This window comes from Streptomyces sp. NPDC051677 (assembly GCF_044453465.1).
GTDB lineage: Bacteria > Actinomycetota > Actinomycetes > Streptomycetales > Streptomycetaceae > Streptomyces.
Genome location: NZ_JBITCT010000039.1, coordinates 59,606 through 112,966, shown reverse-complemented (window position 1 = coordinate 112,966; position 53,361 = coordinate 59,606). Strand labels below are relative to the sequence as shown.

Annotated in this window: 48 protein-coding genes and 1 pseudogene; 28 read left to right on the top strand and 21 right to left on the bottom strand. The window is 71.8% G+C overall.

The window, feature by feature from the left end:
• The first annotated feature begins 420 nt into the window (after positions 1-420).
• Positions 421-957 (top strand): GNAT family N-acetyltransferase, encoded by a 537-nt coding sequence (locus ACIBAF_RS35600; RefSeq protein WP_399468458.1) that lies wholly within the window; start codon positions 421-423, stop codon positions 955-957.
• 637 nt (positions 958-1,594) lie between these two features.
• Here the strand turns inward: ACIBAF_RS35600 and ACIBAF_RS35595 are convergent.
• Positions 1,595-2,197 carry a DUF1269 domain-containing protein gene (locus tag ACIBAF_RS35595; RefSeq protein WP_399468456.1) on the bottom strand — a complete coding sequence of 201 codons (603 nt, stop codon included), beginning with the start codon at positions 2,195-2,197 and terminating at the stop codon, positions 1,595-1,597.
• A gap of 174 nt (positions 2,198-2,371) precedes the next feature.
• On the opposite strand from ACIBAF_RS35595, the gene ACIBAF_RS35590 reads away from it, so the two are divergent.
• Complete coding sequence (locus ACIBAF_RS35590) at positions 2,372-2,956, top strand: TetR/AcrR family transcriptional regulator (RefSeq protein WP_399468454.1); 585 nt, start codon at positions 2,372-2,374, stop codon at positions 2,954-2,956.
• A gap of 493 nt (positions 2,957-3,449) precedes the next feature.
• On the opposite strand, the gene ACIBAF_RS35585 is transcribed toward ACIBAF_RS35590, so the two are convergent.
• Positions 3,450-3,923 carry a hypothetical protein gene (locus ACIBAF_RS35585; RefSeq protein ID WP_399468452.1) on the bottom strand — a complete coding sequence of 158 codons (474 nt, stop codon included), beginning with the start codon at positions 3,921-3,923 and terminating at the stop codon, positions 3,450-3,452.
• 155 nt (positions 3,924-4,078) lie between these two features.
• Between ACIBAF_RS35585 and ACIBAF_RS35580 the strand changes: the two genes are divergently transcribed.
• Positions 4,079-4,717: a TetR/AcrR family transcriptional regulator gene (locus tag ACIBAF_RS35580; protein WP_399468450.1), complete on the top strand. Its 639-nt coding sequence runs from the start codon at positions 4,079-4,081 to the stop codon at positions 4,715-4,717.
• On the opposite strand, the pseudogene ACIBAF_RS35575 reads toward ACIBAF_RS35580, so the two are convergent.
• The 4 genes and pseudogenes from ACIBAF_RS35575 to ACIBAF_RS35560 all read right to left on the bottom strand — a co-directional run.
• A pseudogene (locus ACIBAF_RS35575) lies at positions 4,702-4,878 on the bottom strand (PIN domain-containing protein); the annotation flags it as partial. The gene ACIBAF_RS35580 and the pseudogene ACIBAF_RS35575 sit on opposite strands and share 16 nt — an antisense overlap.
• A gap of 25 nt (positions 4,879-4,903) precedes the next feature.
• Entirely contained in the window at positions 4,904-5,248 is a 345-nt protein-coding gene (locus ACIBAF_RS35570) for an ArsR/SmtB family transcription factor (protein ID WP_399468448.1), read from the bottom strand.
• Positions 5,245-5,703: an SRPBCC domain-containing protein gene (locus ACIBAF_RS35565; RefSeq protein ID WP_399468446.1), complete on the bottom strand. Its 459-nt coding sequence runs from the start codon at positions 5,701-5,703 to the stop codon at positions 5,245-5,247. The genes ACIBAF_RS35570 and ACIBAF_RS35565 overlap by 4 nt, the downstream gene beginning before the upstream one ends.
• A 336-nt stretch (positions 5,704-6,039) precedes the next feature.
• Entirely contained in the window at positions 6,040-6,918 is an 879-nt protein-coding gene (locus ACIBAF_RS35560) for a helix-turn-helix transcriptional regulator (protein WP_399468444.1), read from the bottom strand.
• A 102-nt stretch (positions 6,919-7,020) separates the two neighbouring features.
• Between ACIBAF_RS35560 and ACIBAF_RS35555 the strand changes: the two genes are divergently transcribed.
• The 3 genes from ACIBAF_RS35555 to ACIBAF_RS35545 all read left to right on the top strand — a co-directional run bounded on the left by ACIBAF_RS35555 (position 7,021) and on the right by ACIBAF_RS35545 (position 8,996).
• Positions 7,021-7,716: an SDR family NAD(P)-dependent oxidoreductase gene (locus tag ACIBAF_RS35555; RefSeq protein WP_399468443.1), complete on the top strand. Its 696-nt coding sequence runs from the start codon at positions 7,021-7,023 to the stop codon at positions 7,714-7,716.
• A 220-nt stretch (positions 7,717-7,936) separates the two neighbouring features.
• On the top strand, positions 7,937-8,542 hold the full coding sequence (locus ACIBAF_RS35550) for a TIGR03086 family metal-binding protein (protein ID WP_399468441.1): 606 nt from the start codon (positions 7,937-7,939) through the stop codon (positions 8,540-8,542).
• A gap of 40 nt (positions 8,543-8,582) precedes the next feature.
• Entirely contained in the window at positions 8,583-8,996 is a 414-nt protein-coding gene (locus tag ACIBAF_RS35545) for a PIN domain nuclease (protein ID WP_399468468.1), read from the top strand.
• 269 nt (positions 8,997-9,265) lie between these two features.
• Here ACIBAF_RS35545 and ACIBAF_RS35540 read toward each other — a convergent pair whose 3' ends face one another.
• The 3 genes from ACIBAF_RS35540 to ACIBAF_RS35530 all read right to left on the bottom strand — a co-directional run bounded on the left by ACIBAF_RS35540 (position 9,266) and on the right by ACIBAF_RS35530 (position 11,047).
• Positions 9,266-9,586 (bottom strand): transcriptional regulator, encoded by a 321-nt coding sequence (locus ACIBAF_RS35540; RefSeq protein WP_399468439.1) that lies wholly within the window; start codon positions 9,584-9,586, stop codon positions 9,266-9,268.
• Positions 9,583-10,074: a hypothetical protein gene (locus tag ACIBAF_RS35535; RefSeq protein WP_399468437.1), complete on the bottom strand. Its 492-nt coding sequence runs from the start codon at positions 10,072-10,074 to the stop codon at positions 9,583-9,585. The genes ACIBAF_RS35540 and ACIBAF_RS35535 overlap by 4 nt, the downstream gene beginning before the upstream one ends.
• 112 nt (positions 10,075-10,186) lie before the next feature.
• A complete protein-coding gene (locus ACIBAF_RS35530) occupies positions 10,187-11,047 on the bottom strand; it encodes a winged helix-turn-helix transcriptional regulator (RefSeq protein WP_399468435.1) in 861 nt (286 codons plus the stop codon).
• A 93-nt stretch (positions 11,048-11,140) separates the two neighbouring features.
• On the opposite strand from ACIBAF_RS35530, the gene eno reads away from it, so the two are divergent.
• Complete coding sequence (gene eno / locus ACIBAF_RS35525) at positions 11,141-12,424, top strand: phosphopyruvate hydratase (protein WP_399468433.1); 1,284 nt, start codon at positions 11,141-11,143, stop codon at positions 12,422-12,424.
• Positions 12,425-12,433: 9 nt separating this feature from the next.
• Here eno and ACIBAF_RS35520 read toward each other — a convergent pair whose 3' ends face one another.
• Positions 12,434-12,841, bottom strand: coding sequence for a hypothetical protein (locus tag ACIBAF_RS35520; protein ID WP_399468431.1), 408 nt, complete (start codon positions 12,839-12,841; stop codon positions 12,434-12,436).
• 406 nt (positions 12,842-13,247) lie between these two features.
• Here ACIBAF_RS35520 and ACIBAF_RS35515 point away from each other — a divergent pair, with 406 nt between their 5' ends.
• Complete coding sequence (locus ACIBAF_RS35515; protein WP_399468429.1) at positions 13,248-15,131, top strand: endo alpha-1,4 polygalactosaminidase; 1,884 nt, start codon at positions 13,248-13,250, stop codon at positions 15,129-15,131.
• Positions 15,132-15,216: 85 nt separating this feature from the next.
• Here ACIBAF_RS35515 and ACIBAF_RS35510 read toward each other — a convergent pair whose 3' ends face one another.
• Complete coding sequence (locus tag ACIBAF_RS35510; RefSeq protein ID WP_399468427.1) at positions 15,217-15,630, bottom strand: YrdB family protein; 414 nt, start codon at positions 15,628-15,630, stop codon at positions 15,217-15,219.
• 184 nt (positions 15,631-15,814) lie between these two features.
• Between ACIBAF_RS35510 and ACIBAF_RS35505 the strand changes: the two genes are divergently transcribed.
• Both ACIBAF_RS35505 and ACIBAF_RS35500 read left to right on the top strand, forming a co-directional pair.
• Positions 15,815-16,813: a DUF1259 domain-containing protein gene (locus ACIBAF_RS35505; protein ID WP_399468425.1), complete on the top strand. Its 999-nt coding sequence runs from the start codon at positions 15,815-15,817 to the stop codon at positions 16,811-16,813.
• On the top strand, positions 16,813-18,018 hold the full coding sequence (locus ACIBAF_RS35500) for a cytochrome P450 (RefSeq protein ID WP_399468423.1): 1,206 nt from the start codon (positions 16,813-16,815) through the stop codon (positions 18,016-18,018). The genes ACIBAF_RS35505 and ACIBAF_RS35500 overlap by 1 nt, the downstream gene beginning before the upstream one ends.
• A gap of 20 nt (positions 18,019-18,038) precedes the next feature.
• Here the strand turns inward: ACIBAF_RS35500 and ACIBAF_RS35495 are convergent, their stop codons facing one another.
• Positions 18,039-18,806: a DUF2637 domain-containing protein gene (locus ACIBAF_RS35495; protein WP_399468421.1), complete on the bottom strand. Its 768-nt coding sequence runs from the start codon at positions 18,804-18,806 to the stop codon at positions 18,039-18,041.
• A gap of 756 nt (positions 18,807-19,562) precedes the next feature.
• On the opposite strand from ACIBAF_RS35495, the gene ACIBAF_RS35490 reads away from it, so the two are divergent.
• Positions 19,563-20,111, top strand: coding sequence for a DUF4232 domain-containing protein (locus ACIBAF_RS35490; RefSeq protein ID WP_399468419.1), 549 nt, complete (start codon positions 19,563-19,565; stop codon positions 20,109-20,111).
• Between the two features lie 18 nt (positions 20,112-20,129).
• Here ACIBAF_RS35490 and ACIBAF_RS35485 read toward each other — a convergent pair whose 3' ends face one another.
• Together ACIBAF_RS35485 and ACIBAF_RS35480 are read right to left on the bottom strand one after the other, a co-directional pair.
• Positions 20,130-21,458 (bottom strand): phosphatase PAP2 family protein, encoded by a 1,329-nt coding sequence (locus ACIBAF_RS35485; protein ID WP_399468417.1) that lies wholly within the window; start codon positions 21,456-21,458, stop codon positions 20,130-20,132.
• Between the two features lie 317 nt (positions 21,459-21,775).
• On the bottom strand, positions 21,776-23,128 hold the full coding sequence (locus tag ACIBAF_RS35480; protein ID WP_399468415.1) for a hypothetical protein: 1,353 nt from the start codon (positions 23,126-23,128) through the stop codon (positions 21,776-21,778).
• A gap of 368 nt (positions 23,129-23,496) precedes the next feature.
• Between ACIBAF_RS35480 and ACIBAF_RS35475 the strand changes: the two genes are divergently transcribed.
• Positions 23,497-26,742, top strand: coding sequence for an ATP-binding protein (locus tag ACIBAF_RS35475; RefSeq protein WP_399468413.1), 3,246 nt, complete (start codon positions 23,497-23,499; stop codon positions 26,740-26,742).
• Here ACIBAF_RS35475 and ACIBAF_RS35470 read toward each other — a convergent pair.
• Positions 26,720-27,514 (bottom strand): ABC transporter permease, encoded by a 795-nt coding sequence (locus ACIBAF_RS35470; RefSeq protein ID WP_399468411.1) that lies wholly within the window; start codon positions 27,512-27,514, stop codon positions 26,720-26,722. The genes ACIBAF_RS35475 and ACIBAF_RS35470 overlap by 23 nt on opposite strands.
• Positions 27,511-28,515, bottom strand: a complete 1,005-nt coding sequence (locus ACIBAF_RS35465; RefSeq protein ID WP_399468408.1) for an ATP-binding cassette domain-containing protein — start codon at positions 28,513-28,515, stop codon at positions 27,511-27,513. The genes ACIBAF_RS35470 and ACIBAF_RS35465 overlap by 4 nt, the downstream gene beginning before the upstream one ends.
• A 230-nt stretch (positions 28,516-28,745) precedes the next feature.
• Here ACIBAF_RS35465 and ACIBAF_RS35460 point away from each other — a divergent pair, with 230 nt between their 5' ends.
• The 8 genes from ACIBAF_RS35460 to ACIBAF_RS35425 all read left to right on the top strand — a co-directional run bounded on the left by ACIBAF_RS35460 (position 28,746) and on the right by ACIBAF_RS35425 (position 39,248).
• Entirely contained in the window at positions 28,746-29,420 is a 675-nt protein-coding gene (locus ACIBAF_RS35460) for a HemK2/MTQ2 family protein methyltransferase (protein ID WP_399468406.1), read from the top strand.
• Complete coding sequence (locus ACIBAF_RS35455; RefSeq protein ID WP_399468404.1) at positions 29,404-29,643, top strand: CDGSH iron-sulfur domain-containing protein; 240 nt, start codon at positions 29,404-29,406, stop codon at positions 29,641-29,643. Before ACIBAF_RS35460 ends, ACIBAF_RS35455 begins: the two co-directional genes overlap by 17 nt.
• Positions 29,640-30,710, top strand: coding sequence for an iron-containing redox enzyme family protein (locus ACIBAF_RS35450; RefSeq protein WP_399468402.1), 1,071 nt, complete (start codon positions 29,640-29,642; stop codon positions 30,708-30,710). Before ACIBAF_RS35455 ends, ACIBAF_RS35450 begins: the two co-directional genes overlap by 4 nt.
• A gap of 83 nt (positions 30,711-30,793) precedes the next feature.
• A complete protein-coding gene (locus tag ACIBAF_RS35445; protein WP_399468400.1) occupies positions 30,794-31,750 on the top strand; it encodes an LLM class F420-dependent oxidoreductase in 957 nt (318 codons plus the stop codon).
• 72 nt (positions 31,751-31,822) lie between these two features.
• The gene (locus ACIBAF_RS35440) at positions 31,823-32,455 is read left to right on the top strand and encodes a cysteine hydrolase family protein (RefSeq protein ID WP_399468398.1); all 633 of its coding nucleotides are present in this window, start codon (positions 31,823-31,825) and stop codon (positions 32,453-32,455) included.
• Entirely contained in the window at positions 32,455-35,502 is a 3,048-nt protein-coding gene (locus tag ACIBAF_RS35435; RefSeq protein WP_399468396.1) for an FAD-binding and (Fe-S)-binding domain-containing protein, read from the top strand. The genes ACIBAF_RS35440 and ACIBAF_RS35435 overlap by 1 nt, the downstream gene beginning before the upstream one ends.
• A gap of 79 nt (positions 35,503-35,581) precedes the next feature.
• Complete coding sequence (locus ACIBAF_RS35430) at positions 35,582-37,405, top strand: thiamine pyrophosphate-requiring protein (RefSeq protein WP_399468394.1); 1,824 nt, start codon at positions 35,582-35,584, stop codon at positions 37,403-37,405.
• Between the two features lie 103 nt (positions 37,406-37,508).
• Complete coding sequence (locus ACIBAF_RS35425) at positions 37,509-39,248, top strand: glycoside hydrolase family 15 protein (protein WP_399468392.1); 1,740 nt, start codon at positions 37,509-37,511, stop codon at positions 39,246-39,248.
• Positions 39,249-39,285: 37 nt separating this feature from the next.
• Here ACIBAF_RS35425 and ACIBAF_RS35420 read toward each other — a convergent pair whose 3' ends face one another.
• Both ACIBAF_RS35420 and ACIBAF_RS35415 read right to left on the bottom strand, forming a co-directional pair.
• Positions 39,286-39,762, bottom strand: a complete 477-nt coding sequence (locus ACIBAF_RS35420; protein ID WP_399468390.1) for an SRPBCC family protein — start codon at positions 39,760-39,762, stop codon at positions 39,286-39,288.
• Between the two features lie 101 nt (positions 39,763-39,863).
• A complete protein-coding gene (locus ACIBAF_RS35415) occupies positions 39,864-40,724 on the bottom strand; it encodes a polysaccharide deacetylase family protein (RefSeq protein WP_399468388.1) in 861 nt (286 codons plus the stop codon).
• Positions 40,725-41,011: 287 nt separating this feature from the next.
• Here ACIBAF_RS35415 and ACIBAF_RS35410 point away from each other — a divergent pair, with 287 nt between their 5' ends.
• The 5 genes from ACIBAF_RS35410 to ACIBAF_RS35390 all read left to right on the top strand — a co-directional run bounded on the left by ACIBAF_RS35410 (position 41,012) and on the right by ACIBAF_RS35390 (position 46,662).
• Positions 41,012-42,121, top strand: a complete 1,110-nt coding sequence (locus ACIBAF_RS35410) for a sugar ABC transporter substrate-binding protein (protein ID WP_399468386.1) — start codon at positions 41,012-41,014, stop codon at positions 42,119-42,121.
• 26 nt (positions 42,122-42,147) lie between these two features.
• Positions 42,148-42,927: an ATP-binding cassette domain-containing protein gene (locus ACIBAF_RS35405; RefSeq protein ID WP_399468384.1), complete on the top strand. Its 780-nt coding sequence runs from the start codon at positions 42,148-42,150 to the stop codon at positions 42,925-42,927.
• Entirely contained in the window at positions 42,918-44,159 is a 1,242-nt protein-coding gene (locus tag ACIBAF_RS35400) for a sugar ABC transporter permease (protein WP_399468382.1), read from the top strand. Before ACIBAF_RS35405 ends, ACIBAF_RS35400 begins: the two co-directional genes overlap by 10 nt.
• Positions 44,160-44,446: 287 nt before the next feature.
• Positions 44,447-46,093, top strand: coding sequence for an IS200/IS605 family accessory protein TnpB-related protein (locus tag ACIBAF_RS35395; protein WP_399468380.1), 1,647 nt, complete (start codon positions 44,447-44,449; stop codon positions 46,091-46,093).
• 38 nt (positions 46,094-46,131) lie between these two features.
• A complete protein-coding gene (locus tag ACIBAF_RS35390; RefSeq protein ID WP_399468378.1) occupies positions 46,132-46,662 on the top strand; it encodes a hypothetical protein in 531 nt (176 codons plus the stop codon).
• Between the two features lie 207 nt (positions 46,663-46,869).
• Here the strand turns inward: ACIBAF_RS35390 and ACIBAF_RS35385 are convergent, their stop codons facing one another.
• Positions 46,870-49,365 (bottom strand): SpoIIE family protein phosphatase, encoded by a 2,496-nt coding sequence (locus tag ACIBAF_RS35385; protein WP_399468376.1) that lies wholly within the window; start codon positions 49,363-49,365, stop codon positions 46,870-46,872.
• Positions 49,366-49,690: 325 nt separating this feature from the next.
• Between ACIBAF_RS35385 and ACIBAF_RS35380 the strand changes: the two genes are divergently transcribed.
• From ACIBAF_RS35380 to ACIBAF_RS35370, 3 genes are all read left to right on the top strand, one after another.
• On the top strand, positions 49,691-49,894 hold the full coding sequence (locus ACIBAF_RS35380) for a cold-shock protein (RefSeq protein ID WP_020113641.1): 204 nt from the start codon (positions 49,691-49,693) through the stop codon (positions 49,892-49,894).
• A 212-nt stretch (positions 49,895-50,106) separates the two neighbouring features.
• Positions 50,107-51,612, top strand: a complete 1,506-nt coding sequence (locus ACIBAF_RS35375) for a DEAD/DEAH box helicase (protein ID WP_399468374.1) — start codon at positions 50,107-50,109, stop codon at positions 51,610-51,612.
• A gap of 79 nt (positions 51,613-51,691) precedes the next feature.
• A complete protein-coding gene (locus tag ACIBAF_RS35370) occupies positions 51,692-52,006 on the top strand; it encodes an SCO5918 family protein (protein WP_399468372.1) in 315 nt (104 codons plus the stop codon).
• Between the two features lie 46 nt (positions 52,007-52,052).
• Here the strand turns inward: ACIBAF_RS35370 and ACIBAF_RS35365 are convergent, their stop codons facing one another.
• On the bottom strand, positions 52,053-52,457 hold the full coding sequence (locus ACIBAF_RS35365) for a winged helix-turn-helix transcriptional regulator (RefSeq protein ID WP_399468370.1): 405 nt from the start codon (positions 52,455-52,457) through the stop codon (positions 52,053-52,055).
• A gap of 20 nt (positions 52,458-52,477) precedes the next feature.
• A complete protein-coding gene (locus tag ACIBAF_RS35360) occupies positions 52,478-53,134 on the bottom strand; it encodes a response regulator (protein WP_399468466.1) in 657 nt (218 codons plus the stop codon).
• Positions 53,135-53,361: the final 227 nt, after the last annotated feature.

Below are 53,361 nucleotides of genomic sequence, written 5' to 3'. Positions count from 1 at the left end.
AGCGAGTACTTTCTGGGGGCGGCCATGGTCGATGTTCCTCTCATGAGAACCATCTGACCCTCTGTCAACACACTCCGCATCTCGGGGGAACCTCACGCACACATACAGCAGCCGGAACAGGCTTTTCTTGAAAGGGTCCGCTGGGACGCCGCCCTGCCGAGGTCGTGGCCTGCTGAGGAAAGCCGGCAATCTTAGCCGCCTACGGGCGTGACCTGGGCCCGCACCACAACCGCACCACAACCGCACCAGATCCAGCGGGAGACAGCGGGGAGCCACGGTGAAAGCAGACCAGCCCGTAGAGGCCGCGGCCCAGCCGTTCGCCCAGCTCAGCGCTCCAACCGGAGAGGCGGAAGCGTGGGGGCCCTGGGTAGCCTGAGCCGCGCCGCGCGCTTCCACTCCCACCGTCGATCGGACGCCCTCATGCTCAGTCAGCCCATCACCGAGGGGGCCGAGCTCCGCGCCCTCGAACCCTGGCGGGCGAAGGAGTTCCACGAGTTCGTCGTGCGCTCCGGCCCTCATCTCTCTCCCTGGATGCCCTGGGCGACGGACATCGACGATGTGGCCAAGGCCGAACGCTGGCTGCAGGGCTACGCCGACGACCAGGCCCGGGACGGCAGGCGGGTCCACGGCATCTGGCTCCACGGCCTGCTCGTGGGAGGAGCCGGGTTCGCCACCTTCGACGCCCGGAACGGAACCTGCTCGTTGGGCGCGTGGCTCGCACCGGAGGCGCGGGGCCGCGGGCTGGTGACACGGGCCGCCCGCCTCATGATCGAATGGGCGCTCGGCACCCGAGGCATGTCCCGGGTCGAATGGTCGGCGGCAACCGGAAACATACGCAGCATCGCAGTGGCGAAACGACTCGGCATGGAGCGCGAGGGGGTACTGCGCTCGGCCTTGGCGCTGGACGGCGTCCGACACGATGTGGAGGTCTGGTCGCTCGTCGCCGACCGGATGTGACAGGGCGGCAGCGGTCGCCGATCATGACCGGCGCGAGCGTGCGCACCTCCCGTTCGAGGAGAGCCTTCCCCTCCCTACGAGGTGGCCCAGGAGGGCCTACGAGGTGGTCCAGGAGGGGCACCTACGAGGTGGTCCAGGAGGGGCTCGGCGACTCGGTCGAGAGGTGCCGCCGACTGGTCACGGAGGTCTCCGCGCCGCGGACCGGTCAGGTCGTAGCGCCGCGGACCGGTCAGGTCTTCGCGCCGCGGACCGGTCAGGTCTTCGCGCCGCGGACCGGTCAGGTCTTCGCGCCGCGGACCGGTCAGGTCTTCGCGCCGCGGACCGGTCAGGTCTTCGCGCCGGCGGCGATGACGTCGAGCGGCTCGGCGATCTCCTGGCGGTCGGTCGGGTTCCGCCGCCGGCCCCGGGGAGCTTCCCGTCCTCAGGGAAGCGGTGCGCACCACCGGCGCGAGGCACGGACACGGGACTGAGCCGCAGGTGCGCAGCGCCGAGGCGGCCTCGGTCGCCGGTCGCCGGTCGCCGGTCGGGGAATTCCTTCTCCCGTGGGGCAAAAGCGGTGAGGGCGGGCCGAAGTGGCCCGCCCTCACCTTGCGGGACAGGGGGGATAGCTGCCCCGCGTCTGCGGTGCCGGCCCCGGCTACACGGCGGTCTTCTGCTTCAGCCTCGCCACGCGGTCCTCGAACTTCTTCGCCACCTGGGCGCGCTTGTGCTCACGCTTGCCCTTCGCCTCCTCCTTGCGGATCCGCTCGGCGGCCTCCTCCATGGCCTTCAGCTCGGCTCGTACGTCGTCGGCCGGGCAGCGCTCCAGGACCGCGTCGTACCGCATGGCCAGAAGGTCCAGGGCCTCGGTGTCGCTCTCCCTGACCTCGGCCAGGAGGGCCGTTCCGCCAGGGGGGACGTGCTGGACGAAGGCGCCGACGGCGGTGGTGGTCTCTTCGGCCCGCTTGTAGTCGCGGCCTCCGCCGATCAGCGCGCCGACGCCCCAGCCCATCAGGACGCCGAGGGGTCCGCCGAGGATGCCGACCAGCGAGCCGACCAGCCCGCCGACCGCCGTGTTGCGCCCCTCCTCGGTGTCCATTCCCTCCGGGACACGCACCGCGCCGTCCTCGAGACGCTCGATCAGAACGGCGGCACGGACCTCCGTCGTGGCGGGGCTGAGGTACTTCAGGTCACTGAGCGCCTGGTAGGCGGCTGCACGATCGGCGAAACGCAGGGTGACGGCGTTCTCGTTCACGGACATGAGCTCCCCTTCTGTCGGCGGACCCGCAACGGGCCCAGGTCTGAGGGTGGACGGCCACGGCGCCGGCTTTCGGCGGGACTTCCACCCCCTTCTGTGAGACAGTATGTATCGAACAGAGGTTGTGAGTCAACACGTCTCACAAGTTGCCGAGCATGACGAGAATGAGGTGTTCCGATGCCCCGGACCAACGACGACCCCCGGGCCCTGCGCAGCCGCGCCGCCGCCCTGGCCGCCGCCACCGAACTCCTCGTCGAAGGCGGCCCCGAGAACGTCACCCACGCCAACGTCGCCCGACGAGCCGGAATCGGCCGCGCCACCGTCTACCGGCACTGGCCCGACCAGCAGACCCTCCTCATCGGCGCACTCGCCAACGACATCCGCCCTCTGCTCGCCTTCGACGACAGCCCCGTCCGCGACCAGCTGACGACCCAGGCGGAACAGATGGCCCATCGGCTCAACCAGCCGAACTCCGTGTCGGTCCTCGCCACGATCATCCAGCGGGCCGAGCGGGACGAGGACGCACGGCGCATCCGCGAGGAAATCTTCGGCCAGGCCGACGAGGGCTTCGCCCGCGCACTGGCTGCCGCAGTCGAACGCGGTGAACTCCGCCCCGGCGCCCAGGAGCATGCCACGGATCTCATCGCCCGCATCATCGGACCGCTGCTCTTCCAGCGCTTCCTGCTCGGCGTACACCTTGAGAAGGACTGGGTGGTCAGCCTGGTCGACGCCGCGCTCGCGCCCTGGCTGCCGAACGCGTGACCGTCCGACGCGGTCCGACGCAGTCCGGCGCGGTCCGACGCGGTCCGACGCAGTCCGGCGCCGCCGGCCGGACGGCGGTCGGACGGCGGTCGGACGGCGGTCGACAGCAGCCGGACGGCGGTCGGCAGCGGCCGGCAGCGGCCGGCCCCCGTCCCGCTCGGCGAGCGGCAGCCGGCCGGTCTCGCCGAACCGCGCCGTTCGGCGTCGTGTGGCGTGGCCGTCGGTGCGTTCGTACCGCGCCTCCCGCGCAGAGCCGTCGCGGGTCACCCACGACCACGTCGGCTGCACGTTCGCGGCGGCCACGGTGACGCGCACGGCACTCGCGACCACCCGTGCCGCGCGGAGTACGCCCGGGTGGTCGACCAAGACCCGGAAGGCGAGTGAGCGTCGAGGGCACCCACCGGGTGAAAGCGGTGAGGGTGAGCCTGCATCAGGCCCACCCTCACCCCACGAGGCAGGGGGAGCTGCCCCGCCTCTGTGGCGCCCGCCTCCGCTACGCGGCGCTCATCTGCCTCAGCGCCGCGACGCCGTCCGAGAACTCTCCCGGGGCTTCGGCGCGCTCGCCGTCGCGCCAATCCGTCGCTTCTTCCTTCGCGGTGCAGCCGGCGGCCCCTTCCACCGCGTGTGACCCACCGCGTGCGGAGTCGTCCGGGAGGCGCCTCAGGACTGCGCCGTACCACAGCGCCAGCATGTCCAGGGTGTCGGTGCCGGTTTCCCTGACCTCGGCGAGGATGACCGCGCCGTCAGCCGGGGTGTGCGTGATGCGGGCGTCGTCCGCCGCGTTCCGCTCCGCCACACGGTCCACTCCCTCGGTGACGCGCACCGCGCCGTCCTCCAGGCGCTCGATCAGTACGGCGCCAAGGACCTCGGCGTTGACGGCACTGAGGTGCCTCAGACCGCCCAGCGCCTGGTAGGCGGCGGCACGGTCGGTGAAGCGAAGAGCGATGACGTTCTCGTTCATGGGCATGAGCCGTCTCCTCGGGGCCTGCGGCAGACCCACGGCGGACCTGCGACTGACGGTGCTCGATCGGCGAGGCGTCTGCCCCGCCAATTGTGAGACAGTATGTATCGGAGGCGGGTGCGAGTCAAACCGTCTCACAGATTTCAGGAAGAGGTGTTCCGATGCCCCGGACCAACGACGACCCCCGCGCCCTCCGCAGCCGCGCCGCCGCCCTGGCCGCCGCCACCGAACTCCTCGTCGAGGGCGGCCCCGAGAACGTCACCCACGCCAACGTCGCCCGACGAGCCGGAATCGGCCGCGCCACCGTCTACCGGCACTGGCCCGACCAGCAGACCCTCCTCGTCGACGCGCTCTCGGACGGCGTCCGCCCCCTGTTCGCCTTCGACGACAGCCCCGTCCGCGACCAGCTGACGACCCAGCTCCAACGGCAGACCGACTGGTTCAACCAACCGGCCTCCGCGGCCGTCATGGCCACCGTCGTCGAACGAGCCGAGCGCGACGAGAACGCACGGCGCATCCGCGAGGACATGTTCGGCCGCGTCGGCCGACACTTCACGGACGCGCTCAGCGCCGCCGTCCGACGCGGCGAACTCCGCACCGGCGTCGAGGCGCACGCCAGGCAACTCATGGCCCACATCGTCGGACCCTTGTTCTTCCGACGCTCCATGCTCGGCGAACGGATCGAGAAGGACACCGTGGCGGGCGAGGTCGACAACGCACTCGCCCCGTGGCTGCCGAAGGCGCGACAGACCAGAGGGGCCGGCGGGCCCGGCCCGGCGTCGATCAGGTCGGATGCATGACGAGCGATAGCGCGGTAGTCGGCATCGTCGTGGAGGACAACCAGGCCATGGTGAGCAGCAGTGGCGGCGATGATGAGATCCACCGCCGAGGCGCTGCGATGCTCCCCAGCCTGGGCCATCCGGTGTTGCACCGCACTGATCCAGTGCCCCGCACTGCGAGGGGTCTTTGAGGCGGCACTGCGGGGGTCAGGGCCCGGTGGCCCCCTCCGCCAGGTCCTTGATCGCGTTGAGGCGGTGTTCCCACTGGGTGGCGAGGGTGTCCATCCACCGGGTTGTCCGCCTCAGCGGCTCCAGGTCGGCTTCGTAGCGGACCTCGCGTCCAGCCCGGTGAGCGCGTACCAGTCCGGCGCGGTCGAGGACGGCCAGGTGTTTGGCCACCGCCTGGCGGGTGATGGGGAGGCTCGCCGCCAGGGACGTGGAGGTCGCGCCGCCTTCGCGGGCAAGGACGGCCAGGACTTCTCGGCGGATCGGGTCGGCCAGGGCCGCCAGGACGTCATCGGGGGCCTGTTCGCCCTCGGCGGTGGGGGTCATGCCGTGGCCTGTTCGCAGTCCGCGCGCAGTTGGTCGAGCTTGTCGGGCCAGTTCTGGCTGTTGGCGCGGTGCCGGTCGGCGGCCTCGTCGGCGGCCAGTCCGAGGTGCGCGAAGCCGCTCTCGACCATGGTGAGCCGGGTGCCTCCCGTGGAGTCGTCTTCGGTCAACGTGAACTCGACCAGAGTGGCGTTGGAGTCGTCCGGCTCCTCACCTGCGGCGCCTTGGGACCACCGCCAGGACAGGACGCGCGGCGGCTCGACTGTCTGGATCCGGGCGGGAATGACGCCGTGGATGCCGTGGTCGAAGACCAGGAGACCGCCCGGACGCAGGTCGATCTTGACCGGCTCTCCATTGCCGAACCAGTGGCCGAGGAAAGCGGGCTCGCTCAGCACGGACCAGACGCGTTCCCTGGAGGCATTGATCAGGATGGCGCGTTCGATCGTGTCGGGGATCATTGCAACCTCATCTCATCCGGATGCGCTACCCAAAGGTTGCACATCCGGGACCCCATGCGCAACCAATCGGTTGCGCATGGGGTAAGCGGCCGCCTGGGGGAGTCGAGAGCGCGAGTTCGGTTCTCGTCACCCGCTCCATGGGGAAGGCCCGGGTCAGAGACCGAGCCCGTTTTGCTGTTGGCCGCATCGCCGAGACGAGCTGCCGACAGACCGTCGCCCGGCAGTCTCACGTGGCGTGGGACATGCCTACCGGGGTCGTCGCAGATGGACGTCGAAGACGTACTCGCTGCCTACGTAACGCGTCTCGGTGCTCTCGATGCGGGCGCCGTTGCGTCGTCACGGCGTGGAGAACAGGCCTGGCCCCGGAGGTGCGGAGCCGTCGGCGCTGACGCCGCCCGTGACCCGTAGGAACTCCAGCTTCTCCGCGTCGGTGGAACCCGCGGCCACCGTGTAGACGACGAGTCGGATGTCGCAGCCCGGGACGGTGAGCACGTCGCAGTCGCAGGTCACCTCACCCACCTGGGGGTGTACGACGGTCTTGCGGGCCGAGACGTGCGGGCCGACCGTGCCCTCGTCCCACAGTCGGGCGAACTCCGCGCTGGCGGAACGCAGTTCCTCGACGAGGTCGGTCAGGCCGCGGTCGCGGGGGTAGTCGACGAGAGCTGTGCGCAGGTCGGCGATGAGGGCGGGTTTCAGGGCGTTGTCGTCCTGGAGCACGGGCCAGGAGGCGAGCCGGCTGGGCCCTGTGGCGAAGACCGCCCGTGCCAGGTTGCGCTCGTCGTGTGTCCGTGCGCTGGGGTCGCCCATCAGCACTGACCATGCGGGGGTCCAGGACAGCAAGGTCCAGTCGGCGCTGAACACGCCCACGGGGAACTCCCCGAGGCGGGCCAGCATCCGCTGGACCCCGGCCGGGACATGCGTGGAGACCGTTCCCTCCTGGGGAGGCAGGAGGCCGGCCAGCCGGTAGGCGTGATCGCGCTCCGTGGGCTGCAGTTGCAGTGCTCTGGTCAGGCTCGCGACGACCTGCGCCGAAGGGCTGGTGGCGCGGCCCTGTTCCAGGCGGACCACGTAGTCGACCGACAGCCCGGCGAGCTCGGCCAGCTCCTCGCGCCGCAGCCCCACCGCGCGTCGTCCGGGCCATGAGGTCAGTCCGACGTCGGCGGGGGAAAGGCGGTCGCGCCAGCGGTGCAGTGCCGTGCCCAGGGTCTCGTCCACTCCGTCATTGTGTCCGCCGGGCCGTCGTCGTGCCTGGTACTGGCTGTCCTACCGTCGCAGGGGGCACTGGTTGTCCTCTCGTCGCGGGCCGAGAGTGGACGCATGACGACAACATTCATCACCGGAGCCAACAAGTCCCTCGGCTATGAGACCGCCCGCCGCCTGATCGAGGCCGGCCACACCGTCCTCGTCGGTGCGCGTGATCCGGAGCGCGGCCGGGCGGCCGCCGACGCGCTCGGGGCCCGCTTCGTGCAGATCGACGTGACGGACGACGCGTCGGTGGCCGCTGCCGCCGCCGACGTCGCGGCCCGCGAGGGAAGCATCGACGTCCTGATCAACAACGCCGGCGTCTTCGGGACGCACAGCCCCGCCGAGCAGATCACGGCCGCCGACGCCAGCGAGGTGTTCGAGGTCAACGTGGTGGGGATCGTCCGGGTGACGAACGCGTTCCTGCCCCTGCTGCGCAAGTCCGCGCACCCGGTCATCGTCAACGTCTCCAGCGGCATGGGGTCGTTCACGCTGACCCACGACACCGAGCGCGCCGAGGGCCGCAACCTCGCGCCGCTCTACACGGCGTCGAAGGCGGCCGTGACCATGCTGACCACGCAGTACGCGAAGTCCTGGCCGGACATGAAGGTCAACGCGGCCGACCCGGGCTACACCGCGACCGACTTCAACCGACACAGCGGCCCGCAGACCGTGACCGAGGGCACCGACGCGATCGTCGAACTCGCCACCATCGGGACGGACGGACCGACCGGAACCTTCCGTGACCGTCACGGTGCGGTCGCCTGGTGATCGACCACTGAATCCGGGACGTGCCCGGCACGCACGTGGATCCCGGAGGGGCGACCTCGGCCCAGGAACGGACGCACCCGTCACCGACGGGCCGGGGGTCCCGCTCGCGGTGTCGATGACCGGCGGAAACCGTGGGCGACGTCACGCAGTTGCTGCCCCGGCTCGGACGCATGACGACACCATTCATCACTGTCAGGGCACCACGAAAGGGAACTCTCCGATGAGCGATGGCGTGATCTCCAGCGGTTGGGACGTCCTGGACGCCTCCCACGCAGCACTGCGTACGGCGGTCCGCGCCGTCCCCGCCGACGGCTGGCGCCTGCCGACGCCCTGCGAGGGCTGGACCGTCGCCCAGGTCTTCCAGCACGCCGTCGGCGGCCAGATCGGCTACGCCGCCGGGCTGACCGGCGAACCCGGCCCCGACTTCGACCCGTTCGACCCGTCGGGCGAGATGGAGGGCGTGGACCCGGAGGCGTTCCTGGAGGACGCCCTGGCACGCGCGGCGAAGGCGTGGGCTGGGGTGGACCGGGACGCCGTCGAGGTACCCGTGCCGGTGCCGCCGCACAAGCTGTCCCCGTGGTCCGGCTCGGCGGCGTGCGGGCTGGACGCAGCGGTCCACGCCTGGGACATCGCCGTGGCGACGGGCCGGCCGTCGCCGCTCACGCCCGAGCTGGCCCGCCCCCTCCTCAAGATCGCCAGGGAGATCGTCGAGCCGCTGCGCCCCCGCGGCGCCTACGTCGCCGCCCTGGCCCCAGGGCAGGCCGACGACGACGTGGCAGTCCTCCTGCGCTACCTCGGCCGCGCACCCCACTGGAGCGCCTCTTAGGGGGCATGTCGTCTCGGGTTCCCCGAGGGCCACGGCATGGATACCACCGCACCTGATCGACACCAGCGCGCTCGCTCGCCTGCTGCGCGGCGACGCCGAGCAGTTCGGATGGGACCAAGCGGCCGCCGCCGGACTCATCGCCACCTGCCCCATCACCGAGCTGGAGTTCTTCTACAGCGCGTCGGCCGCCGACCGCGCACAAGGCATCGAGGACATGCGCCTGCTCTTCGGCCGGGTGCCGGTTGACGACCGCGCCTACGACCGCGCCCGGCGGGTCCAGGAGGTCCTCACCCAGCGCGGACAGCACCGCAGCGCCGGGGCCGTCGACCTCGTGGTGGCAGCCACTGCCGAGTTGCAGGGACTGACGCTGCTGCATCGTGACCGGGACTTCGAATGCATCGCCGCACTCACCGGCCAGGCGCTGCAGTGGTACGGCCCCGAAGCCGGCAAATGAACCAACGGCGAGTGTCGGCCGTTTCCGAGGAAGCCGCGGCACCGGCCCCGCAACGTGAAACGGGCTCCACCCAGGCTCTGTGATCGCACGACGGCGTTGCCCGACCGGAGGTCCGACCGAGCCCCGCCCAACACACTGCCCGCTTCAGCCGTCCCAGGCCGCCCGGCTGCGGCGAGGTTCACGCGGCGGACGGCCTTCGGGCTTGACGCAGCTGCGTCCAAGTCGGCACGGTCGCCGCCGCCGCGGGCCTCAGCCGGCTCCGATCGTGATCAGAGAGCCGGATCCGACGGCCCCACGATCGCCCGCAGCGCCGCAAGATGCCCCTGATATGCGTCCCGGCCTCGCCGGGTCAGCCGGAGCCATACTCGCTGCCGGGTGTCGCGGACGGCCTTGCGCTGCTCGACGTAGCCCGCGCCCATCAGCACGGTGACATGCTTGCTCAGCACGGAGGCGGAGAGGTCGAGTTGCTCTTGGACCAGGCTGAACTCCGCCTCGCCCGCAGCGTCCAGGAGGGCGCAGATGCGCAGCCGGTTCGGGGCGTGGACGGTGACGTCGAAACCCTCCAGCCGGTCGTGGTTCTCGGCGCTCACGGGGTCTTCCGGTGCAGGCGGACGAAGGCGAGGTGGAAGCCGACGGACACGGCGGCGCCGATCAGCGAGGCCGCGATCAGCCACACCGGCCGTCCCGTGACGCGGAACGCGAGCGCCGCCCCCACCAGCAGCACGGGCAGGCCGACCGCGAGCGGCACGGTCGCCCGCTTCGGCAGCACGTCGAACCGTAGCGCCACCCCGGTCGCGTTGCGCCACGCCCTCGCCGCGACGGCGAAGAGCGCCGCGTACACCGCGGTACTCGTCAGCAGGACGGCCATCCAGGCGGGGCGCGGCAGCAGCCAGTCCGAGTCGGCCATGACGCCTCCGTAGGAGATCGGGAGCGCGGCGACGTAGAGCGTGAGCGTGACGAAGAACCAGTTCGGCCACGGTGTGGCGGAGAGTGCCGCAGTGGAGGCCCGAATGTGCGCGGTGTCGGCCAGGGCGGCATGGGCCTGCTCCGGCGTCAGTGGTACCCCGTGAGTTTCCATAACGGAAAGAGTAGCGGCTGGTTTCCGGTATGGAAAGAGACGAGTTTCCGGTACGGCAAGTGACCGGCTCGGCCGCTTCGGTTCTGCCTCTCCGCCCGTGATCGTCGATGCTTCACGGGGTCCGGGCGCAGTCCGTCGCCAGGCGCAGGCTCTCCTCGACGGCGTGCGGGATGTCAGTGACGGGAAACAGGGTGTGCCGTACGGTCCGTCCGGCGTCGACGACGAGGATCAGGCGCTTGTGCCGCAGCCGGTCCGCGCCGCGGAAGGAGGGCAGCCGCAGGGCCGCGGCCAGGCGGTGGTCGGCGTCGGAGAGGAGTGGGTACGGAATCTCCTCCGCGCGGGCGAACTCCTGCTGTTCGTGGACGAGTTGGGTACTGATCCCGCGGACCTTCACGCCCGCTCGCAGAAAGTCGGGCCAAGCGTCACGGAAGAGCCGGTTCTCCAGGGTGCAGCCCGCGGCGCCCGGGATCGCGCCCCAGTCGATGCCGGTGCCGGGATAGGCGAACAGCACGGTCGCGGCGGCGTCCGGCGCGACGACGGGCTCGGGGCCCGAGACGCCGGGCAGGAGAAGATCCTCGGGAACGCGGCTGCCGGCCAGGGCGCGCACGCGGGCGTGTTCGGCGCCGTCCTCCGCGGCGGCCGCGGTGAGGCTGCCGTCGCCCAGCACCCACCGGTCGCCCCAGTCCTGCATGGCGACGAGCAGGGGCACCAGCGCGGCGCCGGCGTCGGTGAGCAGGTACTCGTGGCGCACCGGACGCCGTTGGTAGAGGCTGCGCCGCAGGACGCCGTGGGCGACGAGTCGCCCGAGACGCTCGGTGAGCACCTTGCGGGACAGACCGATCTCGGCGGCCAGCGCGTCGAAGCGGACGTGTCCGCGGGCGACTTCGCGCAGCACCAGCACGTTCCACCAGTCCCCCAGGACCAGGGCGGCCTGCGCGATGCCGCAGTTCTCGTCGGCGTTGTGCATCCTCATGCCCTCATAGTAGGTTCCCTTCCGGAACTCACTTTGTTCATACGGGGAACTTACCGCCCGCCGCCACGCGGGCCCAGCGTGAGGAGATGCGCCGTGACCGCCATCAGCCGGGTCGTCGCACGGGAGATCATCGACAGCCGGGGCAACCCCACCGTCGAGGTCGACGTAGAACTCCAGGACGGTTCGCTCGGCCGCGCCGCCGTCCCGTCGGGCGCCTCCACCGGCGCCCGCGAGGCGGTCGAACTGCGCGACGGCGACCCGACCCGCTACCACGGCAAGGGAGTCCGGCGCGCGGTCGACGCCGTGAACGAGACCATCGCGGACGCCGTGACCGGCCTCGACGCCGAGGACCAGGCGCGGGTGGACCACACGATGATCGAGCTGGACGGCACGGAGACGAAGGCCCGTCTCGGCGCCAACGCCCTGCTCGGCGTCTCCCTGGCCACCGCCAAGGCCGCGGCCGCCGCCCACCGCCTGCCGCTGTACCGGTACGTCGGCGGCGTCGACGCCCGCCTGCTCCCGGTGCCGATGATGAACATCGTCAACGGCGGCGCCCACGCCGACAACCCGCTGGACTTCCAGGAGTTCATGATCGCCCCGATCGGCGCGGGCACCTTCGCCGAGGCCGTCCGCATGGGCTCGGAGGTCTTCCACACCCTGCGCGGCACGCTCCTCGCCGCCGGCCACAACGTCAACGTCGGCGACGAGGGCGGCTTCGCACCCGAACTGCGCACCGCCGACGAGGCGTTGGACTTCGTCGTACGCGCCATCGAACAGAGCGGCTACAAGCCCGGCACCGACATCACGATCGTCATGGACCCGGCCACCTCGGAGTTCTTCCGCGGGGGCGTCTACGACTACACGGGCGAAGGCGTCCGCCGCACCCCCTCCGAACACGCCGACTACCTCACCGCGTTGGTCGACCGCTACCCCGTCGCCTCCATCGAGGACCCGATGGCCGAGGACGACCACGACGGCTGGCGCGAGCTGACCGCCCGCCTGGGCGACCGCTGCCAGCTCACCGGCGACGACGTCTTCTGCACCAACGAGACCCTGCTGCGCGCCGGCATCCGCGACGGCATCGCCAACTCCATCCTGGTCAAGGTCAACCAGATCGGCACCCTGACGGAGACGCTGGCCACGGTGGCCACCGCCCACCGCGCCGGGTACACGGTCGTCATGTCCCACCGCTCCGGCGAGACCGAGGACACCACCATCGCCGACCTCGCCGTCGCCACCGGCTGCGGCCAGATCAAGACCGGCTCCCTCTCCCGCGCCGACCGCACCGCCAAGTACAACCAACTCGTCCGGATCGAGGAGGAGTTGGGAACACAGGCGCGTTACGCCGGCAAGGAGACGCTCGGGCTGCGCCGCTGACAGTCCTGTTCAGCAGGTGGAGCTGCTGGAGATCCTTATTCCGGTGACGCTGTAAGCGTTCGTGAACACGGTTTCGGCATTCGGCGGCAGGCAGATCGCATTCCCGTCCTGGAGCCGTAGATACGCGACGTCGTCGTTCCGGGTGTTCACGACGTGGTAGTGCGGGCGGGACCTGACCGTCTGGTAAGTGTTGGTGACGTCACGGTACTTCGTGATCGGCGTGCCCGCGTTCCAGGCGTGCTCGTCCACGTAGAAGCAGACGTAGGGGTACGGGCAGCCGTGGGTGGGGGCCTCCGCCTGGGCTGCCGATGCGCCGGACACGGACATGGCCGCGACGACCATGCTCGCGCCCGCGATGCCTGCCGCCTTTCGGATGACGGACTTCATCGAACCTCCAAGAATCAGCACGGCGGCCATGGAGGCAACCGTCAGTGGATGCGGGTGGGAGGTCGCCCGACGACGGTTGGTCTCCGGAGCCGTGGTCGGTGCGACACCAGGAGCATCGGCGATCACCGGAGTCCGGCGCAACGACTGCCGGCGCATTGACCACGGTGGAACCATCCCAGCCCATCTGACGTGCAGTTATGTGAGTGCCTTGGGATGCGTCGGGACGATGTCGAGGAGTTCGCGGCGCTGCTGCACCGGCACTGCGCGGGCGAGGCGGCGCCGCAGGACCTCGCGCCCGTGGAGCGGCTCGCGGCCTTCTGCGAGGCGACACCGGAGGAACGATGGCGGGGCTATCAGACGTGGATAGGGCCCCGGACTAGTCTGCTCCCATTGAACAGCCTTTCGAAGGCGCGGCACATGGGAAAGGTGACGGGCGATGCCCCTGAGGCCCGGCGATGCGGAGTCCATAGGCGGCTACGCGCTGACCGACCGGCTCGGCAGTGGCGGAATGGGCACCGTCTTCCTGGGGCACTCGGCCTCGGGACGGCAGGTCGCGGTCAAGGTCGTGCACCCGCCGTACGCGCAGGACGACGAGTTCCGGACGCGCTTCCGGCAGGAGATCGCGGCGGCACGCCAGGTGAGCGGGGCGTTCACGGCCCCGGTGGTGGACGCCGATCCGGACGCCGAGCAGCCGTGGATGGCGACGCTGTATGTGCCGGGCCGCACCCTGTCTGACGTCGTGGCCCAGGACGGCCCGCTGAGCGGACGCGCCCTGCGCACGCTCGCGCTGGGCCTCGTCGAGGCGCTGCGGGACATTCACCGGGTGGGTGTGGTGCACCGTGATCTGAAGCCGAGCAACATTCTGATGGCCGAGGACGGGCCGCGCGTCATCGACTTCGGCGTCTCCCATGCCGTCGACAACGAAGCCCTCACCATGACGGGGCGGTTGATCGGCACGCCGCCCTTCATGTCGCCGGAGCAGTTCGCCTCGCCACGCGAAGTCACCGCCGCCTCGGACGTGTTCTCCCTGGGGTCGGTGCTGGTGTACGCGGCCACCGGTACCCGTCCGTTCGACGGAAGCAGCCCCTACCTGACGGGTTATCAGGTGATGTACGAGGCACCGGTCCTGGACGGCGTCGCCGAACCGCTCCGGGGCATCGCCGAACGCTGCCTGGCCAAGGACCCGGCCGCCCGCCCCCAAGTCGCCGACCTGCACCGTATGGTCCTGAAGCTGCCGGGTTCCACCACCCCGGTCACCCCGGTCGCCCCGGTCGCCCCGGGCACCCCGGGCACCCCGGGCACCCCGGGCACCCCGGGACCGGCCGATCCCGCGGAACCGGTGGAACCGGTGGAACCCGGCCACGAGGATTCCGACGCACGCCCTGCCCGGCACGGACGTCGGGGACGGCGCGTCCTCATCGGCCTCGCCGCCGCCCTGGTCGTCACCGGGCTGGCCGTCGTGGCAGTGAAGACAGCGGGGGAGACAGCCGGGGGAACGGCAGGTGAGGCAGTGGCGCAGACCGGGACGGACCAGAACGACAGTTCCCGGTCGCCCACCGCCGCGTCCGCCTCCCCGTCTTCTTCCGCGCCCGCCTCCGCCTCCGCCTCCGCGGTGACGACACCGCAGAAGCACGCACGGTGGGACTACCAGATCGGCGGCGCGTACACCCTGCCGACCGGTGTCCAGACAGTCAGCCGCAGCCATGAAGACCCGCCCGCGCCGGGTGCGTACAACATCTGCAATTTCAACGCCCTCCAGGTGCAGGAGGGCGCGGACGGCGACTGGCCCTCCGACCTGCTGCTGCGCGACGCCAACGGGGACGTCGTCTACGACCGGGACTGGAACGAGGCGGTCCTGGACATTCGCACGGCCGCCAAGCGGCAGCGCATCGCAGCCAAGGCGGACACCTGGATCGACGAGTGTGCGGCCAAGGGATACCAGGCCGTCGAGCCCGACAACTACGACACCTTCACCCGCTTCCCGGACTACCTCACGGCCGATCAGGCCAAGGCGTTCATGAAGCTGCTGTCGGCGCACGCCCACGAGAAGGGCCTGGCCGTCGCCCAGAAGAACACTCTGGAGCTCGCGCCCGACCGGAAGTCCGTAGGCCTGGACTTCGCCGTGGCAGAGGAGTGCGGCAAGTGGGACGAGTGCGGCGAGTTCGCCAAAGCGTTCGACGACAACGTGCTCGTCGTCGAATACACGGCGGAGGGTCTGTCGAACGCGTGCTCCCGCTGGGGCAGTGCGCTGAGCATCGTCCGACGCGACCAGAACGTCGTGCCCGAAGGCTCGGACGGCTACCTCCGCACGACCTGCTGACACCGAATCCCGCGAGGCGGCGCCGACCGGCCCCGAGCGGGGCCGCCGCCGGCACACACCACCCGGGCCCGGTCGTCCGTCGTGCCTAGCCGGGCTGTGCAGTCGATTCGGCGCCGGTCGACGGGGAGGCGCGGAACGTCTCGGCGACCGTGACGTTGGCGACCGTCACGACCGCCATGGCGGCTGCCGCGACGGGGTGCCCCACTCCGTACAGGGCGGCGGCGCCACCGCCGAGCACCAGCGCCTTCACCACCAGAACGAGAAGGAGCCGCGGTCGCCGGCGCGCCCGGGGTGCGGCGAACAGCCCCCAGACCACGACGGCCAGCAGGGGCGTCCCCACGCCGAGCAGGATCCGGACAACGCCCTCATGCCCCGCACCCACTCCCCACCAGCCCAGGAAGCCCAGCGCTGCGAGTTCCAGCAGAAACGCCACGGCCTCGTTCGCGACATACCAGGGCCGCGCATCGAGCCCCGCTATGCCGTCACTTCCCCCGGCCATGTTCCCCTCGTCCCCCTCCTGCTGCTCCGGTGTCCCAGCATGGCACCGCGGTCAGAGCCACACCGCGCCGGGGCCGCCGCCGTCCGAAGGCGGCGGCCGGTTAGCCCACCTGGCGGGGTGTGACTGTGCCGGTCAGCGGTCCACCCGGTCTCCCGTGCTTGCATCGCGTCAGGAGGCATACGACATGGATGACGAGCGACAGCAGGACACCCGCTCCCCACTCACCGCGTCCCGGCGCCGCGTGCTGGCCGCGGCCGCCCTCGCGCCCACACTCACCGGCGTGCCTGCCGGGGCCCGCGCCCTGTCCGCCGGGCCGAAGGCCCGCGCCCTGGTCGAACCGGTGATGACCAAACTGGCGGACTGGGCGGACGTGGGCGAGGTTCTCGGCCGACCCGGTGACATGCGCCGGTTCATGTACCACACGCCGTTCCCGCGCCTGGACCTCACGGTCTTCTCCCGGGGCATCCGGATCGACCCCGCGCTCGCCCTGGGCACGCACATGTCCTTCGTCCGGTACGCGGACCACAGCACGCTCCTGATGGGCGACGCCGTGGTCACCGAGGGCGAACTGCAGCGCTTCAGCGACGTCCTGCAGAAGCACGGGATCATGCAGACCGCCATCCACAAGCACCTGCTCGCCCACCAGCCGGCCGTCTGGTGGGTTCATCTGCACGCCCACGGCCACGATCCGGTCACCGTCGCCCGCGGGCTGCGCGCCGCGCTCGACTGCACCGGCACCCCGCCCGCCGAACCCACCGCGTCCTCGCCGCCCGTCGACCTGGACACCGCCGCGATCGACGCCGCCATGGGCGTCAAGGGCACCGCCGACGGCAGGATCTACAAGTCCACCTATGTTCGCCGCGAGACCGTCGCCGACGGCCCCGTGATCCTGCCTCCGGGACTGGGCTCCACCACCTCCGTCAACTTCCAGCCGCTCGGCGGCGGAAGGGCCGCGATCAGCGGTGACCTGGTCATGATCGCCAAGGAGGTCCAGCCCGTCCTCGTGGCCCTGCGGCGCGGCGGCGTCGAACTCGTCGAAGTGCACCACCACAACCTCACCGACGAGCCACGCCTGTTCTTCGTCCACTACTGGGCCGTCGGCAACGCCGTCAGGCTCGCCCGGGCCATCCGCCGGGCCGTGGACACCACCAACGTCGTACCCATGCCCCAAGGAGCCGCCTGATGACCGCGGACGACGAGACGGTCTTCTGCCCGTTCGACTTCAGCGAAGCCCTGGAGTTCGACCCTGCGCTCGCGGACCTGATGCAGCGCGACTCCCCCGCCCGTATCCGGCTTCCCTACGGCGACGGGGACGTCTGGCTGGTCACCGGCTTCGACGCGGTCAAGCGGGTGACCACCGACCACCGGCTCAGCCGGGCCGCCATCATGGGCCACGACTACCCCCGGCTGACGCCGGAGCCCATCGTCTCGGCCGAATCGATCAACGTGATGGACCCGCCGCACAGCAGCCGCGTCCGCCGGCTGGCCTCGCAGGCCTTCACGCAACAGCGGGTCGACGCGCTGCGGAGCCGGATCACCCGGCTCGCGGACGACCTGCTGGACGAGATGGAGGAGGAGGGCTCGCCGGCGGACCTGGTTCAGCGCCTTTCCGACCCGCTTCCCCAGCACACCGTCCTGGACCTCCTCGGCGTCGAACGGGCGGAGTGGCCCCGGATGCAGGAGTCCGTGCGCCGGCTGCTCGTCGTCGGCCCGGACAGCAGGGAGGCTGCGGCGGGCGCCAAGGCCGATCTGACGGCGTACTTCGCCAAACTCGTCGAGCAGCGCCGGAACTCACCCGGCGAGGACCTCATCAGCGCGATGGCCGCGGCGCGGGACGGCGAGGACCAGCTCGACGACAGGGAACTGGCGGTCATGGCACTGACGCTGACGCTCAGCGGCCAGGACACGGCGACGTGCCAGATCAGCGACATCGCGTACCTGCTCCTGACGCGTCCCGAGCTGGTGGAACACCTCAGGCGCCGGCCGGAGACCCTGACCGACGTCCTGCAGGAGATGCTCCGTCACATCCCGTTCCGCAAGGGGGTGGGCATCCCCCGGGTGGCCCTTGAGGACTTCGAGCTGGACGGCGTGCGGATCCGGGCGGGCGACTTCGTCCACGTGTCGTACCTGACGGCGAACCGGGACCCGGAGCGCTTCCCGGACTCGCACGTCCTCGACCCCGAGCGGCCGTACCAGCCGCACATGACGTTCGGCTGGGGCGGACACCGGTGCATCGCCGTGCCTTTGGCGATGGCGGAGCTGGAAGCGGCGATCGGGCGCCTCCTGGACCGGTTCCCCGGGCTGCGGCTCGCGGTGCCGCCGGAGGAGGTGCGGTGGGACACGGAGACGATCCGCCGGTTCCCGCTGGAGCTGCCGGTGGCTTGGTAGGAACGCCTGGGCCCCGTCCGCTACTGGCGGTGGCGGCGGGATGCCTGCCGTGGTGGCAGGGTCAAGGTGATCTGTCGAATGAGTTGCTGGAAGCAGGCCAGGGACGCGAGGGCGGGCAGGGCGGCTCCGGCGATGCCGGTGAAGGTGCGGTCGGCCTGAGCCACGCACAGCATGATGGCGACGGACGAGAACAGCACGACGATGCACCATGAGTGCAGGGCTCGGCGCCGATGCAACGCCGTTCGGAGGATGGAGAGGGACGCCACCATCCAGGGGCCGTACACGAGAAGAGGCCACTGATGGATCATCCCGCTCTTCGTACCGGACGAAATGTGCTGCAGCGGCGCGTATGCCGCCATGCCGCCGAAGACGCTGACCATCGCCACGATGACGGCGACGAATGCGACGATCACGAAACTGCCGGTCTGCAACCACTTGAGCTGGAGTTTTACGGCTCGACTCTTCCGATGCCCGACAGCTGAGCGTCGGATGGGCGGAAGCTGGGCGGTGATCTGCGCCAGGTTCTCCATCGGGTCGGTGAACTGGGCGCCGGCCGGGGACTCGCTGCGCGGCGGCGGCACCCCGACCGGCTGCTCCGCCGGAGCGGCCTCCTGCAGGAGATAGGCGAGTTCCTCGACCGGGTCCCAGCCCGAGACGGCGGGTCCCAGGGGAACCCCTGGGTCGAGGGGATCGACAGGACTGCCGTGCCAGTCGGCATCCGACCCGTACAGGGATGCGTCGGAATGCCATTCACGCACATAGGAGGGGTCCATATAGTCGTGATTCATGGAAACCCCCTCCCGTCACGCACAGTCCGCGTGACAGCCGGACTTTTCCTGGTCGTTCCACCGCTGGTTGAGTTCCTCCTGGGCCGCCTCCAGGAGTGCGAGGAAATCGCGGAGCAGGGACTCGGTGGCGCCACAGGGCTCGAACACAGAGTGTGCCGGACCGGTCACGTAAGTGTATTTCCCCACGTTCGCCTCCCGGGCCGCAGGCGGTTTGATCTTCCCCGTGTCGCGCCGAGGCAAGTCGTAGGGCCTAGCTTTCGTCATATCCCGCTAACGCTGCGCCCTCTCCTCCAGATGCGCGGCAAAAGAGTGACTCCGGCGCGGGGGAAATATTGGGGAGAACGTTTATTAATTAATGCCATCGCCCCACTCCGCACATCATGAGTCGAGTAGTTTTTCTTCTCAAATCTTCTTGAGCAGTGGCGCCGAATCGTTGGCCGCTACGTGGCTGTGGGGTGAACCAGGCGGCCGGCCCGCAAGCGGTACGCCGCGGCCGGGGCGCTCGGCGGAGGGTTCCGCATTCCGCCCGGCGTCCCGAGTGGGACACGTTTCACCAGGTCAGAGGCGGTTTTCGCGTTCCAGCGTCCCGAAACTCACGATGGAATGGCGGCTGGGACGGAGCGTGGCACAGGCTTGGGCCGGCAAGCAGGGCACCCCGCCGGAGACGGTGGTCGGCCCTGCTCCACTCCGCTTTCGCGGCCCATAGATCACAGCCGGAAGATCGCCTTTCTTCCGCACAGAGAAAGCAGTCCGTCCATGCGTATCGCCTCTCGTTTCGCCTCCCGTGCGACCGCCTCCTCCCTGGTCGTCGCCGGCGCCCTCGGGCTCGTCGGCTTCCAGGCCGCCGGGCAGGCCGCCTCCGCCGCCACCACGAAGGCGTCCTCCGTCGTCACCTGCACCACGGCGAACACCCAGTTGACCGTCACCGAGGCGGCCCGCCCGATCAACCACCTGCTGCTCAAGGCCACCAACACCGGCGCCAAGCCCTGCTACGCCTACAGCGCCCCGTTCCTGAGGGCCGGCGCCGACGCCCAGGCTCCGCTGCCGTGGGCCGACGAGACCACTCCGCAGTCCGTGCTGGTGCTCGAGCCCGGCCAGTCCGCGTACGCGGGCATCACGACGTCCTCCCCCGACGGCGAAGGCGGCGGCGCCGAGAAGACCCTGGGCGTGTTCTTCGTCGACAGGAACGGCAGCTCGGTCAACAAGGAGAAGACCCTGAAGCTGCCGAACGGCGGCGTCTTCTTCAACAGCGCCGCCACCGTCACCTACTGGCAGGACAACGCGGCGGACGCCCTCTCCTGGTAGGAGCGAGGAAGACCGCGCTCACACCGGTTCGGGCTGGGGTTCCGGTTGCCGCGCGGGGGCGGGCCTCGGTTCCCACGCCTCGGTGGTCCGTACGTAGCCGTAGACCACCGAGGCCATCGCCAGCACGAGAAGGGGGCCGTAGACCCACGGGCGGCCGGCCAGCTCCAACGGCAGGTAGCGGTACGACAGCAGGAGCGCGGTGAACACCGTCGCGCCGTAGGCGACCAGCCGGACCCCCGCGCGCTCCCAGCCGCGGTCGTACGTGCGCAGAGCCGCCTCGATGGTGAGGGCGAACACCACGCCCGCGAGGAGATCCGCGCCGTAGTGGTAGCCGAAGCCCAGCGTCGCGGTCAGCGTGGCGATCAGCCAGAACGCGCCGGCGAAGCGCAGCGCCCTCGGGCCCTTCCGGGAGTGGACGAAGATCGTGACAGCCCATGCCGTGTGCAGGCTGGGCATGCAGTTGCGTGGGGTGATCCCGTCGAACGGCATGGGGTGCGGGGCGGTGAGCGGCGGCGCCGTGTCCGGCCACAGGTTGGCCGCCGCCCACTGCACGCTGGGGTGGTTTTCCGACCACAGGCTGATCGACGCCCAGTGCTCGGTGCCGTCGCCGTAGGCGAAGATCGGTCCGACCACCGGGAAGATCATGTAGAAGGCCGGCCCGAGGAGGCCGATCGCCAGGAAGGTGCGCACCAGGTGGTGGGTCGGGAAGCGGCGCTCGACCGCCACGTTGCGCAGTTGGTACAGCGCGACGATGACCGCGGCGACCGGTAGCTGACCGTAGACGAAGTCGAGGAAGTTGAAGCCGATCGAGCCGGTGGCCGTGACGATCCGGCCCACCAGCCACGACGGGTTGCCCAGCGCCTGATCGGCGGTCGCGACGTACTGGTCGAGCACCATGGGGCGGGTTTTCGAGGTGATGAGCAGCCAGATGTCTCCGGTCTTGCGGCCGGTCATCAGCAGCAGACCGAGCCCGGCGCCCTTCAGCAGCAGGACACGTTCACGGCCGGTGCGGCGCGTGACGGCGAAGACCGCACAGCCGAGCGTCACCCACAGCGCTCCGTTGCCGAAGGGGTGGCCTTCGGTCACCTTGATGTCGGCCGCCCACCGGACCGCCACGAAGCCGAGGTCGATGCCGATCGCGGCGCCGATCGCGATGAGGCGCTGCCGCCAGGTGAACACCACCAGCATCAACGCCATGGCGGCGTACAGCAGCCCACCCGACTTGGGCGGGAATATCACTTCCCGCACCTGGTTGGTGATCGGCCCGCGCAGACCGTAGTGCCGTGCGGTGATCTCCAGCGCGAGGAGGAACCCGAGGCCCACCACGCCCACCGCGGCCCCCAGCATCACCCGTGGCTCACGCCACGCGGAGACCGCAATTCTGCTCTTTATTCGCGAAAGCACCCGCGGCGATATAGATATCAACTCTTGACCAGTTTGTTAGAAATTAGCCGAACAGATCACTTATCGCGCCAAATGGCATGGCTTTCTGGTGAGGGACGGGCAATGGGGGTGTTCGACGCAAGGTCGAACATGCTAACGGCAGTCGCGCCGTGCACGTAAGGACGGGAAAAAACGATCACCGGTTCAGTGCGCGCGACCTCGCCCTGACACGCCGGAGGCCCGGGTCGAGGACCCGGGCCCGGTCGCGAGTGTCGGTCCTGTCAGGCGGACGGGTTGACGATCACCTCGGCGGTGTCGTTCCGGGGGTTCGGGTCGAAGCTGACGGACGTGTCGGAGTGGGGGTGGACGGTGACGTGACCCGTCGCGTCCGCGACGACCCGGTCGATGCGCAGCTGGAACGGGAAGTCGACCTTCAGGCGGGGCTTGGCCCACGTCGGCAGGGTGCAGGCGTAGTGGCCGATGGACGGGTCGTCGCCGGACGTCCAGGCCGTGTGGCAGCTGGCCGGCACGGACGTGGCGGCGGTGCCCGGCGGCAGGTAGTAGTCGATCACGGCGACCGGGTCGCCGGAGGCGACGTTGCCGACCCAGGCCGGACCGCGGTTGACGAAGCGGAAGCCGGCGGTGACGGTGTCACCGGCCGCGCCGCTCACCTTCGTGCCGTGCACGGCGAAGTCGGCGGTGTTGTCGGCGTTGATGTGCCAGGACCGGCCGTTGTCCGAGCTGTCGAGGTCGGTGGCGCCGCCGCCGGGCTCCACGTTGTAGTCGAACCGCTCGTACAGCGCGTGGTCGGTGACGTCGAGCCGCAGCGGCTGCGGCAGCTCGACGGTGCCGCCGGGCGCGACGTCGGTGTCGAAGGAGCAGGTCACGTACGTCATCGACGGGTACTGGGCGCCGTCGTCGTCCGGCCCGGTGTAGGTGCACTGCGGGTAGCGGGTGGCGACGTCGAGGCCGTACGTCGCCCACATCTGCACGCTGAAGCCGTGGGCGGTCTCGTTGCCGGTGTTGGTGACGGAGAACGGCACGGTGAGGGCGGTGCCGGGCGCGACGCCGGTGAGGTCCTGCGGGGCGCCGATGCCGAGGTCCGGGCCGGAGCCGACGGTGACGAAGGTCTCCGCGGAGCCCTCCGGGGCGGTGAGCGTGCCGTCGGGGCCGCCGGTGGCCTCGGCGGAGTACTCGATCGCGCCCTGCGCTCCCACGGCCGCGCCGGCGGCGGCCCGCACTTTCAGCTGCACCTGCGCGCTGTAGCGGGTGGGCACGTCCCCGGTGTCGCACACGGCGACGGTGCCGGCGTCGTTCGGCGTGCAGTTGTCGGGCCAGGACACGTCGGCGACGCCGGCGAGCCCGGAGACGTCGACGGTCAGCCGGCCGCCGGTCACGGTGAAGTTCCCGTTGTCGTGGTAGAGGCCGAGCGCCAGCGACCGGTACTGCGCCGCGCCGCCGTCCGGAGCGACGGTGACCGCCTGCTCGTACGGCGCCTGGATCCACAGCTGATCGCTCTGCGGCTCGTCGTCGGCGACGGCGATCCCGCTCCCGAGACCGGCGACGACCAGCGCGCCCACGGCTCCGGCGCATGCCCCGCGGCGCAGCACGCGCCCGACGGTGACAGAACTCATGACATCCCCCAGGGATGGGACAGAGGTAACCCCGGCGCGGTGACCAGCACCGGGCGCGACTTGGACGGCCTGTCAGGCGGAAAGGTTGTAGCCGAGAGCCGCGGGAGGACCGGTTCTTACCGACTTCTTGATCACCCGCCCGAAGGCAGCAGTGCGGGGCGGGCACCAGTGCCGTGCGGGCGGCGACGCGGTGCGGGCGGCGACGCGGTGCCGTGCGGGCGGCGACGCGGTGCGGGCGGCGACGCGGTGCCGTGCGGGCGGCGACGCGGTGCGGGCGGCGACGCGGTGCGGGCGGCGACGCGGTGCCGTGCGGGCGGCGACGCTGTGCGGGCGGGAGTGCCCGGCGGCGTGCTGGCTAATCTTCAGGCATGACCACCGAGTTGGCGTTGCTGTCCCAAGTCGCCTGTCGCGGGCGGGAGATCACCGCGCCCCGGCTGCGCGGACTGTTGGCGTTGCTCGCCGCCGACCTGCACGCCGGCTGCAGCACCGGCCTGCTGGTGGCGGGTCTGTGGCCGGACGAGCTGCCCGAGCGACCCGGCAAGGCGGTGCAGGTCCTGGTGTCGCGGCTCAGGGCGCAGCTGGGCGCCGAGCTGATCGTGAGCACGCCGACGGGGTACCGGCTGGCGCTGGACGAGACGCAGGTCGACAGCTCCGCGCTGGTGTCGTACGAGGCGGCGAGCGCCGAGCGGGCGCGGGCCGGGGATCACCAGGGCGCCCTGGCGCAGGCCGAGGCCGGTCTGGCGCTGTGGGACGGGAGCGTGGGCGCCGGTGCGGGCGAGGACGTGCACGATCCGGTGGTGGCGCTGCGCGCCGACCGGGTCCGGACTCATCGCGCGCTGGCCCGTTCCCGGGCGCTCGCGCTCGCCCGGGTGGGGCGGCGGGCGGAGGCGGCGGCACCGCTGGCCGGGCTGGCCCGGGAGCTGCCGCGGGACGAGGAGGTGCTGGCGGAGCTGCTGCGGTGCGAGGCCGCGACCGCCGGGCGGCCCGCGGCGCTGACCCGGTACGACGCCTACCGCCGAAGGCTGCGGGACGAGCTGGGGACCGATCCGGGGCCCGGACTCAGGTCCCTGTACCAGGAGTTGCTGCGTGCGGACGCGCCGCCCACCCGGCACGGGGTGCCGCACGAGCCGAACCCGCTGCTGGGGCGGGACGCCGACGTCGCCGCCGTGGGCGGGCTGCTGCGCGGGGCGCGGGTGGTCACGGTCGTCGGTCCCGGCGGGCTGGGCAAGACCCGGCTCTCGCACGCGGTGAGCCGGGCGGCCGTGCAGCCCGTGGTGCATTTCGTCACCCTGGCCGGTGTCCTCGCCGACGAGGACGTCGCCGACGAGGTGGCCTCGGCCGTCGGCGCCGGGGAGGCCGGGCGGTTCGCCGGGGGCGGGGACGTGGTCGGCGGCATCGTCGGCGCGCTGGGCGCCGGGCCCGCGCTGCTGGTGCTGGACAACTGCGAGCAGGTGATCGCCGGCGCGGCGGATCTCGTACAGGCGCTGGTGTCGCGGTCGAAGGAGCTGCGGATCCTGGCGACCAGCCGGGCTCCGCTGGGGCTGACCTCGGAGTCGGTGTACGCCCTGCCGGAGCTTTCGCCGGCGACGTCGGCAGAGCTGTTCGTGCAGCGGGCGCGGGCCGCCAGGCCCGGCGTGGACCTGCCCGCCGCCGAAGTGGCCGAGATCTGCCGCCATCTGGACGGGCTGCCGCTGGCCGTCGAACTCGCCGCGGCCCGGGTCCGGGTCCTCTCCGTCGCCGACATCTCGCGCCGGCTCCGGGACCGCTTCGCGCTGCTGCGCGGCGGCGCCCGCGACGCCCCCGCACGGCACCGCACCCTGCAGGCCGTGGTCGAGTGGAGCTGGAATCTCCTGGAGGCCGACGGTCAGGCCGCGCTACGGGCGTTGTCGGTGTTCCCCGGTGGCTTCACCGAGGACGCGGCCCAGTGCGTGCTCGGCGAGAACGCGGACGCGCTGACGCTGCTGGAGCAGCTGGCGGGTCAGTCCCTGATCAAGGTGGGCGAAAGTCCTTCCGGGGGTTCCGCCGGAGGCCCTTCCGGGGGTTCTCCCGCAGGTCCTTCCGCGGGTTCTCCCGCAGGTCCTTCCGGGGTGCGGTTCCACATGCTGGAGACGCTGCGGGAGTTCAGCGCCGCCCGGCGCGCCGAGGCCGGCGAGGAGGAGGCGGTGACCGGCCGGTTCCTGCTGTGGGCCCGGGACTTCGGGCGGGCGCACCACGACGTGCTGTTCGGCGGCGGCCCGCTGCGCCCGTGGACCGGCATCCGGGCCGAGCAGGACAACCTCGTCCTGGCCCTGCGGTTCGCGCTGGCCCGCGCCGACGGCCCCACCACCGCGGCGGTCACCGCGACGCTCGGCTCGTTGTGGGCCACCGGCTCCAACTACGCCCGCCTCGCCGGCCTCGCCGACGAGACCGGCGGGCCGCTGTCCCATTTCCGTCCCGGCCCCGCGGACCCAGCGAACCCGGACGACCCCGAGTACGCCGCGGACGTCGAGACGGCCCGCAGCGCGGCGGTGGTGTGCACGGCCAGCCTCTTCATGGGCCGCGGCCCCTACGCCGTACGCCATCTCGTCACGTTGCGCCGGCTGCCGGCCGCGCCGCCGGACACGCTGGCGCGGGCGCTGGCCGTCGTGCTGTGCGCCTTCCCCGAGATACATCCGCCGCAGTACACGCGGCTGCAGGAACTCTGCGACGCCGACGCGCCCATGCTGGCGGGCATGGCGGCGGGCGTCGCCAGTTACGTGTGGGAGGCCGAGCACGAGACGGAGCGCGCGCTGGCGTGCGCCCGCCGGATGCTCGACGCGATGGGGCCGCTCGGGAATCCGGCCATGCGGCTGCTCAGTCATGGGCGGATCAGCGAGCTGTGCCTGAAGTCCGCGCAGGGCGCGGAGGCGTACGACCATCTGCGGGCCGCGCTGAGCGCGCTCGACGAGGTCGGCGACTGGTCGGATGCGATCGGCGTCCGCTGGGGGCTGGTGCTCGCCTGTCTGCAGCGCGGGGACGTCGACGAGGCGGAGTACTGGCTGGGCCTCGCGGCACTGGAACAGCAGCCGGAGTCCGCGGAGGCGTTCAGCTCCGAACTGCCGGCCCGGGCGGAGATCGCGCTGGCCCGCGGGCTGACCGAGGTCGGGCTCGGGCTGTGGCGCCAGGCGGCGGAGCGGATCCGGCGGGGCAGCCTGCTGTACGTGGACGATCCGTTCGTGGATCCGTGGTCGCTGGAGATCCAGTCGGCCGCGCTGGCGGCGCACGCGCAGTGCGGCCGGCTCGAGCCGGTGGCCGAGCTGGCCGAACAGTTGCGGCAACGGCTGCTCGGGATGCTGTCCGGCTCCTTTGCGGACGACTCCCCGGCGGAACTGCCGGTGTACGGCACGGTGTTGCTGGCGCTCGGCTTCACCGGGCTGGCCGGGGGCGACCCGGCGGCCGTACGGCTGCTGGCGCTGGCGGAGCGGATGCCGGCGATCCGGGAGTTCCCCACCCTGTCCGCGACCCGGGCCCGGGAAGCCGCCGAAAAGGCCGACAGGGCGGCCTACGACGACGCGAGGTCGACGTACGCCACCCTGAGACGGGAGGAGCTGCGGGCGGCCGCACTGCGCGAGCTCAGTGCCGCGGCTCACGGTTGAACTTCGCCTTGGACCACAGGTAGCCCAGCACCGACAGCCCCACGCACCATCCGACGGCCAGCACCGCGTTCTTGGCGCCGATCTCGCTGCCCAGCAGCAGTCCGCGCAGGGTCTCGATGAAGGGCGAGAACGGCTGGTACTCGGCGAACCAGCGGAACCAGCCGGGCATGGCGTCCACCGGCACGAACGCGCTGGACAGGAACGGCAGCATCACCAGCGGCGTGCCGATGTTGCTGGCCCCCTCGGGGTTGGGGCTGATCAGACCGATGCCGACCGAGAGCCAGGTCATCGCCAGGCTGACCAGGGCCATCAGGGCGGCCGCCGCGATCCACTCCACCGGGGACGCGTCGGGCCGGAAGCCGATGGCCAGTCCGATGCCCAGGACCAGCACCAGAGCCATCAGCGTCTGGATGACGCTGCCGATCACATGGCCGATCAGCACGGAGGCGCGGGAGATCGCCATGGTGCGGAACCGGGCCATGATGCCCTCGGTCATGTCGGTGCACACGGCCACCGCGGTGCCGAGCGAGGTCATGGCCACGGTCAGCAGGAGGATGCCGGGGACGAGGTAGGCGACGTACTCGGCACGGTCGGCGTGACCGCCGTTGATGCCGGCGCTCATCACGTTGCCGAAGACGTAGACGAACAGGAGCAGCAGGATGACCGGGGTGAGCAGGAGGTTCAGGGTGAGGGAGGGGTAGCGGCGGGCGTGCAGGAGGTTGCGCCGCAGCATGGTGAGGTTGTCGCGCAGGGCGTAGGAAGGGGTGCTCATCGGGCGGTCTCCTTTTCGGCGGTCTGCTCGGCGGTCTGCTCAGCGGTCTTCTCGACGGTGGCGGTGGCGGGGTTGCCGGTCAGGGCGAAGAACACGTCGTCCAGGTCGGGGGTGTGCACGGACAGCTCGTCGGCCTCGATGCCGGCGGAGTCGAGCCAGTCGAGGATGGCGCGCAGTTCGCGCTGGCTGCCGTCGCTGGGGATCTGCAGGGTGAGCGCCTCGTCGTCGCAGGTCGTCTCGCGCAGCGCGGTCGCGGCGCGGGCGTACGCGTCCGGGTCGGAGAAGCGCAGCCGCACGTGCCCGCCGGGGACGAGCCGCTTGAGCTCCTCGGCGCTGCCCTCGGCGACGATCCTGCCGCCGTCGAGCACCGCGATGCGGTCGGCGAGCTGGTCGGCCTCCTCCAGGTACTGGGTGGTGAGGAAGACGGTGACGCCGCCGGAGACCAGCTCGCGGATGATCTGCCACATGGTGTGCCGGGAGCGGGGGTCGAGGCCGGTGGTGGGCTCGTCGAGGAAGATGATCCGCGGGCTGCCGACCAGGGTCATCGCGATGTCGAGGCGGCGCTTCATGCCGCCGGAGTAGGTGGAGGCGGGCTTCTTCGCCGCCTCGACCAGGTCGAACCGCTCCAGCAGCTCGGCGGTGACCCGTCGCCCCTCGCTCTTGGAGAGGTGGTGCAGGTCGGCCATCAGGAGCATGTTCTCCTCGCCGGTGATCAGCCCGTCCACGGCGGAGAACTGGCCGGTGACGCCGATGGCGGCGCGCACGGCCTGGGCCTCGCCGGTGAGGTCGTGGCCGGCGATGCGCGCCTGTCCGGCGTCGGCGGAGATCAGCGTCGACAGGATGTTGACGACGGTGGTCTTGCCCGCGCCGTTCGGGCCGAGGAGGGAGAAGATCGTGCCGGCGGGCGCCTGGACGTCTATGCCGTCGAGGACGGTCTTGTCCCCGTAGGCCTTTCGCAGCCCGGTGGCCGCGATCGCGGGTTCGTTGTGCGTCGAAGTCATGCCGCAGAGCTTGCGGGCGGAGCGGTTCAGAACGGCTTCAACCCGGTTTCAGTCCGCCGGGAAGGCCTTCGAAGCGTTGAAACCAGCTGGTGAGGCGGGTGGCGAGGTCGGCATCGTTCCGTCTGCCGTTACGTCTGCCGTGTACGTCTGCCGTCTACGTCTGCCGTCCCGGGGTACTCGTGGGGCGCTGCCTGCTCAGCAGCACGTTTCAGAGGAAGGCACAGGCAGCCATGGCCGAGTCACTCGCCGCCGCTCCACGGCTCCGCTGCTGGGTCCCCCGGGGCGTGTATCCCCCGCAGGCCGACACGCGGCTCCTGGAGCGGGCGTTGCGCCGCGAGAGGATCACGGGTGAGACGGACGTGCTGGATCTCGGCACCGGAAGCGGTCTGCTCGCGGTGGAGGCGGCCCGGCTCGGCGGCCGGGTCACCGCGGTCGACATCTCCTGGCGGGCGATCGCCGCCGCCTGGCTGAACGCCCTGCTGAACGGAGAGACCCTGCGGGTGCGCCACGGCGACCTGGCGGCGGCCGTGCCCGGCCGCCGTTTCGACCTGGTGACCGCCAACCCGCCCTATGTGCCCGCTCCGGGCGCGGCGCCGCCCCGGGGCCCCGCCAGGGCCTGGGACGCGGGCCGGGACGGCCGTCTGCTGATCGACCGCATCTGCGACACCGCGCCGACGGTCCTGCGTCCGACGGGGAGGCTCCTCCTCGTGCACTCGCACCTGTGCGGCGTCGAAGCCACGCTGACCCGTCTGCGGAGGGCCGGGCTGCGCGCGGAGGTCGTCGACCGGGCCCGGCTGCCCTTCGGCCGGGTGCTGCGGTCACGGCTCGCCTGGCTGCGCGAGCAGGGGCTGACGGCCGGCGGGACGACGGAGGAGCTGGTGGTGATCCGTGCCGCACACCCCTGAACGCCCCCGCCCTGAACGCCCCCGCCGCGTCCGTGTCCGCGTCCAGCGCGACGGGCCCCTGCTGATCGAGGGGCCGGTCGAGGTGGTGGGCGAGGACGGCGAGGTGACGGTCTCGGACCGCTTCACCGTGGCGGTCTGCACCTGTCGCCGCAGCCGCATCCTCCCCTGGTGCGACACCAGCCATCGTCGCCGCTGCCGGCCGGAGGAGGGCGGCGCCGCATGACCGTCTCCCGCCCCGGGCCCCGCCCCCGTGATCAGCTCCGGCTCCGGCCGCCGCCGCTGCCCGAGCCACGCGGCCCGCTCTCCGCCGCGGTGACGGCCCGGCTGCGGGAACCGATCCCCGGGAGCACGCCCTCCACCGCGCCGTCCCCCGCGCCATCGCCCCTGCCGTCGCCCGCCGACTGTTCCGTCTACGGCGACGACCTGCAACTCGCCCTCTACGTCCTGTACGAGCTGCACTACCAGGGCTTCCAGGGCGTCCCCGACAGCCTTGAGTGGGACAGCGCACTGCTGGCCTGCCGCGCCGCGATCGAGGAACGCTTCCTGGCCGCACTGCGCAGGGACGTCCCCATGGACGACGGCACCGCCCCCACGGTGACCGCAGCGCAGGCGCTCGACGCGCTCCAGCTCGAACCGGTCGGCGACGCCCCCGGCAGCGTCTCCCACTTCCTCCGGGACGAGGGCGGCCTCGACCAGCTGCGTGAGTACGCGGCCGTCCGCTCGCTGTACCACCTCAAGGAAGCGGACCCGCACGCCTGGGTCCTGCCCCGGCTGCACGGGCGGGCCAAGGCGGCCATGGTCGCCGTGGAGTTCGACGAGTTCGGCGGGGGCCGCGCCGAGAGGATCCACGCGCAGTTGTTCGCCGACCTCATGGAGGACCTGCGGCTCGACGCGACGTACGGGCACTACGTCGACGCGGCGCCGGCCGAGGCGCTCGCCACCGTCAACCTGATGTCCCTGTTCGGTCTGCACCGGGCGCTGCGCGCGGCGCTCGTCGGCCACTTCGCCGCCGTGGAGGTGACCTCGTCGCCGGCCTCGCGCCGCCTCGCCGAGGCGCTGCGCCGGGTGGGCGCGGGCCCGGCGGCCGTGCGGTTCTACGCCGAGCACGTGGAGGCGGACGCCGTGCACGAACAGATCGTCCGGCACGACGTCGTCGGCGGGCTGCTGGAGGGCGAACCGCACCTGGACGCCGACGTGGTGTTCGGGATCCGCGCGACCGCCCGTCTCGACGACCGACTGGCGGACAGGCTGCTCGGCGCCTGGCGCGCGGGCGCCACGGCGCTGCGTTAGGCCGCCCCGGCCGCCGGGTACTCGGCAGCGCGTCCCGGAACCGTCCGACCGTCACCGCACACCCGCTCCGCCTGGGAGAGAAGATGCCCGAGTTCGGATACTTCCTGTCGTGCGAGGAGCACAGCCCGGCAGAGCTCGTCGAGCAGGCCCGGATGGCCGAGCAGGCGGGCTTCGACTCCCTCTGGATCTCGGACCACTACCACCCGTGGAACGACCGGCAGGGCCAGAGTCCGTTCGTCTGGACGGTGATCGGCGCCTTGTCGCAGGCCGTCTCGCTGCCCGTGGAGACGGCGGTGACCTGCCCCCTCGTCCGCACCCATCCCGCCGTGATCGCCCAGGCGGCCGCCACCAGCGCGGTCCAGCTGGGCGGCCGTTTCCGGCTGGGGGTGGGCACCGGCGAGGCGCTCAACGAGCACATCCTGGGCACGCAGTGGCCGGAGGCGCCGGTGCGTCTGGAGATGCTGGAGGAGGCGCTCCAGATCATCCGGCAGCTGTTCACCGGCGAGCAGACGAGCCACCGGGGCAAGCACTACACCGTGGAGAACGCCCGTCTGTACACCCTGCCCGACGAGCCGGCGCCGATCGACGTCTCCGCCTTCGGACCGCAGGCCGCCGAGGTCGCCGCGCGCATCGGCGACGGGCTGATCACGATGATGCCGGACCCCGCGCTGGTCGAGCGTTTCCGTCGCGGTGGCGGCGGCGCCAAGCCGGTGTACGGCGGGCTCAAGGTGTGCTGGGGCACGGACCGGCAGGAGGCGCTGCGCACCGCCCACCGGCTGTGGGCCAACGAGCAGCTGCCGGGGGAGCTCCCGCAGCTTCTGCCGACCCCCCGCCATTTCGAACAGGCGTCCGAACTTGTCACCGAGGAGCAGGTGGCGGCCGCCGTGCCGTGCGGCGACGATCCGGACGCGCACGTCGAGGCCCTGTCCGCGTTCGTCGACGCGGGCTTCGACACCGTGTACGTCAACCAGATCGGCAAGGACCAGCAGAGCTTCTTCGACTTCTACCGCACGAAGATCCTGCCGCGACTGCGCGAATGACCACACCGACGGCGCTGTCCGGCACCGGCAGCACTGACAGCGCCGACAGCGCCGGATGGGCGGTGAGCCGTGGTGGAGCAGTCAAAGGACACGACGGGGCTCGCTCTCGTCGTGATCGACATGATCAACACCTACGAGCACGAGGACGCCGAGGTCCTGGTGCCGTCCGTCCGGCGGATCGTGCCCGTCCTCGCGGAGCTGATCGGCCGGGCCCGCGAGGCTGACGTGCCGGTGATCTACGCGAACGACAACTTCGGGCTGTGGCGCTCCCACCACGGGGAACTCGTGGACGCCGCGCTGTCCCGGCCGCACGCCGACCTGATCGAGCCGATCCGGCCCGACGACGCGTCGCTCTTCGTGGTGAAGGCCCGCCATTCCGTCTTCTACGAGACGCCCCTGGCCTATCTCCTGTGGCGTCTGGGCGTCGCGGACGTGGTGCTGAGCGGCCAGGTCACCGAGCAGTGCGTCCTGTACTCCGCCCTGGACGCGCACATCCGCCACCTGGGGGTCACGGTCCCCAAGGACGCCGTCGCCTCCATCCGTCCCGGGCTGGGATCCGCCGCGCTGGACATGATGGAGCTCAACATGGACGCCCGGATCACCACGGCGAAGGAGATCGACTTCTCGGAAAACGCACTCTTGCACTCCTCGAGGCCGGGTACCCGGGAGCGGCATCAGCGTCCACGGGAAGGCGGTCCCCTCTGATGAGTCGCAACGGGCTGGCGGCGGCGCTGAGCGCGGAGGTGGACGCCGAGGTCAGGTTCGACGCGGGAAGCAGGGGCGCGTACGCCACCGACGGCTCCAACTACCGTCAGGTGCCGATCGGCGTCGTGGCGCCGCGCTCGGTGGAGGCGGCGGCGCAGGCCGTGCGGGTGTGCGCCCGGTTCGACGCCCCGGTCCTGTCGCGGGGCGGCGGCACGAGCCTCGCGGGCCAGTCGACGAACACGGCCGTGGTGATCGACTGGAGCAAGTACTGCGACAGGCTGGTGTCCGTCGATCCCGACGCCCGGACCTGCGTGGTCGAGCCGGGCATCGTGCTGGACGCGCTCAACCGGCGGCTGGCGGACCACGGACTCCAGTTCGGGCCGAAGCCCTCGACGCACAGCCACTGCGCCCTGGGCGGCATGATCGGCAACAACTCGTGCGGCTCCTCCGCGCAGGCGTACGGCAAGACCGTCGACAACGTGCGCCGCCTGGAGGTGCTCACCTACGACGGCGCCCGCATGTGGGTCGGACCGACGTCACAGGCCGAGCGGGCCCGGATCTCCGCCGAGGGCGGCCGCCGCGCCGAGCTGTACGCCGGGCTGGACGGCCTCGTCGCCGAGTACCTCGCCGACATCCGGCGCGGCTACCCGAAGATCCCCCGCCGGGTCTCCGGCTACAACCTCGACTCCCTCCTCCCCGAGAACGGCTTCGACGTGGCCAGGGCGCTGGTCGGCAGCGAGGGCACCCTGGTGACCGTCCTGCACGCCGAGCTCGACCTGGTGCCGGCGCCCGCCTACCAGTCGCTGCTGGTCCTCGGCTACGACGACATCTGCGCCGCCGCCGACGACGTCCCCCGGCTGCTGGAGCACTGCGCCCCCGGACAGCTGGAGGCCCTCGACGGGCGCATGGCCGAGCTGATGCGCGAGGAGGGCGCCTACCTGGCGTCCCTGAACACCCTGCCCGACGGCGACAGCTGGCTGATGCTGCAGTTCGGCGGCGACAGCCAGGAGGCCGTCGACGAGCAGGCGCACGCGCTGCTGCGCGCCCTCGGCCGCACCGAGAAGGACCGCGACGTCGCCTTCTCCGACGACCCCGAGCGGGAACAGCGGATGCTCAAGGCCCGCGAGGCCGGGCTCGGCGTCACCGCCCGCCCGCCCGACGACCGGGAGACCTGGGAGGGCTGGGAGGACTCGGCCGTCCCGCCCGAACGGCTCGGCGACTACCTGCGGGACCTGAAGAGGCTGTTCGAGGAGTTCGACTACGACCACCCGTCGCTGTACGGGCACTTCGGACAGGGCTGCGTCCACACCCGCATCCCGTTCGGGCTGCGGACCGCCGACGGCGTGGCCCGCTTCCGGCGCTTCCTGGAGCGGGCCGCCGACCTCGTCGTCTCCCACGGCGGCTCCCTGTCGGGCGAGCACGGCGACGGGCAGTCCCGGGGCGAGCTGCTCACCCGTATGTTCGGCGAGCGGCTGGTGGGCGCGTTCGGCGAGCTGAAGGCGCTGTTCGACCCCGGGAACCGGATGAACCCGGGCAAGGTCGTCCACCCCAACCCGGTCGACGGGCAGCTGCGCCTCGGACCCGCCTGGCGGCCGGCGACTCCCACGACGCACTTCGGCTTCCCCGAGGACGACCACTCCTTCAACCGGGCGGTGCTGCGCTGCGTCGGCATCGGCAACTGCCGCGGCCACTCCGGCGGCGTCATGTGCCCCTCCTACCGGGTCACCCGGGAGGAGGAGCACTCCACCCGCGGCCGGGCCCGGCTGCTGTTCGAGATGCTCGACGGACACGCCGACTCGGCCGTCACGGACGGCTGGCGCTCCACCGAGGTGCACGACGCGCTCGACCTGTGTCTGGCCTGCAAGGGCTGCAAGTCGGACTGCCCGACCGGCGTCGACATGGCCACCCTCAAGGCGGAGTTCCTCTCCCACCACTACGAGGGACGGATGCGCCCGGCCGCCCACTACTCCATGGGCTGGCTCCCCCTGTGGGCGCATCTGTCCCGGGTCGCCCCCGGGCTGGTCAACAGCGCCCTGCAGGCGCCCGGTCTGGCGCGGGCGGGCAAGTGGCTGGCCGGCGTGGACGAGGCCCGGCAGGCCCCCGTGTTCGCCCGCCGGTCGTTCCCGCAGTGGTGGCAGCGGCACGCCTACGCCGAGGAACCCGACCCGGCCGACCCCGCCACGGTCGTGCTGTGGCCCGACACCTTCACCTCCTCCTTCCACCCCTCGATCGCCGTCGCGGCCGTCCGCGTCCTGGAGAACGCCGGCTTCCGCGTGGCCGTGCCCACCGAGCCGGTGTGCTGCGGCCTGACCTGGATCTCCACCGGCCAGCTGCGCGTCGCGCGCAAGGTGCTGCGCCGCACCCTGCACGTCCTGCGGCCCTATCTGGAGGCGGGCACCCCGGTCATCGGCCTCGAACCGTCCTGCACCGCCGTCTTCCGCTCCGACGCCCCCGAGCTGATGCCCGCCGACCAGGACGTGCAGCGGCTGGCCGGTCAGGTCCGCACCTTCGCCGAGCACCTCGTCCAGCACGCGCCCCCCGACTGGCGCCCCCCTCGGCTGGCCCGGCACGCGACCGTGCAGACCCACTGCCACCAGCACGCGATCATGAAGTTCGACGCCGACCGCGAGCTGATGCGCCGCGCCCACCTGCACGCCGACGTCCTCGACGAGGGCTGCTGCGGCCTCGCCGGGAACTTCGGCTTCGAACGCGGCCACCACGAGGTCTCCGTGGCCGTCGCCGAGCAGGGCGTCCTGCCCGCCGTCCGAGCCGCCGCCCCCGACAGCCTGCTGCTCGCCGACGGCTTCAGCTGCCGTACCCAGATCGAACAGGGCGGCACCGGACGGCGGGCCCTGCACCTGGCCGAAGCACTGGCCCTCGGCCTGGACGGCCCCCTCCCCGGCGAGCACCCCGAACGCCTGGCCGTACGCCCCGACCAGCCCTCCCGCGCGGCCCGCTGGGCGACTGCCGCGGGCGCCGCCGCCCTCACGTCGGCCGCCGCGACCGCGGCCGGCCGAGCCGCCCTGCGCTCCCTGCACCGCCCCTAGGGGGTGTCCCCGGCGAACGTCCCCGACCGGCCCGAACGTCCCGACCGCCCCGAACGCAACCCCGGAAAGGTCTTCGAACATGTCGCAGAAGGTCTCCGACCACATTCTCGAGCGCCTGCGCGAGTGGGGAGTGGAGCATGTCTTCGCCTACCCCGGCGACGGCATCAACGCCCTGCTCGCGGCCTGGGGCCGCGCCGACGACAACCCCCGGTTCATCCAGTCCCGCCACGAGGAGATGTCGGCCTTCGAAGCCGTCGGCTACGCCAAGTTCTCCGGCAGGGTCGGCGTGTGCGCCGCCACCTCCGGGCCCGGCGCCATCCACCTCCTCAACGGTCTGTACGACGCCAAGCTCGACCACGTGCCCGTCGTCGCGATCGTCGGGCAGACCAACCGCAGCGCCATGGGCGGCTCCTACCAGCAGGAGGTCGACCTGGTGAGCCTGTACAAGGACGTCGCCTCCGACTTCTGCGAGATGGTCACCGTCCCCGAGCAGCTGCCCAACGTGCTGGACCGGGCGATGCGCACCGCGATGGCCCGCCGCTCGGTCACGGCCGTGATCATCCCCGCCGACGTGCAGGAACTGGACTACTCGCCGCCCGGCCACGCCTTCAAGATGGTCCCCTCCAGCCTCGGCATGCCGCACTACGCGCCGGTGCCGGCCGACGAGGACCTCGCCCGCGCCGCCGAGGTCCTCAACGCGGGCGAGAAGGTCGCCGTCCTCGTCGGGCAGGGCGCCCGCGGGGCCCGCCAGGAGGTCATGGCGGTCGCCGACCGGCTCGGCGCCGGCGTGGCCAAGGCACTCCTCGGCAAGGACGCCCTGGACGACGACCTTCCGTACGTCACCGGCTCCATCGGCCTGCTGGGCACCCGGCCGTCGTACGAGCTGATGATCCGCTGCGACACCCTCCTCGTCATCGGCTCGTCCTTCCCCTACACCCAGTTCCTGCCGGAGTTCGAGCAGGCGCGGGCCGTGCAGATCGACATCGACCCGCACATGGTGGGCCTGCGCTACCCCTTCGAGGTCAACCTCGTCGGCGACGCCCGCGAGACCCTGACCCGCCTGCTGCCCCTCCTCAAGACGTCGAAGCACCACAGCTGGCGCAAGCAGACCGAGAAGAACACCGCCCGCTGGTGGGAGATCATGCAACGGCGCGCCGCGGTCGACGCCGACCCGGTCAACCCCGAGTACGTCGTCCACGCGCTGAACGACCTGCTGCCGGAGAACGTGATCCTGTCCGCCGACTCCGGCTCGGCCGCCAACTGGTACGCCCGGCACCTGAAGCTGCGCGGCGCCATGCGCGGCTCGCTGTCCGGCACGCTCGCCACCATGGGGCCCGGGGTGCCGTACGCGATCGGCGCCAAGTTCGCGCACGGCGACCGTCCGGCCATCGCCCTCGTCGGCGACGGGGCGATGCAGATGAACGGCATGGCCGAGCTGATCACCATCGCCAAGTACTACCGGGAGTGGGCGGACCCTCGGCTCGTCGTGGCGGTCCTGAACAACCAGGACCTCAACCAGGTCACCTGGGAGATGCGCGCCATGGAGGGCGCCCCGCAGTTCCTGCCCTCCCAGTCGATCCCCGACATCGCCTACGCCGACGTCGCCCGCCTGTTCGGACTGGACGGCATCCGGGTCGAGAAGCCCGGCGACGTCGTGGGCGCGTGGGAGGCCGCGCTGGCCGCCGACCGGCCCTGCGTCCTGGACTTCGTGACCGACCCGGCCGTGCCGCCGATCCCGCCGCACGCGACCCTCGACCAGATCGAGGCCGCGGCGACCTCGATCCTCAAGGGCGACAGCGACCGCGCGGACGTGGTCCGCCAGGGCTTCAAGGCCAAGGTGCAGGAGTTCCTGCCCGGTCACCGCCACCGCGCGGACCGGCCCGGCGCACAGGACGACACATGAGCGGCACCCCGACCGTGGAACGGGCCTCACCCTCGACACCGAGCGGGCCCGGCCGTATCGGGTGGGGCGACTGAAACTGACAGAGCAGGAGGCAGCGACACCCATGAAGTCCATGTCCTTCCCGCCGCATGCGCAGCACGACTACGCGCTGCTCGCCGACGGCGAGCGGGGTGCGCTCGTCGGGCCTGACGGGGCCGTCACCTGGCTGTGCTCCCCCACCTGGCACGACGACGCCGTCTTCGCCTCCCTCATCGGCGGCCGGGGCGGCTACGCCGTCACCCCGCGCGCCCGTCACGTCCCCGGCGGCTACTACGAGGAGGGCACGCTGATCTGGCGCAGCCGCTGGGTCACCACCGAAGGCGTCGTCGAGTGCCGGGACGCCCTCGCCTTCCCCGGCGAGCCCAACCGGCTGATCCTGCTGCGGCAGCTGAGCGCCGTCGACGCACCGGCCCGCGTCCGCGTCGTCCTCGACCCGCACGCCGACTACGGCCGCGCCCCGGCCGCCTCCCCGCACCGCGGCGAGGACGGCGTCTGGCACCTCGCCTCGGGCCACCATCGCCTGCGCTGGCAGGGCGTCCCGGAAGCCACCGCCGACGCGGCCGGCCTGACCGCCGACCTCCTGCTCAGGCCCGGCGACACCCGCGACCTCGTCCTGGAGTGCTCTGCCTCCCCGCTGCCCCGCCCGCTCCCCCGCGCCGACGAGGCGTGGGCGGCGACCGAGCGGGCCTGGCGCGCGGCGGCGCCCCCGCTGACGGACACCATCGCCGTCGGCGACGCCCGGCGCGCCTACGCCGTGCTGCGGGGGCTGACCGGCCACGGCGGCGGCATGGTCGCCGCGGCCACCACCAGCCTCCCCGAACGCGCGGAGGCCGGCCGCAACTACGACTACCGGTACGTGTGGATCCGCGACCAGAGCTACGCCGGCCAGGCGGCGGCCGCCGCCGGCGCCCCCGACCTCCTCGACGCGGCCGTCCGGTTCGTCAGCGAACGGCTCGCCGCCGACGGCCCGCGTCTGGCCCCCGCCTACACCGTGCACGGCAACGCGGTGCCGCGGCAGCGGGAGCTGGACCTGCCCGGCTATCCCGGCGGCTTCAGCCGGGTCGGCAACCATGTGTCGGACCAGTTCCAGCTGGACTGCTTCGGCGAGGCGCTGCTGCTGTTCGCCGCCGCCGAGCGCGCGGACCGCCTGGACGCCGACGCCTGGAAGGCCGCCGAACTGGCGGTACGGGCCATCGCCGAACGGTGGCGTGAGCCGGACGCCGGGATCTGGGAGCTGGCGGCCCGGCGGTGGACCCACAGCCGCCTCACCTGCGTCGCCGGGCTCCGCGCCCTGGCCGCCGCGGCGCCCCGTCACCCCCTGGCCGACACGTGCGCGCGGCTCGCCGGCGCCCTGCTGACCGCCACCGCCGCCGACTGCGTGCACCCCGACGGCCACTGGCAGCGCGCCCCGGACGACCCCTCGGTCGACGCGGCCCTGCTGCTGCCCGCCGTCCGCGGCGCCCTGCCCGCCGACGATCCGCGCACCCGCGCCACCCTCGCCGCCTGCCGCGACCGGCTGGCCGAGGACCACTTCCTCTACCGCTTCCGTCACGACGAACGCCCCCTGGAAGAGGCCGAGGGAGCGTTCCTGCTGTGCGGGTTCGTCATGGCGCTGGCCGAACACCGGCAGGGCCGCGCGGTCGAGGCCCACCGCTGGTTCGAACGCAGCCGCGGGGCCTGCGGGGCGTCCGGTCTGTACGCCGAGGAGTTCGACATCGCCCAGCGGCGACTGCGCGGCAACCTCCCGCAGGCCTTCGTCCACGCCCTGCTGCTGGAGACGGCCGCCGGTCTCACCCGGAGCTGACCCCCTCCGGCGTCAGCTCCGGGCGTCGGCTCCGGTGTCAGAGGACGGGACCGGGGTCCCCGGGCCGGATGCGTCCCCGCCATGCGCCGCTCTCTCCGCCGTGCTGTTCGACGTACTCCTTGAAGCGGTGCAGATCTCCCTTGACCCGGCGGTCGATCATGCCGAGCGCGTCCGCGCCCTTCTCGGCCATGCCGGTGGGCTCGACGTCCATCGTGAGCTCCACGCGGGTGTGGGTGTCGTCCAGCCGCTCGAACCTGACCGATCCCCGTTGCCGGGTGTCGCCCTCGACGACCCGCCAGGTGATCCGGTCGTCCGGCTGCTGGTCGACGATCTCGGTGTCGAACTCGCGCCGCACCCCGCCGATCTTGGTGGTCCAGTGGTTGTGCCGGTCGTCGAGCTGCCGCACCTCCTCGACGCCCTCCATGAACTTCGGGAACTCCTCGAACTGCGTCCACTGGTTGTAGGCGGTGTGGACGGGGACCTCGACGTCCACTGCTTCCTTCACCGTGCTCATCGTCTCCTCCTCACTGGCGGACGTTCCGCACGACGCCGGGTACCCGGGTACGCAGGCATGAAGACCTGCACACACCCGCATATCGGACGTATCGCCGCGAACTACAGGTAGTCCTCCAGGCGAGCGACGGTGAAGCCCTGTTCCTGTATGTGGCGGAGCATGTTCGCCGTCATCTCGGTCATCGTCGTGCCCTTGAGTTCGGACGGGCCGCGGAAGTGGGCCAGGATGATGTCGCCCGGGTGGAGCTTCTTGTCGCCGCGCTGGTACTGCATGTTCTTGATCTGCATGGACTCGCGCCACAGGACGATTTTCTCTATCCCGCAGGATGCCGCGGCGGCACGGGTGTCCTCGTTCCAGTTGCCGTAGGGCGGGCGGAACAGCCGGGGCGCGGCGCCGTATTCGTCCTTCAGTTTCTTCTGCTGGCCGCAGATCTCCGCCTTCTGGGCGGACGCGCTCAGGGTGCGCATGTTCGGGTGGGTCAGCGTGTGGTTCTGGACGGGGCCGCCGAGGCTCTGCAGCGGTTTGAAGTAGCCGTAGTTCGCGCTGATGGCGGCGTCCGTCAGGAACATCGTGAAGGGGATCTTCAGTTCCCGCATCATCGTCACGAACTTCGGGTCCTTCTCGGCCCCGTCGTCGAACGTGAGGAAGACGATCTTCTCCTTGGTCGGTATGTCGCTGATCACCGGCACCCCGCTGCCGGCGGCCGTCTGCGCCACCGGCTTGGTCGCGGGCGCCGCGGGCGGCGCCGCCAGCGGCTTGATCCCCCACTTGCGGTAGGCCGCCGCGGCGCCGCCCGGTGCGCCCGCGTCGCCGCGCGGGCGGGCGGACGCGGAGGAGTGCGGGGTGGCGGAAGGCGAGGAGTCCTCGGAGGACGCCTTGGGCGTCGCGGCCGAGCAGCCCGCCGTGAAGACCGTCGTGAGGAGCAGACAGGCCAACGCCGCCCCCTTGATTCGCCTGTCCACCGCGCGCCACCCCGTGTTCGTCCGTGATCATCAGCCCGTTCCCCCTGCTTGATGACGAACAGATGTCCGAGGTTCCACCGGGGAGCAGGCCAAGGATCGTCCCCGACCCTCGATCACCCAGGAGTCGGCGGGTGCTCCGCCGCCCGCGAGAGACGGCGGACGGTGCGGGCCACCCGTTCGTCACCGACCCCGCGCCGGTTCTGCGCCTGCCTCCGGTGCCTTGGCTACGCTGGACAGCAGACGTCCGATACATGATGAAAACGGGCGAATTTTCTAAGGACCGAAGCATGGGTGTCCGTGTCAGCCTTCCGGCTCTGATGGGCAGGTCCCTCACCCGTGCCGCCGTGGCGGTGTCGGTCGCCGCCGGCGTGGCGCTGGCCGGCGCCTGCGGCGGGGGCGGGTCGGGCGGCGACGACAGTCTCACCGTCGGCCTGCTGCTCCCGGGCGGCGGCGCCTCGCGCTTCGGGCAGTTCGACAAGCCCCTGATCGAGCAGCGGCTGAAGGAGCTGTGCCCGCACTGCCCGGCTACCACCTTCGCCGCCACGCCCGACCCGGCGGTCCAGCGCCAGCAGCTCGAGTCGATGATCACCAGGGGCGTGGACGTCCTGATCATCGCCGCCGTCGACCCCCAGCTGCTGCGCCCCTCGGTCGAGGCCGCGCACCGGGCCGGCATTCCGGTGGTCGCCTATGACCGGCTCGCGCAGGGGCCGATCTCCGGATACGTCACCTTCGACGGCGCGAAGATCGGGAAACTTCAGGGTGAGGCGCTGCTGAAGGGCATGGGCGCGAAGGCGCGCGGCGGACAGATCGTCATGATGAACGGCGCCACGACCGACCCCAACGCCGACTGGTTCAAGCAGGGGGCGCTCTCCGTCCTCAAGGGCAAGGTGAAGATCGGCAAGTCGTACGACACCGTCGGCTGGCGGCCGGAGAACGCCTTCGTCAACATGAAGAGCGCCGTGGCCGCCCTCGGCGCGGAGAACATCGACGGCGTCCTGGCCGCCAACGACAGCCTCGCCGGCGCGGTCGTCTCCGCCCTCAACGCCACCGAGGTCAGGCCGCTGCCCCCGATCACCGGCCAGGACGCCGACCTCGTGGCCGTGCGCCGCATCGTCCGGGGCGACCAGTACATGACCGTCTACAAGCCGTTCAAGCCCGCCGCCGACGCCGCCGCCGAGATGGCCGTCGCCCTGGGGCGCGGCGAGTCGGTCGCGTCCATCGCCACCGGCACCGTCGACAACGCCACCACCAAGGACATCCCGGCGGTCCTGCTCCCGTCGGTGTCGGTGACGGTCGACACCATCAAGGACACTCTGGTGAAGGACGGTATGTACACGATCGAGCAGATCTGCCCTCCGCAACTCCGGTCCGCGTGCGCCAAGGCCGGACTCATCTGATGAGCCCCACCGGAGGAGGTGGCCCCGTGCCGGGTCAGCCGCTGCTGGCGTTGCGCGGCGTCTCCAAGCGGTTCGCCGCCGTCCAGGCGCTGGTGGACGTCGAGCTGGAGATCGCGGCCGGGGAGGTGGTCGCCCTGGTGGGCGACAACGCCGCCGGCAAGTCCACCCTGGTCAAGGTGATCTCTGGGGTCGGCCCCGCCGACCGGGGCGTCATCGAGTGGCAGGGCAGCGCCGTCCAGATCAGGCGCCCGCAGGACGCCCAGGTCCTGGGCATCGCGACCGTCTACCAGGACCTCGCGATGTGCGGCAACCTCGACGTCGTCGGCAACCTCTTCCTCGGCCGGGAGATCCACCGGCTCGGCGTCCTCGACGAGGTGGAGATGGAGCGCCGCACCCGCGAGCTGCTGCACACCCTGTCCGTGCGCATACCCGACGTGCGGGCGCCGCTCGCCACGCTGTCCGGGGGCCAGCGGCAGGTCGTCGCGATCACCCGGCTGTTCCTCGGCTCGCCCCGGCTGCTCCTGCTCGACGAGCCCACCGCCTCCCTCGGCGTCGAACAGACCGGTCAACTCCTCGACCTCATCGAGGAGTTGCGCGACCAGGGCCTCGGGGTGCTCCTCATCAGCCACAACATGGGGGACATCAAGGCCGTCGCCGACCGGGTCGCCGTGCTGCGCCTCGGCCGCAACAACGGTCTGTTCGACGTGAACACCACCTCGCAGGAGCAGATCATCGCCTCCATCACCGGAGCGGCCGACAACGCCGCCTCCCACCGCCCGACACGCCCGGAGGAAGCATGGCCATGAGGGGGAGGCGGCCCGGGGCGCGCGCCGACGGACGCCGGCGGTACGCCGGACGGCTCGGGGCGTACGCCGGTGCGGTTCGCCGCAGGCTGCCCGAAGGGGCGCTCGGACCGGCCCCGGCCCTGCTCGCTCTCGCCGTGACCTGGATCGTCTTCCAGGGCCTCAACGACAACTTCCTCTCGCCGCGCAACCTGTCCGTCCTCAGCGTGGACATCGTCGGGACCGGCATGATCGCCGTCGGCATCGTGTTCGTGCTGCTGATCGGCGAGATCGACCTGTCGGTGGGCTCGCTCGCCGGCCTGGCGGGCGCCGTGTTCGCCGCGCTGAACGTGAACCTCGGGATGCCGGAATGGCTCGCCGTGATCATCGCGGTGATCTGCGGCACGGCCGCGGGCGCCGTGCACGGGTTCTCCTTCGCCAAGATCGGCGTGCCCGCGTTCGTCGTCACGCTCGCGGGCCTGCTGGCCTGGAACGGCCTGATGCTGATCCTGCTGGGGACGGAGACCTCCATCAACTTCAGCGAGAACGGGCTGGTCGCCACGCTGACCAGCCGGTACTTCGGCTCGCCCGGCGTCACCTACGGTCTGGCGGCGCTCGCCACGGCCGCGTACCTCCTCACCTCCTACCGGGAGCGCAGGCGTCGCGGCGCCGCCGGGATGCCGTACCGGCCGACGGGCGAGATCTGGGCGCGGACGGCCCTCCTGGCGGTGGCCGCGTCCGCCGCGGTCTACGTACTGGGCCGGTTCGAGGGCCTGCCGCTGGCGCTCCTGATCTTCCTCGGCGTCCTCGTCGTCTCGGACCTCTTCCTGCGCCGCACGCCCTACGGCCGGCAGGTCCTCGCGCTGGGCGGCGGCGAGGAGGCGGCCAGGCGGGCCGGCGTCGATGTGACGCGCGTACGGATCTCGGTGTTCATGGTGTCCGGGACCCTGGCGGCGGTCGGCGGCCTGTTCGTCGCCTCGCGGCTCACCTCGGCGAGCCAGGTCCCCGGCTCGGGCATGCTGCTGATCAACGCCATCGCCGCCGCCGTCATCGGCGGCACCAGCCTGTTCGGCGGCCGTGGCTCGACGTGGTCCGCACTGCTGGGGGTGCTGATCATCCAGTCCATCGCCTCGGGCATGGCCCTGCTGGGCCTGGACCCCCCGGTCCAGTTCATGATCACGGGTGGGGTGCTGTACACGGCGGTGGTCTTCGACGCCCTGGCCCGCCGCGCGGCGGAGACGCGGGGGCCGGACTGAGGGGCGCCCCGGACTGGGGGGCGCCCCGGACTGAAGGGCGCCCCGGACCGAGGCGGCTCCCCGGACCGAGGGGTTGGAGCTGCTGCCGCTGGAGCGCGAACAGGTGCGTTCGAGTGAGCGGTAGTGAGTCCCGGCGTCCTTTAGGGGGTGTGCGGCGGCTGTTCAGGGGTGTGCGGCGGCTGTTCAAGGGGGAACGAGGGTTCTCGCATCGAATGCGTGACCTTCGCGGGGGGGGTGCTCGTTGGATGCGGTGACGGTTTCTTCGGGGCGGTCTCGAGCGACAGGGGGTGGCGGGGTTGGGCGGGTTGCGGGAGGTGGCGGCGTCGTTCGTGGTGCCCGGTCCCGCGGGGGTCGCGGTCCGGGCGCGGCTGCGGGTGTCGCAGACGGATGCGGCGGTGCTGGCCGAGGTCGGGATGTTCCTGGGCTCACTGGCCACGGGGGATCTGGTGGTGCGTTCCCGCCACGGGCTTGGGCATGATGCCGGCGCGTGGGCGGTGCGCAAGCGGGAGCTGACCGGGGTCTCCTCGGCCAGGTGGGCGGGCAGCGTCACCAAGGCCACACACGACCAGTGGGCGCTGGCCCGGCGCGGGCAGGCCGCTGAGATGGCGTGGCTGCGCGGGCAGATCGCCTCGGTTCAGGCCAGGCTGGCGCGTCCGTTGGGGGCGAAGGCCGACAAGCGGGCCGGACTGGCACGCGGTTACGGTTCGCGGTCGGAGTGGCATGCCAAGTCCCGCCGTCTGCACGCGCTGCAAGATCGGCTGGCGGGGGTGGAGGCGGACTGGGCGGCGGGCCGGGTCCATGTGGTGCGCGGGGGCAAGCAGCTCGCCCGGCTGCGCCACCACCTGGAACAGGCCAGCCTGAGCCGGGAGGTGTGGCGGGAGCGGTGGCGGGCGGCGCGGATGTTCCTGACCGCCGACGGGGAGTCGGGCAAACGCTTCGGCAACGAGACGATCCGCGTCACCGACACCGGGCAGCTCTCGATCAAGCTCCCCGCCGCGCTCGCCCGTCTGGCGAACGCTCCGCACGGCCGGTATGTGCTGGACGCGGCCGTCGCCTTCCGGCACCGGGGTGTGGAGTGGCTGGACCGGATCACCGACAACCGTGCGGTGGCCTACCGCATCCACCATGACCCGGTACGCGGCCGGTGGTATGTGACCGCCTCCTGGCAGCGCGCCCCCGCCCCGGTCCTGCCGCTGGACGCGGCCCTGGCCCGGGGCGTGGTCGGCGTCGACATGAACGACGACCACCTCGCCGCCTGGCGCCTCGACGTCCACGGCAACCCGGTGGGCGAGCCCCGCCGCTTCTTCTACGACCTGTCCGGCTCCACCGCTCATCGGGACGCGCAGATCCGGCACGCCCTGACCCGGCTGCTGCACCACACCCGCCACACCGGCGCCGCCGCGGTCGCCATCGAGGATCTGGACTTCGCCGACGGCCGCTGCCGGGAGAAGCACGGCCGCAACAAGCGCTTCCGCCGCCTCATCTCCCGCTTCCCCACCGCCAGGCTGAAGGCACGCCTGGCGTCGATGGCCGCCGAGCAGGGCATCGCCGTCGTGGCGGTCGATCCGGCCTACACCTCCCGGTGGGGCGCTCAGCACTGGCAGCAGCCCCTCACCAGCAGCAACCGACAGGTTTCCCGGCACGATGCGGCGAGCATCGCGATCGGGCGACGCGCCCTCGGACACCCGGTCCGGCGACGGACGGCGCCGCCCCCTGCTCACCAGAGCGATGAGCAGGGGCATCGGACCGCCCAGGCCCCACCGGGAACCCGCGAGCGTGAGGAACCCCGCCCCCGCATCCCCGGACCACGCACCAGATGCATGCCGCCCGGCAGCGGAGCGAAAGCGGGCGACCAGCGTGCCCAACACCGTTCGGGGCACACGGCCGAGCAACAGCGATCCTGGCAACAGGACTCACTCCCGCTCAGTCCCTAGGAACGGTTCCGCCGATCGTAGGGGGGCACCATCCCCCCATGCCGGACTTGGGATTCCTCGTCGCCGCACTCACCGGAGCCACCGCGATCCTGGCGAGCTGGGTGGGCAACCGGGGCAGCACACGGGCCGCGAAGATCCAGGCCGAGACGGCTCGCGCCGCACAGCAGGCGGAGAACGTACGGGCGTCGCGCCGGTCCGCCTACGTCCAGGTCGTCCACAAGTCGCACATCGTCGGCGACTCGTTCCTCGGCGTCCTGCCCGCGGTGGAACTGCCGGACCCGGCAGCACGCACATCAGCGCTGCGCGAGGTCCTGCGTCAGCATCTCCGACTCCACGCCGAGATGACCCTGGCCATCCACACGGCGAACCTGGAGGGCCCGGACGAGGTCTCCCTGGCGGCCGCCCGTCTGGAGGCGGCCTCCAAGGACGTCTACGTCGCCATCGAAGCCATGGCCAAAGCCTCCGCCGTGTACAGCCCCGACTACGACACGACCTACCACGCCTTCTGGGACGCCCTGCGCGGTTTCATAGCGGCGGCCAGGGCCAGCATCCGCGACGCCCGGCAGTGAAGGGGGCGGGGCGTCCGTTCCGGGAGGTGCGATCTCTCGGTTCGCGGCGGCGCAGAGCCGGGTCGAGCAGGGCGGGCGGGGTGTCGTACTTCTCGTGTACGGCCAGGTCGGCGCCGGGGGCGTCGCCGACCGTGAGCACAGTCGTCACAGCCCGCACAGCCCGCACAGCCCGCACAGCCCGCACAGCCGTCACGGCCCGCACAGTCGTCACGGCGTCCCGGAGGGCACGTCCTGTTCCGCCCAGATCGTCTTGCCCGTCGCGGTGGGCCGGGTTCCCCAGCGCTGGGTGAGCTGGGCGACCAGCAGCAGGCCCCGGCCGCCCTCGTCGTAGGAGCGGGCGCGGCGCATGTGGGGTGCGGTGCTGCTGGCGTCCGAGACCTCGCAGATGAGGCTTCTGTCGTGGATCAGACGGAGCTGGACGGGCGGCTCGGCGTGCCGGATGGCGTTGGTGACCAGCTCGCTGACGACCAGCTCGGTGACGAACGCGGCGTCGGTCAGACCCCAGCGGTCCAGCTGTCCGACGGCGTTCTTGCGGACCTCGGCGACGGCGGCGGGATCGGGGGCGATGTCCCAGACCGCGACCCGGGTGGAGTCCAGCGCCCGGGTGCGGGCGACGAGCAGGGCCACGTCGTCGGTGGGCCGGTGCGGGAGCGTGGCGCCGAGAACCGAGTCGCACAGGACGTCGAGGGAGGCGGCGGGGCGGGTGAGCGCCTGGCACAGCCGGGAGACGGCGTCGTCGACGTCCGTGTCCCGGGACGCGATCAGGCCGTCGGTGTAGAGGACGAGCAGACTGCCCTCCGGCAGGTCGATCTCGGCCGCCTCGAAGGGGAGTCCGCCCAGGCCGAGCGGGGGCCCGCTCGGCAGGTCGACCAGCTCGACGGTGCCGTCCGGGCTCACCACGACGGGCAGCGGATGCCCGGCCCGGGCGAGCGTGCAACGGCGCGAGACGGGGTCGTACACGGCGTACAGACAGGTCGCGCCGACGCCGCCCGAGGAGAGGAGCATGCCGCTCCCGCCTCCGGTGGTCTCGGACGCCCAGTCGGAGCCGTGGCCGTCGCCGGCGAGGCGGGCGACCAGGTCGTCGAGGTGGGTGAGCAGTTCGTCGGGCGGCAGATCGATGTCGGCGAGGGTGCGGACGGCCGTGCGCAGCCGTCCCATGGTCGCCGCGGCGTGGATGCCGTGGCCCACGACGTCGCCCACGACCAGCGCCACCCTCGCCCCGGACAGCGGGATCACGTCGAACCAGTCCCCGCCCACCCCGGCCCGGGCGCCGGCCGGGAGGTAGCGGGAGGCGACCTCCACCGCGACCTGATCCGGCAGCCGCTGCGGCAGCAGGCTGCGCTGCAGGGTGACGGCCGTGCCGCGTTCACGGGTGTACCGCCGGGCGTTGTCGATGCAGACGGCCGCCCGGGCGGCCAGTTCCTCGGCCAGGACGAGGTCGTCCCGCTGGAACGCGTCGGGGTGCCGGTGCCGGACGAGGACGACGACGCCCAGGATGACTCCGCGCGCGGTCAGCGGCACGGTCATCACCGAGTGGAAGCCGAACTCGTGGATCCGGGCGGCCCGCAGCGGGTGCCGGGCGGCCCAGTCGACGACCTCGGGATCGGTCATCCGGTGCAGCAGGGACCGCCCCGAGCGCACGCTCTCGGCAGGCGGGGAGCCCTCCGGGTACTCGTCCGTCCCGCCCGGGGCGACGGCCGCCTCGGGAATCCCCGGCAGCACGGACTGGTGGGCGACGCGGCGCAGCACGAGCGAGCCGCCCGTCGACCCGGCGCCCGCGAACTCCGCCTCTCCCGCGCCGCCGCCACCGCCGTCACCGCCGTCACCGCCGTCGAGGGAGGCCAGCAGGTCGATGCTGATGAAGTCGGCGAGGTCGGGGACCGCGACGTCGGCCAGCTCCTGGGCCGTCCGCGTCACGTCGAGGGTGCTGCCGATGCGCCGGCCCGCCTCGGCGATCAACTGGAGGCGCTTGCGGGCCCAGAACTGCTCGGTGATGTCGTGGGCGGTGAGACAGACCCCTCGGGTCCGGCCGCCCGCGTCCAGCAGCGGCGCCACGACGACCGACCAGGCGTGCTCCCGGAGCTCACCGGCGGTCCGCAGATAGTTCTCGCGGTACTGCGGCCGACCGGTCGCCAGCGCCTGGATCATGTCCTGCTCGGCCAGCTCGCCCTCCTCCATGTCCACGATCTCCGGCACGCGCAGCCCGCGCATGTCCCCCTCCGTGAGGGCCGTGGAGCGTTCCATCTCGGCGTTGGCGCGCCGCAGCCGCAGCCCGGTGTCGTACAGCGCCAGCGCACAGGCCGGGGACTGGGTGAAGCTCCAGCTCACCAGGTCCTCGTCGGCCGGCTCCGGTTCGCGCCCGGTCAGCGCGGAGACCACCAGCCACTCCCCGCCGCCGGACTCCGGGGACTCCGGCATCCTGTGGTGGGCCAGCACCCGGGCCCGCACGCGCCGCCCGTCCCGGTGCCTGAGGACGAGCTCCCCGTGCCACCTCGGCAGCTGGGCGAACGGCGGCGCCTCCGGTGCGGCGGGCGCCTCGGCGAGCAGGACGCCGGCCGGGCGGCCCAGAACGTCGCCCGCCCGGTATCCGAGCAGGGCTTCGGCGCCGTCGTTCCACCCGGTGACGGCGCCATGCTCGTCGACGGTGACACGCGCGGTGAGCGCCTCGTCGACGACGTCCCGGACCGGGCCCGTCTCCTGCATGACCGCTCATCTCGCTCTCGTCGAGCTCTCCACCGCACCGAGGCACAGGTATGTGTGCATCTGCCCGCTTTCAACCTTATTCCGCCGGGCCGACAGCCGGAGACCTGGGAGTGACACTCACAACAGGACCCGGGTGATCAGTTCTGGCGAACTGGCAAGAAGCACAAAATCGACGACGCCCGCGATGAATATTCCCGGAACGGGAGATCACTCAGAATTATTTTTTCGGCCCGCGCGATCACGGCGTGCTACTGTCGACGCAGTTGCAGTTGTGGTTGCCTAGAGGTTTTCCGACGGGTGAGCACCGACCCGAAGGAGATTCATCATGGCTACCGGTACCGTGAAGTGGTTCAACGCGGAAAAGGGCTTCGGCTTCATCGAGCAGGACGGCGGCGGCCCCGACGTCTTCGCCCACTACTCGAACATCGCCGCCCAGGGCTTCCGCGAGCTCCAGGAAGGCCAGAAGGTGTCGTTCGACATCGCGCAGGGCCAGAAGGGCCCGACGGCCGAGAACATCGTCACCGCCTGATCATCGTCACCGCCTGATCATCGGCGCAGACGCGTACTTCGCAGCTGGGGCCCGCACCTTGGGGTGCGGGCCCCAGCTCGCGTCGTTTTCTCTCCACTCGCACCGCAGTCACACTCTCGATACTCCGTTTCCGGCTCGTTCTCGCGATTCTCTGCGCCGTTCTTCCAGCTGCGGAATTCCTTGTCACGCGCCCGCAACAAGGAAGGTTCTGCATGAATCGTGCACGAAATAACCGCACATACGACCGTTTCGCGAGTTCGACGGGCAGCCGTTACGGAGGCAGCGCCTCACGCCGCCCCTCCGGTCACGGACGCCGCCCGGCCGCACTCCAGGGTGAATTCGCGCCGCCGAAGACCATCACCCCCGCACTGCCCGCCGTCGAGGCGTTCGCCGACCTCGCGCTGCCCGCGCCGCTGCTGGCCGCGCTGGGCCACGAGGGCGTGAGCGTGCCGTTCCCCATCCAGGCGGCGACCCTGCCGAACTCCCTGGCCGGCCGTGACGTCCTCGGCCGTGGCCGCACCGGTTCGGGCAAGACCCTCGCCTTCGGCCTCGCCGTCCTGGCCCGCACCGAGGGACGACGCGCCGAGCCCCGCCGGCCGCTCGCCCTCATCCTCGTCCCGACCCGCGAGCTCGCCCAGCAGGTCACCGACGCGCTCACCCCGTACGCCCGCTCCCTGCGGCTGCGACTGGCGACCGTCGTCGGCGGCATGTCGCTCGGCCGGCAGGCCGGCGCCCTGCGCAGCGGCGCCGAGGTCGTCGTCGCCACGCCCGGCCGTCTGAAGGACCTCATCGACCGCGGCGACTGCCGGCTGAGCGACGTCGCCGTCACCGTCCTCGACGAGGCCGACCAGATGGCCGACATGGGCTTCATGCCCCAGGTCACCGAACTGCTCGACCAGGTGCGCACCGACGGCCAGCGGATGCTGTTCTCCGCGACCCTCGACCGCAACGTCGACCTGCTCGTCCGCCGCTACCTCAGCGACCCGGTCGTGCACTCCGTCGACCCGTCCGCGGGCGCGGTCACCACGATGGAGCACCACGTGCTCCACGTCCACGACAGCGACAAGCACCGCACGACCACCGAGATCGCGGCACGCGACGGCCGGGTGCTGATGTTCCTCGACACCAAGCACGCGGTGGACCGGCTGACCGAGCACCTGCTCAACAGCGGCGTGCGCGCCGCGGCCCTGCACGGCGGCAAGTCCCAGCCGCAGCGCACCCGGACCCTCGCCCAGTTCAAGACCGGCCATGTGACGGTGCTGGTGGCGACCAACGTCGCGGCCCGCGGCATCCACGTCGACAACCTCGACCTCGTCGTCAACGTCGACCCGCCCAGCGACCACAAGGACTACCTGCACCGCGGCGGCCGTACCGCCCGCGCCGGCGAGTCCGGCAGCGTGGTCACCCTGGTCACCCCCGGCCAGCGGCGCGGCATGAGCAGGCTGATGGCCACGGCCGGCATCTCCCCGCAGATCACCCCGGTCCGGTCGGGCGAGGCGGAACTGAGCCGCATCACCGGCGCCCAGGCCCCGTCCGGCGTCCCGGTCGTCATCACCGCACCGCCCGCCGAGAAGCGTCCGCGGCGCGCGGGGACGTCCTCCTCGTCCCGGGGCAGCCGTGGCCGCGGCGGCCAGGGCGGCCGGTCCTCGGCGGAGGCGGGTACGGGCCGACGCAGGTCGGCGCCGCGCCAACGCCCCGCCGCCGACCCGGCGGCCTGACCCCGCCCGTTCCTTTCTCCGCTCGCCCCTCCCCCGGGGCCCCCGCTCCCCCGTCCCCTTCTCCTCCCTGGGAGGCATCATGCGCTGTGTCATCGCCCGTTACCCGTTCGACCTGACCAGGGACGGGGTGCTGGACTCGATGAAGGGCATCGCGCCCGAGCCGATCACCGGCGAGTCCGTGACCATCGGCCGCCGTCGCTACCCCGTGAAGCAGGTGGGCGAGGTCATCACCCGGCAGGACCGCCGCGACTTCACCGGCGGCGAGGTCGTCCGGGCCATGACCCGCCTCGGCTTCACCTGCCACGACCACCCCGAAGCGGTGCCGCAGTACGCTCTCACGCCGCTCCAGACCGCCTCGGAACTCCTCGGCAGCCCCGGCCCCCAGAGCGCGTGAGTTCCGGCCGGGCATGAGTTCCGGCCGGGCGTGGACCCGGTAAGGGTCACGACTTCTCGGAGTCGTACTCCTCGCGGGCCCGCTGGATCGCCGTCATCCGCCGCTCCGCCCACAGCGCGACGCTGCGGACCTGGTCGGCCGCCTCACGGCCGAGGTCGGTGAGGGAGTAGTCCACGCGGGGCGGGATGACCGGCTTGGCGTCCCGGTGGACCAGCCCGTCGCGCTCAAGGGTCTGCAGGGTCTGCGTCAGCATCTTCTCGCTGACCCTGCCGATCTCCCGGCGCAGTTCGCCGAAGCGGTACGAGCGCTCCAGCAGCGCGATCAGGACCAGGGTGCCCCAGCGGCTGGTGACGTGCTCCATGACCAGACGCTGCGGACACATCCCCCCGCCGTCGGCGTTCGCGTCGGCGGCGCGCACCCGGCCCACCAGCGACGTCTCCCTCGCTCCCATGCCCATACCGTACGTCGAGCTCAGCGCAGCGGCTTCGGTCGGGCCAGGCCGGTGTCGTACGCGAGGATCGTGGCCTGGACGCGGTCGCGGACGCCGAGCTTGGTCAGCAAGGCGTTGACATGGGTCTTGACGGTGCCGGTGGTGACGCCGAGGCGTTCGGCGATCTCGGCGTTGGCGAGCCCGGCGGCGACGAGCGAGAGGACCTCGCGCTCGCGCGGGGTCAGGGCGTCGAGCAGCTCGGCGGTGACGGTCGGCGGGGCGGGGGCGTCACCGGCGAACACGTCGATCAGACGGCGGGTGACCGCGGGGGCCAGCATCGCCTCGCCCGCGGCGACGACCCGGATGCCGGTGAGAAGTTCGGCGGGCAGGGCGTCTTTCAGGAGGAAGCCGGAGACGCCGGCGCGCAGGGCCTCGTAGACGTACGAGTCGAGGTCGAAGGTGGTCAGCACCAGCACCCGGGGCGGCCGCTCGGACCGCGTCAGGAGGCCCGTCGCGGTGAGGCCGTCCATGTCGGGCATGCGGATGTCCATCAGGACGACGTCCGGGTCGAGCCGTCCCGCGAGCACCACCGCCGAGGCGCCGTCACCGGCCTCCCCGACGACCGTCAGATCCGGCTCGGCGTCGACGATGGCCGCGAACCCGGCACGCACGACAGGCTGATCGTCGACGACGAGCACGCGAACAGGAACATCGGCGCCTTCGGAGCCGCCGGAACCGTCGGGGTCTTCGACGGCTCCGAGACCGCCGGAACCGTCGGGGTCTCCGACGCCTTCGAGACCGCCGGAACCTTCAAGGTCTTCGGTGCCATGGGGACCGTGGGGGAAGTCGGGGCGCACGATAAGCCACCCTAACGGCGACCGACAGGCTGACCCTCCTGGCCTGCGCCGATCGCGTCCTCGCGGGG

Excerpts from the sequence above, each read along its gene's own strand:
- ACIBAF_RS35385 (WP_399468376.1), bottom strand. The coding sequence starts at position 49,365 with ATGCAGGAGACGGGCCCGGTCCGGGACGTCGTCGACGAGGCGCTCACC.
- ACIBAF_RS35475 (WP_399468413.1), top strand. The coding sequence starts at position 23,497 with ATGACCACCGAGTTGGCGTTGCTGTCCCAAGTCGCCTGTCGCGGGCGG.
- ACIBAF_RS35515 (WP_399468429.1), top strand. The coding sequence starts at position 13,248 with ATGCCCCTGAGGCCCGGCGATGCGGAGTCCATAGGCGGCTACGCGCTG.
- ACIBAF_RS35565 (WP_399468446.1), bottom strand. The coding sequence starts at position 5,703 with ATGATCCCCGACACGATCGAACGCGCCATCCTGATCAATGCCTCCAGG.
- ACIBAF_RS35435 (WP_399468396.1), top strand. The coding sequence starts at position 32,455 with ATGAGTCGCAACGGGCTGGCGGCGGCGCTGAGCGCGGAGGTGGACGCC.
- ACIBAF_RS35570 (WP_399468448.1), bottom strand. The coding sequence starts at position 5,248 with ATGACCCCCACCGCCGAGGGCGAACAGGCCCCCGATGACGTCCTGGCG.
- ACIBAF_RS35380 (WP_020113641.1), top strand. The coding sequence starts at position 49,691 with ATGGCTACCGGTACCGTGAAGTGGTTCAACGCGGAAAAGGGCTTCGGC.
- ACIBAF_RS35430 (WP_399468394.1), top strand. The coding sequence starts at position 35,582 with ATGTCGCAGAAGGTCTCCGACCACATTCTCGAGCGCCTGCGCGAGTGG.
- ACIBAF_RS35450 (WP_399468402.1), top strand. The coding sequence starts at position 29,640 with ATGACCGTCTCCCGCCCCGGGCCCCGCCCCCGTGATCAGCTCCGGCTC.
- ACIBAF_RS35585 (WP_399468452.1), bottom strand. The coding sequence starts at position 3,923 with ATGCCCATGAACGAGAACGTCATCGCTCTTCGCTTCACCGACCGTGCC.
- ACIBAF_RS35530 (WP_399468435.1), bottom strand. The coding sequence starts at position 11,047 with ATGAGGATGCACAACGCCGACGAGAACTGCGGCATCGCGCAGGCCGCC.
- ACIBAF_RS35370 (WP_399468372.1), top strand. The coding sequence starts at position 51,692 with ATGCGCTGTGTCATCGCCCGTTACCCGTTCGACCTGACCAGGGACGGG.
- ACIBAF_RS35445 (WP_399468400.1), top strand. The coding sequence starts at position 30,794 with ATGCCCGAGTTCGGATACTTCCTGTCGTGCGAGGAGCACAGCCCGGCA.
- ACIBAF_RS35410 (WP_399468386.1), top strand. The coding sequence starts at position 41,012 with ATGGGTGTCCGTGTCAGCCTTCCGGCTCTGATGGGCAGGTCCCTCACC.
- ACIBAF_RS35600 (WP_399468458.1), top strand. The coding sequence starts at position 421 with ATGCTCAGTCAGCCCATCACCGAGGGGGCCGAGCTCCGCGCCCTCGAA.
- ACIBAF_RS35460 (WP_399468406.1), top strand. The coding sequence starts at position 28,746 with ATGGCCGAGTCACTCGCCGCCGCTCCACGGCTCCGCTGCTGGGTCCCC.
- ACIBAF_RS35490 (WP_399468419.1), top strand. The coding sequence starts at position 19,563 with ATGCGTATCGCCTCTCGTTTCGCCTCCCGTGCGACCGCCTCCTCCCTG.
- ACIBAF_RS35590 (WP_399468454.1), top strand. The coding sequence starts at position 2,372 with ATGCCCCGGACCAACGACGACCCCCGGGCCCTGCGCAGCCGCGCCGCC.
- ACIBAF_RS35505 (WP_399468425.1), top strand. The coding sequence starts at position 15,815 with ATGGATGACGAGCGACAGCAGGACACCCGCTCCCCACTCACCGCGTCC.
- ACIBAF_RS35495 (WP_399468421.1), bottom strand. The coding sequence starts at position 18,806 with ATGAATCACGACTATATGGACCCCTCCTATGTGCGTGAATGGCATTCC.
- ACIBAF_RS35365 (WP_399468370.1), bottom strand. The coding sequence starts at position 52,457 with ATGGGAGCGAGGGAGACGTCGCTGGTGGGCCGGGTGCGCGCCGCCGAC.
- ACIBAF_RS35375 (WP_399468374.1), top strand. The coding sequence starts at position 50,107 with ATGAATCGTGCACGAAATAACCGCACATACGACCGTTTCGCGAGTTCG.
- ACIBAF_RS35390 (WP_399468378.1), top strand. The coding sequence starts at position 46,132 with ATGCCGGACTTGGGATTCCTCGTCGCCGCACTCACCGGAGCCACCGCG.
- ACIBAF_RS35595 (WP_399468456.1), bottom strand. The coding sequence starts at position 2,197 with ATGTCCGTGAACGAGAACGCCGTCACCCTGCGTTTCGCCGATCGTGCA.
- ACIBAF_RS35465 (WP_399468408.1), bottom strand. The coding sequence starts at position 28,515 with ATGACTTCGACGCACAACGAACCCGCGATCGCGGCCACCGGGCTGCGA.
- ACIBAF_RS35550 (WP_399468441.1), top strand. The coding sequence starts at position 7,937 with ATGAGCGATGGCGTGATCTCCAGCGGTTGGGACGTCCTGGACGCCTCC.
- ACIBAF_RS35400 (WP_399468382.1), top strand. The coding sequence starts at position 42,918 with ATGGCCATGAGGGGGAGGCGGCCCGGGGCGCGCGCCGACGGACGCCGG.
- ACIBAF_RS35510 (WP_399468427.1), bottom strand. The coding sequence starts at position 15,630 with ATGGCCGGGGGAAGTGACGGCATAGCGGGGCTCGATGCGCGGCCCTGG.
- ACIBAF_RS35520 (WP_399468431.1), bottom strand. The coding sequence starts at position 12,841 with ATGGCCGCCGTGCTGATTCTTGGAGGTTCGATGAAGTCCGTCATCCGA.
- ACIBAF_RS35425 (WP_399468392.1), top strand. The coding sequence starts at position 37,509 with ATGAAGTCCATGTCCTTCCCGCCGCATGCGCAGCACGACTACGCGCTG.
- ACIBAF_RS35420 (WP_399468390.1), bottom strand. The coding sequence starts at position 39,762 with ATGAGCACGGTGAAGGAAGCAGTGGACGTCGAGGTCCCCGTCCACACC.
- ACIBAF_RS35480 (WP_399468415.1), bottom strand. The coding sequence starts at position 23,128 with ATGAGTTCTGTCACCGTCGGGCGCGTGCTGCGCCGCGGGGCATGCGCC.
- ACIBAF_RS35485 (WP_399468417.1), bottom strand. The coding sequence starts at position 21,458 with ATGCTGGGGGCCGCGGTGGGCGTGGTGGGCCTCGGGTTCCTCCTCGCG.
- ACIBAF_RS35500 (WP_399468423.1), top strand. The coding sequence starts at position 16,813 with ATGACCGCGGACGACGAGACGGTCTTCTGCCCGTTCGACTTCAGCGAA.
- ACIBAF_RS35580 (WP_399468450.1), top strand. The coding sequence starts at position 4,079 with ATGCCCCGGACCAACGACGACCCCCGCGCCCTCCGCAGCCGCGCCGCC.
- ACIBAF_RS35535 (WP_399468437.1), bottom strand. The coding sequence starts at position 10,074 with ATGGAAACTCACGGGGTACCACTGACGCCGGAGCAGGCCCATGCCGCC.
- ACIBAF_RS35555 (WP_399468443.1), top strand. The coding sequence starts at position 7,021 with ATGACGACAACATTCATCACCGGAGCCAACAAGTCCCTCGGCTATGAG.
- ACIBAF_RS35470 (WP_399468411.1), bottom strand. The coding sequence starts at position 27,514 with ATGAGCACCCCTTCCTACGCCCTGCGCGACAACCTCACCATGCTGCGG.